Annotated in this window: 55 protein-coding genes and 4 pseudogenes (1 of these 59 running past the window's edge); 46 read left to right on the plus strand and 13 right to left on the minus strand. The window is 51.0% G+C overall.

All coding sequences use genetic code 11. The features are described 5' to 3' along the window. The gene (locus tag ACSPHG_RS23720; protein WP_435956084.1) at positions 1-1,434 is read left to right on the plus strand and encodes an aminotransferase-like domain-containing protein; all 1,434 of its coding nucleotides are present in this window, start codon (positions 1-3) and stop codon (positions 1,432-1,434) included. A 263-nt stretch (positions 1,435-1,697) separates the two neighbouring features. Then, complete coding sequence (locus ACSPHG_RS23725; RefSeq protein WP_435956085.1) at positions 1,698-2,138, plus strand: GNAT family N-acetyltransferase; 441 nt, start codon at positions 1,698-1,700, stop codon at positions 2,136-2,138. A gap of 104 nt (positions 2,139-2,242) precedes the next feature. Here ACSPHG_RS23725 and ACSPHG_RS23730 read toward each other — a convergent pair. After that, positions 2,243-3,363 (minus strand): IS3 family transposase gene (locus ACSPHG_RS23730; protein WP_435956086.1). Its coding sequence is split into 2 segments (ribosomal slippage): positions 2,243-3,105 and positions 3,105-3,363, totalling 1,122 coding nucleotides; the frame shifts between segments, so codons are not numbered across the junction. 125 nt (positions 3,364-3,488) lie between these two features. Further along, positions 3,489-3,947 (minus strand): GNAT family N-acetyltransferase, encoded by a 459-nt coding sequence (locus ACSPHG_RS23735; protein ID WP_435956087.1) that lies wholly within the window; start codon positions 3,945-3,947, stop codon positions 3,489-3,491. Between the two features lie 400 nt (positions 3,948-4,347). On the opposite strand from ACSPHG_RS23735, the gene ACSPHG_RS23740 reads away from it, so the two are divergent. Beyond that, positions 4,348-5,721, plus strand: coding sequence for a flavin monoamine oxidase family protein (locus ACSPHG_RS23740; RefSeq protein WP_435956088.1), 1,374 nt, complete (start codon positions 4,348-4,350; stop codon positions 5,719-5,721). 169 nt (positions 5,722-5,890) lie between these two features. Here the strand turns inward: ACSPHG_RS23740 and ACSPHG_RS23745 are convergent, their stop codons facing one another. Next, positions 5,891-6,322, minus strand: a complete 432-nt coding sequence (locus ACSPHG_RS23745; protein ID WP_435956089.1) for a bleomycin resistance protein — start codon at positions 6,320-6,322, stop codon at positions 5,891-5,893. A gap of 1,271 nt (positions 6,323-7,593) precedes the next feature. Here ACSPHG_RS23745 and ACSPHG_RS23750 point away from each other — a divergent pair. The 6 genes and pseudogenes from ACSPHG_RS23750 (at position 7,594) to ACSPHG_RS23775 (ending at position 11,834) form a co-directional block, all read left to right on the plus strand. Continuing rightward, on the plus strand, positions 7,594-8,121 hold the full coding sequence (locus ACSPHG_RS23750; protein WP_435956090.1) for a LuxR C-terminal-related transcriptional regulator: 528 nt from the start codon (positions 7,594-7,596) through the stop codon (positions 8,119-8,121). Positions 8,122-8,248: 127 nt separating this feature from the next. After that, positions 8,249-8,704 carry a GNAT family N-acetyltransferase gene (locus ACSPHG_RS23755; RefSeq protein ID WP_435956091.1) on the plus strand — a complete coding sequence of 152 codons (456 nt, stop codon included), beginning with the start codon at positions 8,249-8,251 and terminating at the stop codon, positions 8,702-8,704. A 241-nt stretch (positions 8,705-8,945) separates the two neighbouring features. Next, positions 8,946-9,548 (plus strand): LysE family translocator, encoded by a 603-nt coding sequence (locus ACSPHG_RS23760; RefSeq protein WP_435956092.1) that lies wholly within the window; start codon positions 8,946-8,948, stop codon positions 9,546-9,548. Between the two features lie 127 nt (positions 9,549-9,675). Continuing rightward, positions 9,676-10,014, plus strand: a pseudogene (locus tag ACSPHG_RS23765) (LysR substrate-binding domain-containing protein); the annotation flags it as partial. A 90-nt stretch (positions 10,015-10,104) separates the two neighbouring features. Beyond that, positions 10,105-11,255: pseudogene (locus ACSPHG_RS23770) on the plus strand (IS3 family transposase). Between the two features lie 138 nt (positions 11,256-11,393). After that, positions 11,394-11,834 carry a GNAT family N-acetyltransferase gene (locus ACSPHG_RS23775; RefSeq protein ID WP_435956093.1) on the plus strand — a complete coding sequence of 147 codons (441 nt, stop codon included), beginning with the start codon at positions 11,394-11,396 and terminating at the stop codon, positions 11,832-11,834. Between the two features lie 99 nt (positions 11,835-11,933). Here the strand turns inward: ACSPHG_RS23775 and ACSPHG_RS23780 are convergent, their stop codons facing one another. Further along, positions 11,934-12,428 (minus strand): GNAT family N-acetyltransferase, encoded by a 495-nt coding sequence (locus ACSPHG_RS23780; RefSeq protein ID WP_435956094.1) that lies wholly within the window; start codon positions 12,426-12,428, stop codon positions 11,934-11,936. A gap of 229 nt (positions 12,429-12,657) precedes the next feature. On the opposite strand from ACSPHG_RS23780, the gene ACSPHG_RS23785 reads away from it, so the two are divergent. Then, complete coding sequence (locus ACSPHG_RS23785; protein WP_435956095.1) at positions 12,658-13,098, plus strand: GNAT family N-acetyltransferase; 441 nt, start codon at positions 12,658-12,660, stop codon at positions 13,096-13,098. Positions 13,099-13,223: 125 nt separating this feature from the next. On the opposite strand, the gene ACSPHG_RS23790 is transcribed toward ACSPHG_RS23785, so the two are convergent. Together ACSPHG_RS23790 and ACSPHG_RS23795 are read right to left on the minus strand one after the other, a co-directional pair. Then, entirely contained in the window at positions 13,224-13,682 is a 459-nt protein-coding gene (locus ACSPHG_RS23790) for a GNAT family N-acetyltransferase (protein WP_435956096.1), read from the minus strand. A 792-nt stretch (positions 13,683-14,474) separates the two neighbouring features. Then, on the minus strand, positions 14,475-15,347 hold the full coding sequence (locus tag ACSPHG_RS23795; RefSeq protein WP_435956097.1) for a hypothetical protein: 873 nt from the start codon (positions 15,345-15,347) through the stop codon (positions 14,475-14,477). Between the two features lie 291 nt (positions 15,348-15,638). On the opposite strand from ACSPHG_RS23795, the gene ACSPHG_RS23800 reads away from it, so the two are divergent. Together ACSPHG_RS23800 and ACSPHG_RS23805 are read left to right on the plus strand one after the other, a co-directional pair. Further along, entirely contained in the window at positions 15,639-16,100 is a 462-nt protein-coding gene (locus ACSPHG_RS23800; protein ID WP_435956098.1) for an FAD-dependent oxidoreductase, read from the plus strand. A gap of 45 nt (positions 16,101-16,145) precedes the next feature. Continuing rightward, a complete protein-coding gene (locus ACSPHG_RS23805; RefSeq protein WP_435956175.1) occupies positions 16,146-17,006 on the plus strand; it encodes a flavin monoamine oxidase family protein in 861 nt (286 codons plus the stop codon). Between the two features lie 364 nt (positions 17,007-17,370). On the opposite strand, the pseudogene ACSPHG_RS23810 reads toward ACSPHG_RS23805, so the two are convergent. Next, positions 17,371-17,586 (minus strand): annotated as a pseudogene (locus ACSPHG_RS23810) (transposase); the annotation flags it as partial. 187 nt (positions 17,587-17,773) lie between these two features. Between ACSPHG_RS23810 and ACSPHG_RS23815 the strand changes: the two are divergent. Then, entirely contained in the window at positions 17,774-18,016 is a 243-nt protein-coding gene (locus tag ACSPHG_RS23815) for an SOS response-associated peptidase family protein (protein WP_435956176.1), read from the plus strand. A 388-nt stretch (positions 18,017-18,404) separates the two neighbouring features. Here the strand turns inward: ACSPHG_RS23815 and ACSPHG_RS23820 are convergent, their stop codons facing one another. Further along, positions 18,405-18,767: a VOC family protein gene (locus ACSPHG_RS23820; RefSeq protein WP_435956099.1), complete on the minus strand. Its 363-nt coding sequence runs from the start codon at positions 18,765-18,767 to the stop codon at positions 18,405-18,407. Between the two features lie 58 nt (positions 18,768-18,825). On the opposite strand from ACSPHG_RS23820, the gene ACSPHG_RS23825 reads away from it, so the two are divergent. Beyond that, on the plus strand, positions 18,826-19,518 hold the full coding sequence (locus ACSPHG_RS23825) for a helix-turn-helix transcriptional regulator (protein WP_435956100.1): 693 nt from the start codon (positions 18,826-18,828) through the stop codon (positions 19,516-19,518). Between the two features lie 50 nt (positions 19,519-19,568). On the opposite strand, the pseudogene ACSPHG_RS23830 reads toward ACSPHG_RS23825, so the two are convergent. The 5 genes and pseudogenes from ACSPHG_RS23830 to tap all read right to left on the minus strand — a co-directional run bounded on the left by ACSPHG_RS23830 (position 19,569) and on the right by tap (position 26,817). Further along, a pseudogene (locus ACSPHG_RS23830) lies at positions 19,569-22,312 on the minus strand (Tn3 family transposase). A gap of 29 nt (positions 22,313-22,341) precedes the next feature. After that, the gene (locus ACSPHG_RS23835; RefSeq protein WP_000684988.1) at positions 22,342-22,965 is read right to left on the minus strand and encodes a recombinase family protein; all 624 of its coding nucleotides are present in this window, start codon (positions 22,963-22,965) and stop codon (positions 22,342-22,344) included. Positions 22,966-23,212: 247 nt separating this feature from the next. After that, positions 23,213-24,049, minus strand: coding sequence for an OspG family effector kinase (locus ACSPHG_RS23840; RefSeq protein WP_435956101.1), 837 nt, complete (start codon positions 24,047-24,049; stop codon positions 23,213-23,215). Between the two features lie 1,684 nt (positions 24,050-25,733). Further along, positions 25,734-26,753, minus strand: a complete 1,020-nt coding sequence (repA, locus tag ACSPHG_RS23845) for a plasmid replication initiator RepA (RefSeq protein ID WP_435956102.1) — start codon at positions 26,751-26,753, stop codon at positions 25,734-25,736. Continuing rightward, entirely contained in the window at positions 26,746-26,817 is a 72-nt protein-coding gene (tap, locus tag ACSPHG_RS23850; protein ID WP_435956177.1) for a RepA leader peptide Tap, read from the minus strand. The genes repA and tap overlap by 8 nt, the downstream gene beginning before the upstream one ends. Positions 26,818-27,901: 1,084 nt before the next feature. On the opposite strand from tap, the gene ACSPHG_RS23855 reads away from it, so the two are divergent. The 32 genes from ACSPHG_RS23855 to ACSPHG_RS24010 form a co-directional block, all read left to right on the plus strand. Beyond that, positions 27,902-28,459: a transcription termination/antitermination NusG family protein gene (locus ACSPHG_RS23855; protein ID WP_435956103.1), complete on the plus strand. Its 558-nt coding sequence runs from the start codon at positions 27,902-27,904 to the stop codon at positions 28,457-28,459. 159 nt (positions 28,460-28,618) lie between these two features. Next, positions 28,619-28,843 (plus strand): hypothetical protein, encoded by a 225-nt coding sequence (locus ACSPHG_RS23860; RefSeq protein ID WP_435956104.1) that lies wholly within the window; start codon positions 28,619-28,621, stop codon positions 28,841-28,843. Continuing rightward, on the plus strand, positions 28,840-29,865 hold the full coding sequence (locus ACSPHG_RS23865; RefSeq protein ID WP_435956105.1) for a TcpQ domain-containing protein: 1,026 nt from the start codon (positions 28,840-28,842) through the stop codon (positions 29,863-29,865). The genes ACSPHG_RS23860 and ACSPHG_RS23865 overlap by 4 nt, the downstream gene beginning before the upstream one ends. 8 nt (positions 29,866-29,873) lie before the next feature. After that, positions 29,874-30,305 (plus strand): type IV pilus biogenesis protein PilM, encoded by a 432-nt coding sequence (gene pilM, locus ACSPHG_RS23870; RefSeq protein ID WP_435956106.1) that lies wholly within the window; start codon positions 29,874-29,876, stop codon positions 30,303-30,305. Between the two features lie 29 nt (positions 30,306-30,334). Beyond that, positions 30,335-31,951 carry a PilN family type IVB pilus formation outer membrane protein gene (gene pilN / locus ACSPHG_RS23875; protein ID WP_435956107.1) on the plus strand — a complete coding sequence of 539 codons (1,617 nt, stop codon included), beginning with the start codon at positions 30,335-30,337 and terminating at the stop codon, positions 31,949-31,951. A 3-nt stretch (positions 31,952-31,954) separates the two neighbouring features. Next, the gene (gene pilO2 / locus ACSPHG_RS23880) at positions 31,955-33,229 is read left to right on the plus strand and encodes a type 4b pilus protein PilO2 (RefSeq protein ID WP_435956108.1); all 1,275 of its coding nucleotides are present in this window, start codon (positions 31,955-31,957) and stop codon (positions 33,227-33,229) included. Then, the gene (pilP, locus tag ACSPHG_RS23885) at positions 33,219-33,731 is read left to right on the plus strand and encodes a type IV pilus biogenesis protein PilP (protein WP_435956109.1); all 513 of its coding nucleotides are present in this window, start codon (positions 33,219-33,221) and stop codon (positions 33,729-33,731) included. The genes pilO2 and pilP overlap by 11 nt, the downstream gene beginning before the upstream one ends. Positions 33,732-33,736: 5 nt before the next feature. Further along, complete coding sequence (locus ACSPHG_RS23890) at positions 33,737-35,248, plus strand: GspE/PulE family protein (RefSeq protein ID WP_435956110.1); 1,512 nt, start codon at positions 33,737-33,739, stop codon at positions 35,246-35,248. Further along, positions 35,241-35,498 carry a hypothetical protein gene (locus tag ACSPHG_RS23895; RefSeq protein ID WP_435956111.1) on the plus strand — a complete coding sequence of 86 codons (258 nt, stop codon included), beginning with the start codon at positions 35,241-35,243 and terminating at the stop codon, positions 35,496-35,498. The genes ACSPHG_RS23890 and ACSPHG_RS23895 overlap by 8 nt, the downstream gene beginning before the upstream one ends. Positions 35,499-35,576: 78 nt before the next feature. Then, the gene (locus tag ACSPHG_RS23900) at positions 35,577-36,356 is read left to right on the plus strand and encodes a type II secretion system F family protein (RefSeq protein ID WP_435956112.1); all 780 of its coding nucleotides are present in this window, start codon (positions 35,577-35,579) and stop codon (positions 36,354-36,356) included. A 92-nt stretch (positions 36,357-36,448) separates the two neighbouring features. Then, positions 36,449-37,030, plus strand: a complete 582-nt coding sequence (locus ACSPHG_RS23905; protein ID WP_435956113.1) for a type 4 pilus major pilin — start codon at positions 36,449-36,451, stop codon at positions 37,028-37,030. A 48-nt stretch (positions 37,031-37,078) separates the two neighbouring features. Beyond that, positions 37,079-37,555: a lytic transglycosylase domain-containing protein gene (locus ACSPHG_RS23910; protein ID WP_435956114.1), complete on the plus strand. Its 477-nt coding sequence runs from the start codon at positions 37,079-37,081 to the stop codon at positions 37,553-37,555. Positions 37,556-37,557: 2 nt separating this feature from the next. Beyond that, positions 37,558-38,196, plus strand: coding sequence for a prepilin peptidase (locus tag ACSPHG_RS23915; RefSeq protein ID WP_435956115.1), 639 nt, complete (start codon positions 37,558-37,560; stop codon positions 38,194-38,196). Continuing rightward, positions 38,193-39,530, plus strand: a complete 1,338-nt coding sequence (gene pilV, locus ACSPHG_RS23920; protein ID WP_435956116.1) for a shufflon system plasmid conjugative transfer pilus tip adhesin PilV — start codon at positions 38,193-38,195, stop codon at positions 39,528-39,530. Before ACSPHG_RS23915 ends, pilV begins: the two co-directional genes overlap by 4 nt. Positions 39,531-39,650: 120 nt before the next feature. Continuing rightward, positions 39,651-40,103 carry a DotD/TraH family lipoprotein gene (locus ACSPHG_RS23925; protein WP_435956117.1) on the plus strand — a complete coding sequence of 151 codons (453 nt, stop codon included), beginning with the start codon at positions 39,651-39,653 and terminating at the stop codon, positions 40,101-40,103. Then, positions 40,100-40,882: a type IV secretory system conjugative DNA transfer family protein gene (locus ACSPHG_RS23930; RefSeq protein WP_435956118.1), complete on the plus strand. Its 783-nt coding sequence runs from the start codon at positions 40,100-40,102 to the stop codon at positions 40,880-40,882. The genes ACSPHG_RS23925 and ACSPHG_RS23930 overlap by 4 nt, the downstream gene beginning before the upstream one ends. Further along, positions 40,879-42,039 carry a plasmid transfer ATPase TraJ gene (traJ, locus tag ACSPHG_RS23935; RefSeq protein WP_435956119.1) on the plus strand — a complete coding sequence of 387 codons (1,161 nt, stop codon included), beginning with the start codon at positions 40,879-40,881 and terminating at the stop codon, positions 42,037-42,039. The genes ACSPHG_RS23930 and traJ overlap by 4 nt, the downstream gene beginning before the upstream one ends. Beyond that, positions 42,036-42,296, plus strand: a complete 261-nt coding sequence (gene icmT / locus ACSPHG_RS23940; RefSeq protein ID WP_435956120.1) for an IcmT/TraK family protein — start codon at positions 42,036-42,038, stop codon at positions 42,294-42,296. The genes traJ and icmT overlap by 4 nt, the downstream gene beginning before the upstream one ends. Positions 42,297-42,307: 11 nt before the next feature. Then, complete coding sequence (locus ACSPHG_RS23945) at positions 42,308-45,493, plus strand: LPD7 domain-containing protein (RefSeq protein WP_435956121.1); 3,186 nt, start codon at positions 42,308-42,310, stop codon at positions 45,491-45,493. A gap of 19 nt (positions 45,494-45,512) precedes the next feature. Beyond that, on the plus strand, positions 45,513-45,944 hold the full coding sequence (locus ACSPHG_RS23950; protein ID WP_435956122.1) for a hypothetical protein: 432 nt from the start codon (positions 45,513-45,515) through the stop codon (positions 45,942-45,944). Positions 45,945-45,954: 10 nt separating this feature from the next. After that, on the plus strand, positions 45,955-46,647 hold the full coding sequence (locus ACSPHG_RS23955) for a DotI/IcmL/TraM family protein (protein WP_435956123.1): 693 nt from the start codon (positions 45,955-45,957) through the stop codon (positions 46,645-46,647). 23 nt (positions 46,648-46,670) lie between these two features. After that, positions 46,671-47,684 (plus strand): DotH/IcmK family type IV secretion protein, encoded by a 1,014-nt coding sequence (locus tag ACSPHG_RS23960; protein ID WP_435956124.1) that lies wholly within the window; start codon positions 46,671-46,673, stop codon positions 47,682-47,684. 2 nt (positions 47,685-47,686) lie between these two features. Beyond that, the gene (gene traO, locus ACSPHG_RS23965) at positions 47,687-48,892 is read left to right on the plus strand and encodes a conjugal transfer protein TraO (RefSeq protein ID WP_435956125.1); all 1,206 of its coding nucleotides are present in this window, start codon (positions 47,687-47,689) and stop codon (positions 48,890-48,892) included. Positions 48,893-49,285: 393 nt separating this feature from the next. Further along, positions 49,286-49,648: a hypothetical protein gene (locus ACSPHG_RS23970; RefSeq protein WP_435956126.1), complete on the plus strand. Its 363-nt coding sequence runs from the start codon at positions 49,286-49,288 to the stop codon at positions 49,646-49,648. Beyond that, positions 49,648-50,175, plus strand: coding sequence for a conjugal transfer protein TraQ (gene traQ / locus ACSPHG_RS23975; RefSeq protein ID WP_435956127.1), 528 nt, complete (start codon positions 49,648-49,650; stop codon positions 50,173-50,175). The genes ACSPHG_RS23970 and traQ overlap by 1 nt, the downstream gene beginning before the upstream one ends. A 25-nt stretch (positions 50,176-50,200) precedes the next feature. Continuing rightward, complete coding sequence (locus tag ACSPHG_RS23980) at positions 50,201-50,593, plus strand: DUF6750 family protein (RefSeq protein ID WP_435956128.1); 393 nt, start codon at positions 50,201-50,203, stop codon at positions 50,591-50,593. Between the two features lie 60 nt (positions 50,594-50,653). Further along, positions 50,654-50,854 (plus strand): hypothetical protein, encoded by a 201-nt coding sequence (locus ACSPHG_RS23985; protein ID WP_064556371.1) that lies wholly within the window; start codon positions 50,654-50,656, stop codon positions 50,852-50,854. Next, positions 50,854-51,801: a hypothetical protein gene (locus ACSPHG_RS23990; protein WP_435956129.1), complete on the plus strand. Its 948-nt coding sequence runs from the start codon at positions 50,854-50,856 to the stop codon at positions 51,799-51,801. Before ACSPHG_RS23985 ends, ACSPHG_RS23990 begins: the two co-directional genes overlap by 1 nt. 12 nt (positions 51,802-51,813) lie before the next feature. Beyond that, positions 51,814-54,891: a putative type IV secretion/conjugal transfer ATPase gene (locus tag ACSPHG_RS23995; RefSeq protein ID WP_435956130.1), complete on the plus strand. Its 3,078-nt coding sequence runs from the start codon at positions 51,814-51,816 to the stop codon at positions 54,889-54,891. 13 nt (positions 54,892-54,904) lie between these two features. Beyond that, positions 54,905-56,101: a conjugal transfer protein TraW gene (traW, locus tag ACSPHG_RS24000; RefSeq protein WP_435956131.1), complete on the plus strand. Its 1,197-nt coding sequence runs from the start codon at positions 54,905-54,907 to the stop codon at positions 56,099-56,101. Beyond that, on the plus strand, positions 56,098-56,604 hold the full coding sequence (traX, locus tag ACSPHG_RS24005) for a conjugal transfer protein TraX (RefSeq protein ID WP_435956132.1): 507 nt from the start codon (positions 56,098-56,100) through the stop codon (positions 56,602-56,604). The genes traW and traX overlap by 4 nt, the downstream gene beginning before the upstream one ends. A gap of 57 nt (positions 56,605-56,661) precedes the next feature. Then, positions 56,662-57,671, plus strand: the beginning of a protein-coding gene (locus ACSPHG_RS24010; protein WP_435956133.1) for a DotA/TraY family protein. Its footprint extends 1,132 nt past the window's final position; only the first 1,010 of its 2,142 coding nucleotides appear in the window; its start codon is at positions 56,662-56,664; its stop codon lies beyond the right edge, outside the window.

Here is a 57,671-nt window from a genome sequence, read left to right on the forward strand (position 1 = left end):
ATGTCCGTTCCACGTCTGTTGTCCCCACATTACCGCCGGATAGCTGAAATACTGCGCTTTACCCTTGCATCAGGTGTATTGCGAGTCGGCGACAGGATGATCTCCGCGCGTAAACTGGCCGAACGTGAGCAAGTTAGCCTCCCAACGGCACTGGAAGCACTCCGTTGTCTTGAGGCCGAAGGCCTGATTGTTGCGCGTCCGCGTTCGGGCTACTTCGTTTGCCAGATAAACACACCTCAGAACATGCAGTCTTCCCATCATTTACCTGGCCCAGTCCCCGTGACAATGTCAGCAGTAGCCCGTTCACTATTCAGTAGCGCAGAAGCCCGTCTGGTGCCGCTTGGCGCAGCGCTGCCCGATCCTATATGGCTGCCAACAGCTACGCTACAGCGGGCGCTGCAGACAGCAAGTCGTCGCCTGGACGCACACGGGCAAAACTACAGCCTGCCGCCGGGAAGGGCAGACCTGCGCAGAAATATAGCCGTACGCGCTGCACAGTGGGGTGCCCGTTTTGGTCCGGATGATCTCGTAATTACGGCTGGCGCGACGCAGGCACTGCGTCTGGCTCTTCGGGCTGTATGTCAGCCAGGTGATGTAGTGGCAATTGAGCAACCCGCCTACTTCGGTACGCTCCTCCTGCTGGAGGACTTAGGCCTCAAGGCATTGCAAATCCCCACGGATCCCGCTGAAGGCTTGTTACTGGCACCTCTGGGTGAAGCTATTCAGCGGCACCGTCCCGCAACCGTGCTAGCTTCGCCCACGGTGCAAAACCCACTCGGTGCCAGTATGCCCGTCACTCGTAAGCAGGAACTTGTTGCTCTTATTGAACGTGCAGGCATCCCTTTAATTGAGGACGATGTGTATGGTGACCTGGCCGGTGAGGGGCAGCGTCCTCCGGCCTGCAAGGCCTTCGACCAGAGTGGGAGTGTGATTTACTGCAGTTCATTATCCAAAACCCTTGCCCCGGGCTGGAGAATCGGTTGGATTGCGGCAGGACGCTACCACACGCAGGTTTTGCAGGCTCGCATGGCCGGGGATTGGGCAGGCGCACCGCTGATTGAAGCAGCCGCGAGCGATATACTGGCAAGTGGAGACTACGAGCGTCATCTGCGGCGCCTGAAGCTCCGGGTCACGGAGGGGGTACAAGCTGTTATCGCTCGGGTCAAGGCAAGTTTCCCTCCGGGCACTCGTGTTGCCGTACCGACAGCAGGTTTCTTGTTGTGGATAGAACTTCCGCATCCGCTGAATGCACTGGGGGTATATCGTAGCGCGCTGGCGCTGGGCATTGGTGTCAGTCCTGGCCTCCTTTTTTCCCCAGGGGAGGAATTTCAGAACTTCCTGCGGTTAAATTGTGCGAATGAACCCTCACCCATTTTGCTCAATGCAGTGGAACAGATCGGTGCGCTTTGTCATGAACTGGTTGGTCAGTGCTAATGACTAATACATGCCTAAGTTCACACTAATCCCTCTACTACCCCAAGAGGACAAAAGTGGGCTTGTCTGCTTTCATGAGATTAATTCAGTATGATATTATTCACGTCCGCTTTTGGCACAAAGCAGACATGCTGATGTGAATCATCCGCTATGAACGATGAGCGGATATAATTAGCAGCCTTAGAGCTCAAATACCTATGGTTCTCTAAAGATAAAGGCGGAAATCATTATCAAATTTTTGTTTAGAACATGGAGTAAGACTAATGATTATTAATGTAAGAACAGCTCAACTTTCTGATATTGATGGTATGTTCGAAGTGAGAACATCGGTAAAAGAGAATCATTTGAGTCGTGAGGAAATGCGGCAGATGGGGATTACCGAAAGCGTGGTGGCCGATATGATTGAGAAAAATCATTGCGCATGGGTTGCGACCGAAAACGACAAAATCATCGGTTTTACAATGATTTTGCCGGATGAAAGTTGTCTTTTTGCGGCTTTTGTTCTTCCGGAATATGAAGGCAGAGGTGTAGGTCGCAGGCTTGTTGTGCTAGCTGAGGAGGAATTATTCAAACATCATGAGATTGCCTGGCTGGAAACCAATAAAAATAGTCGCGCGGCGAAATTCTACATGCAACTGGGTTGGGGCAATGAAACCAATATTAACGACACTGATATCAAATTAGAGAAACGTCGCGGTATTTAAATTTAATGTCCGTAGTTCTGCTATGAGCGAAAAGCAGAATCTTCGCTCATAATGACTGATTTTTACCATCACATTTGACCTGCCCCCAGTATTAGATACAACCGTTAGTTAGTAATGTCGGTTTGTTTATCTTCACATTTTCCATTCCGCCACCGTGCTGCAAACTCTGATGGCGTCTGATAATTCAGTGCTGAATGTGGACGACACTCGTTATAATCCTGCCGCCAGTTATTAATGATTTTCCTTGCATGAACGATATCGCTGAACCAGTGCTCATTCAGACATTCATCGCGAAATCGTCCGTTAAAGCTCTCAATAAATCCGTTCTGCGTTGGCTTGCCCGGCTGGATTAAGCGCAACTCAACACCATGCTCAAAAGCCCATTGATCCAGTGCGCGGCAAGTGAACTCCGGCCCCTGGTCAGTTCTTATCGTCGCCGGATAGCCCCGGAACAGTGCAATGCTGTCCAGAATTCGCGTGACCTGAACGCCTGAAATGCCGAATGCGATGGTAATTGTCAGACACTCCTTCGTGAAGTCGTCCACACAGGTCAGGCACTTGATCCTGCGACCGGTGGCCAGTGCGTCCATGACAAAATCCATCGACCAGGTCAGGTTGGGCGCCGCCGGGCGGAGCAGAGGCAGACGTTCTGTTGCCAGCCCTTTACGACGTCGCCTGCGTTTTACGCCCAGCCCGCTCAGATGATAAAGGCGGTACACGCGCTTATGATTAACATGAAGGCCTTCACGGCGCAGTAACTGCCAGATGCGGCGGTAGCCAAAACGCCTGCGCTCCAGTGCCAGCTCAGTGATGCGCCCTGATAAATGCGCATCAGCCGCCGGACGCTGAGCCTCATAGCGGCAGGTCGACAGGGACAAACCTGTAAGCCTGCAGGCACGACGTTGCGACAGACCGGTCGCATCACACATAAACTCAACGGCTTCCCGCTTCTGGTCTGTCGTCAGTACTTTCGCCCCAGTGCCACCTGAAGTGCCTCCTTATCCAGCATGGCTTCGGCAAGCAGCTTCTTGAGTCTGGCGTTCTCTTTCTCAAGCAACTTCAGGCGCTTAACCTCGGGTACTTCCATGCCGCCATACTTCTTGCGCCAGGTATAAAAGGTGGCGTCGGAAATGGCGTGCTTGCGGCAGAGCTCACGGGCAGAAACCCCGGCTTCAGCCTCGCGGAGAATACTGATGATCTGTTCGTCGGAAAAACGCTTCTTCATGGGGGTGTCCTCATGTGGCTTATGAAGACATTACTAACATCGCGGTGTATTAATCAACGGGGAGCAGGTCACATTCAACATAACATCCCTGCTGCGCCTTTCAGCGACGCCACAACAATGTGAGGCTAAGGAAATTCTTTACACATAAAAACACTTAACGGATCCGCTGTGTATGGGGGAAATGCATCGCACATTTCGTACCCGCATCTGCGATACAGTGATATAGCCGGTTGCTGGTAAATCCCTGTTTCAAGCCGTAATAGGCGCGAACTTTTTTCTGAAGCAATCGTCTCGATTGCATTGACTATCTGCTCTCCGAGTTTCCTGCCCCGGTATTCCGGTCGAATATAAACCCGCTTAATCTCGGCTGAGCCATCAGCCTGAAACAGCAAAGAACCACAACCGGCAGGTGAACCATCATGATCGTGCACAATGATGCACCGGAGCTGCTCGTCACTGACTGTTGAAAGATCCAGACAGTGATTACTTTCTGCCGGATACAGTTCGCTCTGAAAGGCATCCAGCTCGCTGACTAACCACACCAGGTTAGAATCATCTTTATCGACTTCTGAAATTTTGAACATTCGCTATCCCCAATCCAGTTTTAGCTACTGAAAATATCATGACTGTTTCGCCTTTGACATCCATACATATTTATCATAAAAGTTATTATTTGCAATATCGGTCTAGCAGCAGAGTAGAAATTTCCGCTCCTGGCACACAGCGGACTTTACTTACATAGATGATGAGTCAGGCTGCTAGTCACAAAGGTCGTAAGAATTACAGCTTTATTTAAAATTGAATTTTGTATGTGTATTAAAGTCTATTTCCGTAGGATGCTTTACTTATTATATTAAAAATGAAAAAAAATCTATGGATTATTGACAGTGCAAACTATACTTATATTGTAAGTTGAACATAAGTTTTTTTACATAAACATACAGATTAGTTTGACATGGATCGCATTATAGTGGAGAGTCAATAATGTTTACAACTTTCAGTCCCTCGGATCAATCGAATGTGTTACCGGTAGAAAATACAGTCGGACGAGTCATTGTTGTGGGGGCGGGATATTCAGGGATTGCAGCAGCAAATGCTCTGAGTAATAATGGTGTAGACGTCATTATCTTGGAAGGACGCTCAAGAATTGGGGGGCGCACGCATACCGTCTCTTTGGCAGGTACAAAAACGGAAGCTGGTGCTGGCTGGATCCATTCGCCGCAGGGTAATCCTCTGTCACAGCTCGCAAAAGCATCCTCTGTAAAAACCAGCTCATTCGGCTTACATGACATTTATGCCAACCTACAGCTTGTAGACTGTCCAGGAACAATCTTGGACAGACTTAAGCGGGACAGGATAATCGATGCGGTTAACGCAGTCGAAGATGAGTTGTTCAAGAATTTTAAACAGTATCCATCCTCGCATACTGTTGCAGAATTACTCGATGCCGAGATACACAATTGTGAAGATAAAGAGCTGAGCGACTGGATAAAATTTATTGTACTCACCGGATTCGAAGCTGACCTGGCCTGTTCTGCCGACGAAATATCCGTATCAAACTATGCCATTGATTCCGGCTTCTCGGGAAAGGATGAATATGTCATAGGTGGATACAGCAACATGCTTAATATCATGGCAGCTGGTTTGACTATTGTTAAAAACACCGTGGTCAGTAAGGTATTGCAAACGCCTACAGGCGTAGAGATAACCTGCTCGAACGGAAGAGTAGAATGCGGATCACATGTCATACTAAGCGTACCACTTGGCGTGTTGAAAGCTGAGTTAATAGAGTTTACACCTCCCTTATCACCTGAGAAAAAGAAGGCTATCTCTCAACTAGGTTTCGGGGGGTTTGAAAAACTCATTTTCGTGTTTGAAAAAGCATTCTGGCAATCCGCTAAACAGGATATTAAAGGTATATTATTAAAGGGCGATCCGCTACTTCCTTACTGGATTGATGTTTCAGTAACAAATGGTAAGCCTACACTTGTCGCACACGTAACCGGGCATCGGGCGCTTGAAATGAACCGATTAAGCGATGAGGCCGTACTTGAGAAGGCTATGTTTGCGCTTTCCAATGTATATAAGGATATGCCTGACCATCCCTCAGAGTGGTACAGAACTCATTGGGCTCAAGATCCTATGAGCCGTGGTGCATATACACATATTACGCCTGGTGGCTCCGTTGAGGAGATTAACCAGCTGAGCATGCCAGAAGGGCGAATACTTTTTTCTGGGGAGGCGACTTCAGCAGAACGTTTTGGATATGTAGATGGTGCATATCTTTCTGGCTTAAGAGAAGCACAGAGGCTGACAGGCGGCGACCCGGTAGCAATATTCTTGAACACTACAGAATAGTTTGAGAAGCGGGCTTATTGAAAGTTAAATATTGAATTGACTAACTAAAAAATGTAAATAAGCCCGTTTAAATCACATTCATTTTGATGAAGTTAGCTTAATCAAAAAAGTAGAAAGAATAACCAGATGGTTATAAAACAGGTGACTTTTTATCATAAAAGGGTTTTGTTCATACGTTTTTTTCTTCGATGTACTGACAGAAACGCAGTAGATAACCATCTGGATCTTGAACAAGAAACTCTCTTTGACAAGAAAGTGTATTCCCTATGTTATATTCGTTATCACGCATAGTGCGAAACATCAGTACATTATTGGCCTTCAAACTAGAATATAAAGTTGTAATGTCATCAACTTCTATTTGAAAGTTTACTCCCCGACCAAGAGGGTTGATAAGATCCCCCGTAATCCAACCTTCAGGATGATACTGTTCGAGCATCAACTGCGCTTCTCCCAAAGAGATATATGCAAACTCCGGGTCATTACGTCTAATCATGATTTCAAACCCAAGCATTTCAACATAAAACCGAATCGATGCGGAAAAATCATAAACGGTCAGCTCAGGAACCATACGATTCCAGTAAATAATATTTTCTTTTGTCATTTTTACCGTTATAAGTTAATTGTTGAAAATTTAAAAATCAACTACCTAAAAGGCACCTTGTGAGATAAATATATATAACCTTTCGTAGAGATTACGTCTCAATATAACTATGATATATATTTAGTCAATATTTTTCTAACTCTTAAATTTCATATTATAATTTTCCTTTCTTTCTAGTAGCTCATTTTTAGCTTTCAATATGGCAATTTCTTGCCTCGCAGTATAGAGTTCAGCTTGGGATTGAATATAAAGTTCGAGAACTTCTCCTTTATATATAAGAAGGTCTCGATAAACTTTTACCATTTGTCTTGCATCGGTGAGACTTGCATCAGCTTTGATAAGCTTATCACGATATTCGATACAGGATGAATTGTGAGAAAAACCTTGGGAAAAGAATTTTTTTATTTTTTTAACTTCATTAAAAATGAACTATAAGTAGTATTAGTTTTATCATCGTTAATATATTTAGAAAATACCTCCCTCTTTAAAAGGTAAACGTCTGAATTAAATTGTGCACCGGTTTTTTTATCGGCTAGAGTACATGTTAGTCCTTCAGCATTTGATATGAAAGGGATGATAATCAAAAACAATATAAATACTATATATTGTTTTTTGACACACGCATAGAGTTTTTTTATCAAACATCAAATTCGCCCTCTTTACATAACTCATAATCGAATGATATTTTTAAATATTACAATACCGTTAAAAAACTGCCAAAAAAACGGAATAATAGTGTAAGTAATGACTTTCAAACTCACATAATACGAAAAAGTATTTCCATACCTCATGAATTCTAAAAACTGCCTCATACATTGTTGCATTTAATTAGCATTTAAACTCAAGGAATACCAGTGCTGTACCATGACTTTCCAACGCATAAGCTAAATACTCATTAAGGTTTAGTTCTAGCATTATAAGTACTACCTTTGTTTTACAACCTGGATTTTATTTTGGTACAAAAAGAAATAAAAGTCTAAGGAGATTTTTATACTTTTATAAATGAAGTTTTTGGTTCATGAAATTGGTTTATGGGTTTTTTATACTGTTTTATAGTGATAACCGTTAACATAAATAGTCAATTGTTATGAAAAATAATTTATTATTAGAACAATCCACTTAATTAGAATAGGTCGGAGCGATCAAAATATTTATAACCAATAGATAAAAACTATCATATGATATAAATCAATCGTTTAGAACAAATTTACCACGGTGAGTAATCGATATATTATCCGGACCACTCAGGACGATAAATATTGGATGGCTCTATGACGGAATATAGATTTTCTTACCCAGGTGCAGAAGGAGGACTATTCGATTTGGGGGTGAAGTCTTTAAAGGAAGGTCTGGGGGATAGTGATTTAACGGATAAATACATATTTATTCAATTTGAATTGGCTTTTCTCGGTCAGTTATTGCCCAGCAAGTTCGTTGATGTTTTAGTAAAGTTTTCAGAGAAGGATATAATATTAGTATCCAGCAATGAGCTTTTACCTTTGGCACAGTTATACTCACAGTTTTTTCGTAACGTGGTTGGCGTCATTGAAAACTGTTGCCCCCTTAGTGAAATTGTACGGCGCTTGCTAAGTAAGGAGAACTTAAGTACAGAACCCTTGTTAAAAAGCGTAACCTTCACAATGAGGCAGGCTCTTATTTTAGAATGTTTTTATCAGGGGCAAAGCATAAATATGATTGCTCAAAAATTTAAAATTGATACGAAAACTGCCTATACCTATAAGCATTACTTAACAAAAAAACTTTCATTAAAACAAATTAGCCATCTGACAATGCTATAAATTAGCAACTTCTTAAATCTTAAAATGAATTCTTTTAAATTAATTATAACTTGATCTGACTAAGGTTAAGTTATAACATTTAGAATAAGCCAATGTTCATTTATGATGTTTTTTTGATGAGGTAATTATGTATTACATAGAAAAAACGGATTCATCCTCTTTTTCGAGACTTATCGATATATGGGAATCCTCCGTCAGATGCACACACTTTTTTTTAGAAGAAAGTGATATTGCTGAACTAAGGCCATTGATACTAAATTCATACCTCCCAAACCTCGATGTTTACATCGCACGTGATCTACATGGGGTAATCTCAGGTTTCATAGCAGTTAATGAAAATCACATAGAAATGCTTTTCATTGACGAAAGAAATCGCGGTCAAGGGATCGGCAAGTTACTGATTAAATTCGCTATAACATCATTAAAGGTAGACCGGGTTGACGTTAATGAACAAAATTTGCAAGCGGTAGTTTTTTACCAAAAAATGGGTTTTTTTGCAAAATCTCGCTCCGAAGTTGATGGACAAGGAAGACCTTTTCCGTTGATACATATGGAGCTTTCAAATGAAAACCGTCAACAGTAGCTTATAACTCATTGAACCTTATGATGGATACTTCTAAAATGCCGGTAAAATATTTAGTTTTTTCACTAAGATCCAGATATTACCGCCTCTAACTTTAAGACTAACATCATCTCGGATTATTTTTTTTAGCAAATTTTCACCTTTTATTCCGTCATACATTTTACAATAACTACTTAAGTCGGTTTCAATCCTGTCAGGAAGAGCGATAAGAGGCAGGATACTAAATTACTAGGCAGAGTGCATGGACACTAATCTTCTCGGCTTTATACCTGCGCTTTTGCCCGTTGCGCTATCTCCAGGTGCAAGTTTCACACTTGTCATGAGCAGCGCTCTGGCAGGGGGACCAAATGGTCTTTTCAGAACCCTCGCCGGAACAGCTTTGGGGATTTACACCCATGCGATCCTTATTGGACTCGGTATAACTGCAGCTATTGTCTCATCGCCCGGGATTTATAGTATCTTGAAAATTGTGGGGACCGTTTATCTTCTTTGGTTAGGTGGCATGCTAATACTAAGCGGTTTGAATGCTAAGCACCATAAACCTACTAGTCGGCAATCTTCAATTACGGTGAGAGAAGCGTGGTTCGCTAACGTTCTAAATCCCAAAGCCATTGTTTTCTATCTTACTGTTGTTTCGCAATTTGCAGGAAAACATGGGGGATTAAGTAATTACTTGACCTTAGCATCGTTTCACATAGCAGTTATGAGCATCTGGCTTATCACTTTAAGTTACACGCTCGTTTTTACTACTAAAAATGCCAATCCATTAAGGCTTAAGAAATATGTAAACATTGGAGGAGGGGCGCTGCTCATTATGTTTTCACTCTATAGCATCATTTTCTAAATCATTATTAGTAAAATGTAAATGAGGCAACCTTGCATTCACTTTAATAAGTGTATGTCGCCACGGGCAAATAACCGCAGAGCCGCTCGGCGAACTCCGCCAGCTCGGCAAGCAGCCTCGAGTAGTCAGAGAGGAGCTGACCTGCTCCGCGCTGAATTATCAGAAGCCGTTCGTCAGTGCAAAAGGTAGGTTTGAGACAATTGCAGTTAAAGGGCATTATCGGGTAAACAGCGGAGAAATGGCAGGGCGAGCGGCGGTCGCAGGTGTCGGTTTTGCCATTCTCTCGAAACAAGCCTGCCAACCCTATATCAACGATGGGCGACTCATCGAGATTGAGCTTGAGCAGTCGGCAGCCCCATTGCACTTGTTTGCACTTTATTCCAATCGGCGCTACTTGCCCGCGAAAACAAGAGCACTTATTGATTTTATACATCAGGAGTTGAGTCATCTCCCCTTGGTAACGTAAGACCGTATTGAGCAGCCACAACAAATGAATAGCCCCGAGTTTCGTAGACACTTTTTTGCCTCATAATGGAGGCTCAATGAAGGAGTGTTTATGTCAGCCAAAAATTTCACTGAAGAATTCAAAATTGAAGCCGTAAAACAGATTAACGAGTAGGGATACCCTGTTTCTGAGGTTGCGGCACGACTCGGTGTTTCTACCAACAGCCTGTACGCGTGGATTAAGCGTTACCAAAAACCTGAACCACAGCGAAAGCAGGACGATGCACTTCAGCACGAAGTAAAGCGCCTCAGGCAAGAGCTTAAACGGGTGACTGAAGAGCGAGATATTTTAAAAAAGGCCGCCGCGTACTTTGCAAGAACGTCAGGCTGAAGTACGCCTTTATTAAAAAAATGTCGTCCTTTTATGCTGTACGCCGGTTGTGCCTGGTTCTTGGCCTCCATTACAGCGGTTATTACCAGTGGCTAAAGCGGCCTCAATCTTTGCGTGCCAGGCAAGATAAGCGCCAAACAGGTCTCATTAAGCAACTGTGGCTTGAAAGTGGTACGGTTTATGGTTATCGAAAAATCTGGCTCGATATGAAAGACCTGGGTGAACGAGCCGGGCGTAACAGGATAGCGCGCCTGATGAGGCTTGCAGAGTTGGCTTCTCAAACCGGATACAGGAAGCGACGCTATTACGGCGGCGGAAAGCCTTCAGTTGCCAGCCCTAATTACCTTGAACGCCAGTTCACTGTCCCTACCCCAAATACTCATTGGGTGAGTGACATGACCTATATAAGAACGCATGAGGGTTGGTTGTATCTGGCTGTTGTTGTCGATCTTTTCTCGCGCCGGATTATCGGCTGGAGTATGGGTGGACGAATGACAGCAGAGTTGGTGATGGACGCCTTGTTGATGGCGGTGTGGCGACGCAAACCAGCGGCAGAAGTACTAATCCATTCGGATCAGGGTTCTCAATATACGAGCGAAAGATGTCAGCACTTTATGACAGCGCACAATTTAAAAAGCAGCATGAGTCGTCGTGGTAATTGCCATGATAATGCAGTGGCAGAAAGCTTTTTCCAGTTGCTGAAACGAGAGCGCATAAAGAAACGGATCTATAAAAATAGAGAAGAAGCCAAGGCTGATATCTTCGATTATGTAGAGATGTTTTATAATGCTAAACGTCGGCATAGTGCCTGTGAGGATCAACCCCCTGCAGTTTATGAAAGTGCCTGGTTTAGGAGGCACGGAACCGTCTAGGAAATCCGGGTCTATTCAATCCGCTATGAACGATGAGCGGATATAATTAGCAGTCTTAGAGCTCAAATACCTATGGTTCTCTAAAGATAAAGGCGGAGATCATGATCAAATTTTTGTTTAAAACATGGAGTAAGACTAATGATTATTAATGTAAGAACAGCTCAACTTTCTGATATTGATGGTATTTTCGAAGTGAGAACATCGGTAAGCGAGAATCATTTGAGTCGTGAGGAAATGCGGCAGATGGGGATTACCGAAAGCGTGGTGGCCGATATGATTGAGAAAAATCATTGCGCATGGGTTGCGACCGAAAACGACAAAATCATCGGTTTTACAATGATTTTGCCGGATGAAGGTTGTCTTTTTGCGGCTTTTGTTCTTCCGGAATATGAAGGCAGAGGTGTAGGTCGCAGGCTTGTTGTGCTAGCTGAGGAGGAATTATTCAAACATCATGAGATTGCCTGGCTGGAAACCAATAAAAAAAGTCGCGCGGCGAAATTCTACATGCAACTGGGTTGGGGCAATGAAACCAATATTAACGACACTGATATCAAATTAGAGAAACATCGCGGTATTTAAATTCAATGTCCGCAGTTCTGCTATGAGCGAACTGTGGACATTGAATAGTTGGGACTGGATTTTTTCGTATCAATCATCCTATCTCGATTATGAATCAGCCTATGAGTCGCGTCTCATCAGGTATTCGTCATGAAACACTCCATCAACGCATAGCGCATCGGCATCTGTCGCCCATACTTTGAACCCGAAGGAACGATAAAGCGCATGCGCTGCCTGGTTAGTTGTAACAACTGACAGTTTTACGGTTTTGGCCGAACTAGCGGCTTCGAGCGCCGCATCCATTAATCCTGATGCAAGCCCGGCCCCTCTCTTCCCGACACGAACATACATTCCCCAGATGTTCGCCACATGACTCAACTTTAGTAACGAGCTGCAGCTAACACCAATCATGCCCTGCAAGGTATTGTGAACATCAAAACCGCCGAAAACATGGCTTGTCTGCAGCTGTTCAGCGAAGAACTGCATTGATTTCTGACTGCATTCGTCGTAGGAAGCGCCAAAGGCTTCCGGATGAAGATGCAGAGCTTCCAGCCTCAATTCCCTGAAAACGTCCAGATCGCTCACGGTTATGCGCCGTATTGTAAATGCTTCCACTCATGGCTCCTTGCTGTACCAGATTTTATTATCACAACTTAATTAAAATAGCATAAGAGTTCGTATGAAGCTCCGCTTCTGGCAAGAAGCAGACATGCTGATGTGAATCGTCCGCTATGAACGATGAGCGAATATAATTAGCAGCCTTAGAGCTCAAATACCTATGGTTCTCTAAAGATAATGGCGGATATCATTATCAAATTTTTGTTTAAAACATGGAGTGAGACTAATGATTATTAATGTAAGAACAGCTCAACTTTCTGATATTGATGGTATGTTCGAAGTGAGAAGATCGGTAAGCGAGAATCATTTGAGTCGTGAGGAAATGCGGCAGATGGGGATTACCGAAAGCGTGGTGGCCGATATGATTGAGAAAAATCATTGCGCATGGGTTGCGACCGAAAACGACAAAATCATCGGTTTTACAATGATTTTGCCGGATGAAGGTTTTCTTTTTTCGGCTTTTGTTCTTCCGGAATATGAAGGCAGAGGTCTAGGTCGCAGGCTTGTTGTGCTAGCCGAGGAGGAATTATTCAAACATCATCAGATTGCCTGGCTGGAAACCAATAAAAATAGTCGCGCGGCGAAATTCTACATGCAACTGGGTTGGGGCAATGAAACCAATATTAACGACACTGATATCAAATTAGAGAAACGTCGCGGTATTTAAATTTAATGTCCGTAGTTCTGCTATGAGCGAAAAGCAGAATCTTCGCTCATAATGACTGATTTTTACCATCACATTCAACATAACATCCCTGCTGCGCCTTTCAGCGACGCCACAACAATGTGAGGCTAAGGAAATTCTTTACACATAAAAACACTTAACGGATCCGCTGTGTATGGGGGAAATGCATCGCACATTTCGTACCCGCATCTGCGATACAGTGATATAGCCGGTTGCTGGTAAATCCCTGTTTCAAGCCGTAATAGGCGCGAACTCTTTTCTGAAGCAATCGTCTCGATTGCACTGACTATCTGCTCTCCGAGTTTCCTGCCCCGGTATTCCGGTCGAATATAAACCCGCTTAATCTCGGCTGAGCCATCAGCCTGAAACAGCAAAGAACCACAACCGGCAGGTGAACCATCATGATCGTGCACAATGATGCACCGGAGCTGCTCGTCACTGACTGTTGAAAGATCCAGACAGTGATTACTTTCTGCCGGATACAGTTCGCTCTGAAAGGCATCCAGCTCGCTGACTAACCACACCAGGTTAGAATCATCTTTATCGACTTCTGAAATTTTGAACATTCGCTATCCCCAATCCAGTTTTAGCTACTGAAAATATCATGACTGTTTCGCCTTTGACATCCATACATATTTATCATAAAAGTTATTATTTGCAATATCGGTCTAGCAGCAGAGTAGAAATTTCCGCTCCTGGCACACAGCGGACTTTACTTACATAGATGATGAGTCAGGCTGCTAGTCACAAAGGTCGTAAGAGGGCGATAACTATTCCCCCATGGCTGCAAATAAACACCGGTATTACAGATTTTCACGCAGACTCAATATTTTTATGAAGCGCTTTAATCCGGTAAGCCTGTGAAGCACTGTAATCTGAAGCATCCGCTTTTCACCGCACTTTCTCATTTAGGTTATTGCATTTACTATATCGCATATAGGTAATGTGATTCATCGTATAGACTATTGTTATAGGTATGTCTGTTTAAAAAACAAGCTTGTCGTACAATAATTCTCAATATCCAAACTGAATCCCCCCAGAGTCTACAGGTGTATGAAGATATGAGAGGTTATTATATTGAAAATCAGCGAAAAAATTTGTTACGCTTCACTTTGCTGAATCCAGAAAGATTGGATTTAACTTAACTCTCTACTATCTACTATCTACTATCTACTATCTACTTATGGTACATAATGGTGCAGTAGTGAAAAGAGAAAAATAAGAAAACATTTGCACATGCGACCATATATTTTACAAAATCACCAAGGTCATTTATGATTCAAAAACTCATGACGCCAAGATAATTAAAATTATATATTTTACAATTAATCACAAATTTAATTGTATTTCTACACACTTCAATTTATATACAATTTTTTGTTATTGAAGTCGAATAATACTTTTTTACCCGCTAATAAGTTATTACCGATGAGGCCATCAATCTTATCCATATGTTTAAAATCCCCGGAAACAACAACAGCACCAAAACGCGTTGGAACACCATCTCTTTGCGAGATTTCTAAGAATGTTGCCTTGCATCCTTCATTATCCATCTCAGGATGAACTGCGAGGCAACTAGTAAAATTGCGAGACTTCAATCTTTCATCCCAAATCATAGAAACGGTTGCACCGGTATCCAGAATTAAATGGTACTTATGGCCGGACTGGTTAGCTTCCATAACAATACCATCGGAAGAAATTGCAAAATCATATTCTTTAAAACCATTATTAATAATATTGTTATATATATTTCCTTCAGAAATGGTTAACATTTCATTTTTATAGTCTAGCATGATTTGCTTATTTGCAAACAGCCCAAGTCCAGCTACCGAGTTTTGTGGTAGATCACCTGTTCCTGATAACATAAGACCCCACTTCTTGAACGGAGTAACTGAGATATCAGTTAGTAAGATCCCATCCACATCCATAGATTTAACCGTGTATTCAATGTTTTCCTGAAATTTTCCGGCACCGTCGGTGCTACGATACGTACGTGTGTATTTCAGACCTTTGATCTTTTTCATCTCTGAATCTTGAATATGTAAACCAAACTTTGAACCTGTGTCAATCATTACATATACAGGGTTTCCATTAATTGATAAAGTTGTATGGGGTGTACCGTATTCGAAGTTAATTTTTTTAGTGATAGTCTTACTATATCCATCAGAAATACAACCTGTAAAAGGCGCGATTAACGCCGTGATAAAAATAGAAATATTAAATTTTTTCATGTTTCGTCCGTTGAAATTATTTTATGTAATAAAATTGAACACTTAAAACCAGTCTGTTTGTTTGCTTGCTACAGTCTATAAGAATATTTTACAGCTTTACTTTAAGTTGAATGCTGTATGTGTATTAAAGTCTATTTCCGTAGGATGCTTTACTCATTATATTAAAAATGAAAAAAACCTATGGGTTATTTACCGTGCAAACTATACTTATATTGCAAGCTGAACATAAGTCTTTTTACATAAACATACAGTTATGTTTGACATGGATCGCATTATAGCGGATAGCCAATAATGTTTACAACTTTCAGTCCCGCGGATCAATCGAATGTGTTACCGGTAGAAAATACAGTCGGACGAGTCATTGTTGTGGGTGCGGGATATTCAGGGATTGCAGCAGCAAATGCTCTGAGAAATAATGGTGTAGACGTCATTATCTTGGAAGGACGCTCAAGAATTGGTGGGCGCACGCATACCGTCTCTTTGGCAGGTACGGAAGCTGGTGCTGGATGGATCCATTCGCCGCAGGGTAATCCTCTGTCACAGCTCGCAAAAGCATCCTCTGTAAAAACCAGCTCATTCGGCTTACATGACTTTTATGCCAACCTACAGCTTGTAGACTGTCCAGGAACAATCTTGGACAGACTTAAGCGGGACAGGATAATCGATGCGGTTAACGCAGTCGAAGACGAATTGTTCAAGAATTTTAAACAGTATCCATCCTCGCATACTGTTGCAGAATTACTCGATGCCTAGATACACAATTGTGAGGATAAAGAGCTGAGCGACTGGATAAAATTTATTGTACTCACCGGATTCGAAGCTGACCTGGCCTGTTCTGCCGACGAAATATCCGTATCAAACTATGCCATTGATTCCGGCTTCTCGGGAAAGGATGAATATGTCATAGGTGGATACAGCAACATGCTTAATATCATGGCTGCCGGTTTGCCTATTGTTAAAAACACCGTGGTCAGTAAGGTATTGCAAACGCCTACAGGCGCAGAGATAACCTGCTCGAACGGAAGAGTAGAATGCGGATCACATGTCATACTAAGCGTACCACTTGGCGTGTTGAAAGCTGAGTTAATAGAGTTTACACCTCCCTTATCACCTGAGAAAAAGAAGACCATCTCTCAACTGGGTTTCGGGGCGTTTGAAAAACTCATTTTCGTGTTTGAAAAAGCATTCTGGCAATCCGCTAAACAGGATATTAAAGGTATATTATTAAAGGGCGACCCGCTACTTCCTTACTGGATTGATGTTTCAGTAACAAATGGTAAGCCTACACTTGTCGCACACGTAACCGGGCATCGGGCGCTTGAAATGAACCGATTAAGCGATGAGGCCGTACTTGAAAAGGCTATGTTTGCGCTTTCCAATGTATATAAGGATATGCCTGACCATCCCTCAGTGTGGTACAGAATTCATTGGGCTCAAGATCCTATGAGCCGTGGTGCATATACACATATTACGCCTGGTGGCTCCGTTGAGGAGATTAACCAGCTGAGCATGCCAGAAGGGCGAATACTTTTTTCTGGGGAGGCGACTTCAGCAGAACGTTTTGGCTATGTAGATGGTGCATATCTTTCTGGCTTAAGAGAAGCACAGAGGCTGACAGGCGGCGACCAGGTCGCGATATTCTTGAACACTACAGAATAGTTTGAGAAGCTATTGTTTTTTAACACATGCATAGAGCTTCTTATCAAACATCAAATTCCCCCTCTTTACATAAATCATAATCGAATGATATTTTTAAATATTCAATTTTCAAATTTACAATACCGTTAAAAAACTGCCAAAAAAAAGAATGATAGTGTAAGTAATGACTTTCAAACTCACATAATACGAAAACTTGTTTCCATACCTCATGAGTTCTAAAAACTGCCTCATACATTGTTGCATTTAATTAGCATTTAAACTCAAGGAATACCAGTGCTGTACCATGACTTTCCAACGCATAAGCTTAATACTCATTAAGGTTTAGTTCTAGCGCGTTGGGGATTTACACCCATGCGATCCTTGCCTTGTCGAGGCTCAGATCGGCAACCAGCCTCTTCAGCCGCAGATTTTCCTCTTCCAGTTGCCGCATATGCTTCAGCTCCGAAGGAGAAATGCCGCCGTATTTTTTACGCCACGTATAGAAAGTGGCATCCGAAATGCCCAGCTTGCGACAGACGTCCGGCACTGACGTACCCAGTTCAGCCTGCTTCAGGACAAAAACAATCTGCTCTTCGGTGAATCACAGATTTGGTGCGCATATTGATATTTATGTTAAATATCAATAGGTTGAATTAATATCTAATCAAGTCACCACACTCTCCTTATTTGTCTGCGTCTATAACAGACTTATTTCATTTATCACCACTCCCACTATCCGCTATTTTTTGCAGCCATAGCGCACTCCTGGAGACGATGGATTTGTCATCATCACCGCACAGAGTAATGAGGGGTTGATGGATATTCATGATCGCCGTCCGCTGGTTCTCGGCGCAGCCCACGCGAATGAATGGTTAAACCCGGAACTGAGCGCCTCTGCGGCAGTGACATTGCTTACAGAAGGTGCGGTACCAGCGGATGAATTCGACTGGCACCCAGTGCGCCAACCGCTCGGCAATATTCGCAACAACGGTGTTGAGCTGATCCAAAAGATATCTTCTCCCGATGTGTGACCAAGGCTTCGCTGAACACACGACTTAGGGCAAAGAGACAGCAAATCGGATAAAGCTATGGGCGGGTAACCCGCTTCTAATTGGCTGAGCTGGTGTCCCCCTAAGCGGCAGTTCCATCGTAAATGAATGATGTTGTTATCAAGCTGTACTCCCCTTCGCTCAGCAGACAGAGCTGTTGTCTTCAACACAACCGGTCGCTGGTTCGACTGAAGCACGGTGTACCACTTCTGGATAGATGGAAAAATTTATATGTTATGAGCACTTTTCGAGGGCCTCTTGGAAAACGGAAAACATCCTACGCTAAGCCTTTTTTTAAGCAGGTATGACGGTCCGCTTTGTGCCAGAAGCGGACGTTTCAGGTTTAAACATGGGCAGGTAAGAGTATTAACTAGTCCGGTATACACACCCGGATACGGTGCCCGTCGGGATCTAACGCAACGAACGTCTTGCCAAAAACAGCCTGTTTGGGCTCCTGTTCTATCTGCACACCGCTGTCTAACCACTGCTGATATAGCGCATCAACCTCCTTAATATCTTTAACCATAAAACTCAGCTCAGTTCGGTTACCTTCACCGCAGGATACAAAGTCTCTCGCCGTTGTTGACCATAGTCCGAGGTTCAGGCCGTTATTGAAGGAAAAAGCCGCCCACGTCGGAAGCATTACGTCTGGTTCTTTATTAAATAGCTTTTGGTAAAATCCGCTGCTGGCGATCGGGTTATTAACATAAAGAATGATCAGGTTAGGTATCATGAGTCTCTCTCGTCAAAAAAAAATGAGACTTCACTATCGCAGGGAGCATTGACAGAACATGTCAGCATCAGGACCGAAGCGTGCAGAGCGCCTACTCAATCTTCTACAGATTTTATATCAGCATCGATATCCGGTAAGCGGAAACTGGCTTGCTCAAGAATTTTCCGTCAGCCTTCGCACGCTTTACCGTGATATTTGCGCACTGCGTGCTCAGGGGGCAGACATTCAGGGAGAAGCCGGAACGGGATTTATCCTCTCCCGGAGCCATCATTTGCCGCCTGTGATGTTTACCCCTGAGCAGCTCGACGCACTGGCGCTCGGATTGCGTTGGGTAGCAGCATATGGTGACGCAGGTATCGCAAAAGCGGCTTCTGAGGTGACGGGTAAGATCCGGCAAGGTCTGCCCGCAAAGTTAAAGACGCTGTTTGATGACTCGATGCAATTAGTTGGAAAGACTCAGGTTGCCCATCACAATTTTGAAAATCTGAACTCTCTTCGAAGTGCCATCAGGAGGAGACAGAAAATCCGGGCTGGCTATACAGACAGGCTGGGTAATGTAAGTGAAAGAACGATATGGCCTTTCGCTTTAGGTTACTTCTCCGGTGATATTGTGCTTGCGGCATGGTGTGAAAAACGTAATGCCTTCCGCCATTTCGACGTAACGCGATTAACATTTCTTCAGCTTGTGCCGGAAAGTTATCCCCATTCCCAGCATCGCTTACTCGGGGTTTGGGGAGCAACGGAACAGTAACCGCCGTTAAGCGGTCATTTTAAATGGTCATTAATTTATTTATCAATAAATTATATCTCTTCATTGAAAGTTCTCAGCTCTCCCTTACTGACGGATTCCGGCACTGTAAATGAATAGCGCCCCTGCATATTGATATGCCCACACTGTAATGGTGAAAGTTTCTCAACATCTGAATCCAAAACCGGATAACCCTCACGCCTGAGCTGCTGAATTGCTGCATCCATGTATATCGTGGTTGGCCTGTCGCCCGTTTGCAGTGTTTTCATGATGGACATGACGTTCAGTCGTCCAAGTTTGAGGGACGCAATCAGCCGCAAAATATCATCCCAGTGTGGCTCTGTTTTTTTCCAAAATTAAGGCGATGCGAAGATATCGCGTTAAACGGGCCGTAATCTGCTTTAGGGTCGGTGCGCCAGAATCTGGCTCCCCCCGTGTCCGCGATCCTTGGACAAAAACGATATCCCAGCAGGCGGAAAAGCCCGAAAATAACATCGCTGTATGCCCCCGTATCGGTCATTATCTGGTATGGCATTTGATCCGTTTGTTGCTCAAGAACGACAGCCAGGATGACCAGGCTATCCCTGAGGGTTCCAGGAACAACGATGTCGTTTATCCCCGAATACTGGTCAGATATCAGGTTGTACCATGTAACTCCACGTCCTTCTTTGAAGTATTTAGGATTGGGGCCGGCATGTACCGTGCGCACAGGAACAACAAATCGCATACCATCGGCTGACGCCACCTCACCACCACCCCAGATGTTCGCCAGGGGAACGCCACTTTGTGCTGAGACCTGAATGGCGTTGGCTGCCCGAATCGTTTCATCTCTGATGTAATTGCTGTCTGTCCATGTCAGACGGTCACGCTTCAGTGCCGCGACATCATTACGTATAAAGGGCTCCGGACCGGTGTTACAGGCTTCTGCCATCAGCATGGCGCAGATGCTGATATTCAGGTCCGAGACGCGGGAGCTTTGCTCTGATGAATGGGTAAAGGAACCGGTGAAATGTGTCCGGGCATCGATTTCCAGTATCAGTTCAGGCAAATCAACACGTGGCAACATGTCGGCCACCCGCTGCCGCAATGCGATCAATGATGGTGTTTCTTCAATGGCATCCAGAGGACTCAGGATCAGCTCAGTTTTATCGCCATTCTCCGCAAATCTGACTGCCGGGTTTTCCGGTAGTCGGTCCAGCACATCACGATATGTTGAATCCAGTTCTGTTGCGATTGCCGACAGAGTGGCACCTGGTACTAATGATAATCCCAGAGAGCGACAGATTACTGGACGCAGAACTTCCCATTCCTTACCTTCGATAAGTCCTGCCCGGGGATCTGCATAACGCCAGCTGGGGGTGACATAAATATCCCGTTTTTTCAGTGTAAGCTGAAGTTCCTTGAGTGCACAAAACGTATAGGCGTGAAAATCAATGCTGCCATCTTTTCTCATCGCATGTTGCTGCCACGGTTTATTGATTATTTCACGTGGTGCATCGTTATCTGTCTTTTTCTTTTTTAAATTAACTTCAATCCAGCTAAGTGCATTAATTAATGTCTCTGCTGAGGCATTACCTTCAAAATGTATTCCGGACAGTAAATCAGGTAAAAATCGCCGTACCGTTTTGAATTTCGCATCAAGTTCATTGAAATAAACGTTATTGGCCGGACGAATAATTGATGTCACATTATTGATTGCATGCTTCAGTACATCTTCGGGGATAATATTGAAGATATTATCACGAACATCGCTATCGGGTAACTTTTCGTCAAGGATCATCCGGCATGCTTTTGCCAGTATTTCTGCTGCACGATCCAAATCTTTAAGTGTTCGCTGGCGGTTTCGTTTATCTGCCTGAACCGCTTCATTGAACAGATCCCGGAGTAGTGCTTCAAGTAATTCAAGTACATCATCCTGAGCCGTCGCCTCCATGCAGCAGGAGAATGCAACAAGCGTAGCCAGTTTTCTTTTTTCTGGTAACCGCTGAAGCGCTGTTGTTTTGGCCGTTGAGGCATAACGTGCCAGGGCCGCAATACGGGTATCCGAAACTGGTGTAATTGCTGGTAATGTCACTCCCAGGTTACGTATTGTCTGGAGGCGGCCCATGGCCTGCACCAGTGATGTGGCATTCACTTTAGTGGGGCCGGTACGTAACTGATCGAGTAACGAATAGCGGCTCCCGGCTGGAACCGAAAGCAGCTCCAGAAGCCGTTGTGCCTGAGAGTCATCAATACAGGTCGCCAGTGACTGCCAGAGCCGGTTTTCAACCCTGCTGCGTAACCGGGCTATATAACGTTCGAGCAACGAATATCCGGGTAACAAGATTTTATGTGATAAAAGCCATCCGGTACATCTTTCAAAAAGAATACCTGGACGACTCGTTCCGGTCCAGCATAAAGAATATAACCAGCGGGTCAGTGAAAATGCCACACGGGTGTCGGTAAATTCCGTGTAACCATATATTTTTGTGATTTCATCTATATGTTGTCGGCGCTGCTTTCCTGAGTTATATATACTGACCTGTTCACTGCCACTCTCAATATGCAGTTGCTCCGCCAGAAAATCTATAACAGCAATCGGTATTATTGTTGTTAAATCGGGGAAACGTCCGAGGTAACGGACTGTACATAATAATACGGCATAGCCCAGCCGGTTATGGTCTCCCCGTTTTTCTGAAATATTCATCCGGTCAAAATCATCAAGATGAAAATAGCGAGCCAGTGTTTCCTTTGTCAGTTCGCCATGATAGTTACCGTAACCTGCTTTTTGCTCTTCGGAAAGAAAATTAACTGGCATTGTAAACCATCCTTAGTTCAGGGGGCATATCACGAATTTTTTTGCGACTGATGGATTGCCCAGACGCGTTTGACCTGGCTGATGCTGCATCCGGCCAGCGTGGCTGTACGTTCAATGGTTAACCCGGACTGCCGGAGGGTAATGATACGCTCATGGGTCACGAGGTCGGCCTTCCTGCCTGCGTACTTGCCTGCAACTTTGGCGAGCTGAACACCCTGTCGCTGCCTTTCCCGCCGTATTTCGTAGTCATCTCGTGCGGTCTGAAGGGCAAGTTTCAGCAACAGCTCCTGAACAGATTCAAGGACAATGCGGGAGACACCATCATTTTCTGCTACCACTTCTGACAAATCCACTATGCCTGGAATAGCCAGCCGGGCACCTTTGTCTCTGATGGAAGCAATCAGTTTTTCAGCTTCAGGAAGAGGGAGACGACTGATACGGTCAATTTTTTCGGCTATCACCACATCACCAGGCTGAAGGTCGGCGATCATACGGAGAAGCTCAGGTCTGTCAGCCCTGGCACCCGATGCTTTTTCCCGATAAATACCAGCGATATAAAAACCACTGGCAATGGCTGTTTTTTCGATGTCAGCCTGGCGAGTCAGATCCTGCTCTGATGTACTGACTCTTTCATAGATGCGAGCAATTTTCATTTACGGTAGCCAAAATGAGTATAGTCAATCTGGCTATCATAAAAGAGGTGGCTAAAAATGGCAATCAGCGATGTAAATTGGCTGGTTGATTTTTGGCTATTTAAAATGACTGGTTAGTGGCGGTCTATTACATTACTTTATTGTCACCCTAAACCACCTCCTGGAGAGGTGGTGATTGATCATGTAATGCTATATGAAGTGGTGAGTTTTTTCGATAATGCAATACTAAAGGATGGCGTATAAATCTTTAACCAACACTATTGTTCATGATGTAATTCATAATATACCTTAACCCATTCTTATCAACTTTATTTTCTTTGTTTGTGGATATATCTACAGGGGAAAATTTATTTTTCCCTTTATCATAGAGAAAGTTATTTTCTGACATATCAGACGGAGCGCAACGTTTTGTGACCATTTCAGCAATAAGAGACATGAAGTTGGCAGTGGCATCAGCTGGAAAGTCTTTTATTTGAGATAAAGGAGTGCCTTCTATTTTATCCATGCGGATAGCTTTGCCGTAAATAACATGTGCAGTATTTTCACCATAAAACATATTGAATGAGTTAGCTTGATTGATAATTTCACTCTCTTCAACGTTATCAAAAAATATCTTTAATACTTTATGGTCATTTTTCGCATCTTCTACAACTATAGCTTCTGCCCCCTCACCAATGGTGGGACCAATGCTATCAGAATATGCATCGACAAAATCCGCAGAGCTCATATATTTCGTTTGGTTAATTGCCTTTGTCTGCACACTATTTTCTGTTTTGATAAAAGTTGAAGGTTTGCAGTTTTGGATGAAAGTCCCTATTCTATCTCTTAATTCGTGGCTTGAACATTGAGATAATATCTTCTTTAGTTCAAAAGCTAACTTTATCGAATAAGTATTTGTTTCTATTGGTTGGTTTTTAATAAATACATTTTTGGCTTCTGCTTTTGTAAGTCCAATGTGAGAATTGGCAATTTTCACAAGCTTATGTAGAGTCTTGTTCGAAAGGTTTTTATTTTCAGTCTTTTTTAAAAGTGCAGTAGTAACTGAGTCGCTATAAATATCAATTCGCTGTTTATTTACAAACATGTCGTGCATCCATTATCAAATGAGTTAAGATAACAAGTAAATAAAATTACATCTATAAAAAAACGACCATGCAGCTCATAAGATATTATGACATGTTCGCCGGGGATGGCGTGTTAAGACGACTTAGGTTTCCCGAATTTGGTTACACTATTTTTACCGAGTTAGGCTAGAAGAATTTTGAAAAATTCAGTGCTGTAAAGCAGGCATATTAATATGTATGAAACTAACACTTTTGCAGTCTCGTTTTTTGTCAGAGAAGTACCATTGAGTGAGTTGCATGTTCCCATACAATCTTTTGATTAATAACTTAATAGCTATTCAACTTGACCACTTAACTACGTTTAGTGTTCCGCTGCTCCTCAAACCCCTATATACGCCCTCCGGTGTGCAGATAGATAGTTAACAGTAGCCGCGATAGGTCAGCCTTTCCAGGTTCCGGGACGCATTCACCTTCACCCTGTACCTGAGAAGGAAGTATGTGTTTCGCGAAGCCGAACGTGGCCGGCTTCCGGTACTTCCGGTGATGCCGGGTCAGCGCAGCCTGACGTGGCCAGTCATGACACGTTTACCGGAAGGGGCACGCAGAATCCCGATGGGAAATAGCGCTGGATCCAAGCGGTTTCTGGCACTCTCCCGGACGGAGTCTGCCAGTGAACGAACGCCTTCATAAGGCAGCCGGTCTGACACACTGTCCGTTGTATTTCATAAGAGTTTTTACAACTGCTCATATCCGGCAATAATTACTTGCCGGAAGTAATTTCATTATATTATTGATATATATAACCATATCTATTTGTATGACGATTGTGGCACAAATCAGGATACTAAATCCGGTATTTGGAAATTATACCAGCCTGGAGGGGGCAAGATAGCGCAGAAGGCAGGAGTTCTGAATGCCGCTTGCGGCATGGAGGTGCCAGCTGATGCAGAATAAAACTCAGCTGGTAAGTGGCACCGTTGCCCGGCGCAGCCGGTTACAGCGTTGATAGATTTCACCTATCGCCCCCTCACCCTGCTAAGCCATACCCGCTTACAGCAATGAAAGCTTTTTGTGCGCGGTCGGAGTGGCACTGGCTAGGCTTTAGCCGCAGACAGGGCGTATCTCCGCGTGCGACGCGAAGCGAGCTACGAGCGTGTACTGAGTTCGTACAGCGATACTTACTGAAGCGGCACTTTTACTAGTTACAACATCCATCATTAAAAGCGACATTGTTCCGGCCCTTCGGGCCGGGCGGATTCGCTTTTTAGTGGTGGGGGCGAAATCTGCCAGTGAGGTGGCCATGTTTGGGGCCCGGCGTTTACGACGGGAGCTACTTAAGTCTCTTTCTGAGCGACGTGGCCATAAGGCCACTGTAAGCGAAGGCATTATCCCCACTGTTCACAGAATTTTCAGAGACAATAGGTTGTTTGCCTGGTGGTTCAAGGGCAAAGGAAAAAGAAGGGGGTGTAAGACTATTTTGCAGCTTTCATTTTATCTACTTGCAGGTTTCTCCTGTTATTCATTTGCGGATTTTTGTGGATAACAGACATACCACATCATCAGAATGCACCTGCAGTGAGAAACTTTGTCTTGCTGTGGCCGTAAACAGCTCAGGAAAGGGGGAAAATAGAGAAACAGGCAGATAACAGGCAGCACAAAACGCCCCGACGGGGCTGGCAACATTCAGGCAGATAAATCTGAGGGTCAGTGTGGCGGCGGTAACGCCAGTGCCAGCTCAAGCTGATATAGGCGCTGTATGGCCAGCTGCTCCAGGCGTTGCGGCGTACACCAGTAAGCCTCATCTGGCGCCATCGTCTTCAGCACGAACTGTGACATTTCATACACCTGGCTGTCACGGGGCAATCTGGCCAGACGATTAGCCCGTTTGCGATCCGCCCCTCTCTGGCGTCGAAACTTCAGTGCTTCGGCACGTTTTTGCGCGGCCCAGCGCTGACGCGCGGTATGAGGCGACAGCTCATCATGATCACTCATCACACCTTCCGCAATCAGACGGCGACGTTCTTCGCTCTCACGCAGCTTCTTCTGCTGCTGTGCCTCAAGTTTCACAAGATCCACACCTAACATGGTGAAGCCCAGCGCGGTGATCCAGACATATTTAGGGAACCAGGTGCGGGACTCTCGATCCCAGGTCTTTTCTTCCGAGATGGCCAGTACGCCAAATCGGATTTGCTCATCGATAAGCCGGGACAGGCGCGACACTGTCACCTCCTGTCCTGCAATCAGCTGACCCTTTTCGTCCTTCGGGCTGATTTCATACGCCAGACGTGACACACACATTCCAACGGAATGTTTGCCGGCATCGCAGAAGCTCACCAGTGCTGGCCAGAGTGCATCCAGCAGATACTGTTTCTCAGGGCGGAAGGCATATTTACGACCGGCACGTTCGCGTTCACGGACATAGAGTGGATGGCGGGACATGTGCATCCGCAAACGGGGCTGGCCAGTCTGCGGATCTTTCATCACCAGGCGGTGATAAGCATGGCCAAGCTGGCCACCGAGGGCTTTATAATGAGCAGGTCGGAACCATTCAGGTCGGGCACATTTGGCTTTAGTGGAGTGTTCGCCACGGCGGCGCAGCGTTTTTTTCCTGACGGGTTCAACCAGAAAGGCTTCTTCACAGCGATCGCTTAACCCTTGCCAGAAACGGTCCGGGTCTTCGATATCAGGATGGAATTTAGGATTATGTAAAGGTTGTTCAGTCACACCTTCCCGCGCTTATGTTGCACGGAAGGAGTACGCACAAGAGGTCTTGAATTTCTCTGAGCATGAATCTATACTCCCCGCATAGAGCAACAGCTTCTATGCAGTTTTAGTAGGACCCCGTTAATCTAATCAGCCCGCCAAAGTTGAAGAAGATTATCGGGGTTTTTGCTTTTCTGGCTCCGGTAGATCCTCAGAACCAGTTCCCTGCCACTTTCTGGCGTGGCTCAACCATAAATTCTGTAAAAGATCAGTAATCTAGCACTGACTCCCGCTACGGGCAAGGCACACCGCTTCGCAACAGGATCTGACCGACAACAGTTCGCCGTTATTGCGCTGGTCAGTGTTGTTAGAATGTTTCGTATGATACCTGATTTATCCCCTGTGTGAATATCCATAATACCTGCCTGACTCTCCCCTAAATTAAATTGCTCCTTAATTAAGTGATTTTCTATTCCTTAACCTAAATATTCAAAGAAAACAGGTGAATATACGAATAACCATGAATGTAAAAAATCACGTTTGTTCCCTCAAAACCTGAACAAAAATCACATTTTTCCAACTTTTTCACTGGTTATAAAACAAACAGTCAAACAGATCGATATTCTGTACCGCCTTCCAGCGCCAGCATAATTGATCGTTCGTGGATCTCAGGACGATCATTTATGCTGGTTTAAAACAAAGTTATCCACAGAGTGGATATTTAAGGAATGCTAAACAAGTATTTACAATCAAATACATTTCGGGATATAAACACGCCTATTAAATATCTACCCAGTTTTGTGTGCTGCCATTAGTGTTTACACCGGTCTATTCTACTGACCAGTATTCGCCAGTCTGGACTGCACGAATAGAGTTAAGGTTAATTATTAACCAATAGCAGCATCGCAAAATCAGGACTGATAAAACGGAGAACCCCTTTCTCCGTCGCCAAAAAAAATGAATGGCTCGCCGGCTATTCTGGCTTCACTGAGTTTTATGCCCGGGGGGATAGAGTGAGTACACCTCATCCACACCAAACGCCGGGCACAAACGTCAGTGAGGCGAGTTCAGGATGAACATTTGATTTTTGACCAGTCACTCCACGGTCAAAAAATTCCGGGGCTTGCCCGCAATTCACCTCTCACCTTACTTTTCGCAGGACAATCGCCATGGAAGCGTGGTATCTCGTTTGTTATGAACCGGGTAAAGAAAAACTGTACCGGGCCCAGCTCAGTCTGAGTCAAAAAAACATCACCGTTTTCTGCCCCATGCTAAGAACCTGGCGTCCCAGAACAGACTGCAACGGCGTCAGACCTTTCATTGAGCCCCTTTTCAGGGGATACCTGTTTGCCTATCTTGACCCGGAAGTGATCCACCCGTCACGCATCGAACAAGAATGCAGCGCGGTGAGTAAGTTTGTTCGTTATGGTCAGGAAATTAAGCCTTTACCCGCGTCTGTTATGGAAACACTGATGGCACTCCCGGCCTGCGCAGATGAGCGTGATATCGTCCCTGAAACTGCAAAGCAGGGGAAAGCCGCTCCGCGCCCTTACCGGCCCCCGCGCAAACGTAAACAGCGGATGAGTAACCCATCCCCGCTTCAGAGTGTGCTGTACGATAAAATCAGCCGGATAGTCAGTACGGATAATGAAATGCAGCGCACGGCCATGTTTTTGGCACTGACGAAATCATTCCATGACCATACGGATCATCCCGGCAATCGGTAGCCCGCCTTTGCCGCTGTGGGGGCACACATCCCCACAACGCCGGCATTAACTGCCAGCAACTACCCCCACCTCGCACACTGCCCGGTCACTCTCCGGGTTGTGCTGACCTGTTCTTATCCTGAGCTGCCTGCGGGCAGCTCTTTTTACATGCGAGTTCCCATGACAAATAAAATTGCACGCCATCACACAGTGCGCTTTAACCCTGCGCGCACGGAGGGCCTGGAAAAATTAGCCGTGGATATCGGTTATCAGCAATCTCGCCCGGTTACCGTTCACGCCCTGGTGAATGCGCTGGCCGACTGCCTGCTGGACAGGCAGTTCGAAATCCGCGTTCTGGCCGACAGAATACAGATGAATGCGACTAAAAACCGGAGGGAGCCATGAAACGCGCGGTCCTGCTACCACTTTTGCTTACCGGTTGCCAGCAGGGGCATGTCAGTACACTGTCGGAAGCGCAGAGTTATGTGGACAACCTGATGGCCGCCCAACTTCTGGTGGTCAACGTTGAGCAGGAAAGCCTGGCGCTGGCCAGTGGGCTGAACTTCTCCCCGATCAGGCGCCCGACCCCATCACCCACACAAGCCGTTACGATGCTGGGAACAGCGGCAAAAGCACCTAAACCGGTCGCCAGCACGTCGATCCCACTTCCGCCGGGTCCACGCCTGATGCCGGGACTTCAGCACGTGCGCTATACCGGAACACCTGATGCCCTGCCTGCGATTGTCGCCAGACCGGGCGCGCAGATACGGCTGGATCAGGCTCTGGTGGCCATCGTACCCGCTGACTGGAATACCGTATTGTCATCCCGTCTGAAAGCAGGCTCCTTGTCCCGGGTATCCTGGAACAGGGGTGACCAGTGGCCATTTGTACTCGAGAAGCTGGCGCGCGAGCAGCAGCTGCAGATCAATATTTACTGGGCATCCCGGCAAGTCACTGTGGACCGTGCCGATAAGGCGGGTCTGACCGGGGGAGCCACACCAGCGACGTCGCCGGCAACCACAAAGGCCGCACCACAAAGCAAGCTGTTAACTGGCCCTGCCGCCCCGACCTCCACACCGCCTGCACCACAGGTGGGGGCAGTAAAAGTCTTCACGCCAGTGAAAGCTCCTGAACCGGTCAAGCCAGCTCCCCGGGTCTGGTGGGCAGAAACCGGCAGCACGCTTAAGGACACCCTGTTTACCTGGGCTGCAACGAACGACTGCGAAGCGCAGCCCGGGAAAAAGTGGAGCATTGCCTGGGTAACCGAAACGAATTACCGCATCGATGCTCCGCTGCAGTTCAGTGGTCCATGGCGTGATGCCCTCAATCAGGTCTTTGCGCTGTATCAGAAGGCGGCAGTACCGCTGTATGCCGGCACTAACTCTGTGCAGTGTGTTCTCAAAGTCGATGATAAACCCATGAACTGAGGTGGCGAATGAGTTACCTGATCCTGTCGTTCTTCTCAGTCTTTCTCCTGTTTTCCTCCGGCGTCCTGCAACAGGATAACGCTACCGATACCGGTCGATATCAGACCGGTACACAGCAACAACAGGCTGCCGCGACGCTGCGGTATATGAATGCCCTCAACAGTTATCTCTACGCTCACCCGATAGCCGACGGCACGTTCAGTGACAGCCTCCTGGAGTCTGCCCCACCTTCTGGTGTGCGGCATGTCATTCGTCAGGGCCGCGTATTCGTCTATCAGCCTTCCGAAGCCGGGCTGAAAGACGCGCTGGTCACCCTCTCACGACACTCTGCCCTTCTGGGCAGTGTTAAAGCCCGCCGACTCATCGACCTGAGCGGCACCGATATGCAGATACCTGTGCCCGATGTCATTCCGGACGGGTATCTCGTTTACCTCAACTGATACGGGGTCCCCCCCCTCGAGACACGCCCATGACACATCACCTTACCACCCGGGTCGCAACGCTTGTTGCCATCCTGGGGCTGGCCGGCTGTGGCACGTTTGACCGAATTAATCAGTCAATGGACACCGTCGATGCAGACCAGACGACAGCCAGCAATAAAATGAAGAACGCCAGCGCCGGGAAACCGGTGCAGGAAATTACCACTCAGTGGATAAATCCCGTCCCCCTCAATCAGGCTGCCATGACAAAAGAAGCGTTGCCTGGTTGTGCAGTGACCCTCACCCGTCCGGGTGAAATCAGTCTGGCCGATGTCAGTGCCTTTATTACCCAGACCTGTCGTGTCCCCGTGGTGATCACCCCGGATGCTCAGGGGTCAGGTATGACGGCAGGGGCCACTGAAAAAATTAACGGCCCATTGCCGGTACCGGTGCCAGACGGCTCCGGGATGGTTCCGCTTAACCAGATGGGCGGTTCTGTCGCACCGCCCAAAATGGTGGCCAGCGCCAATACGCTACGGGGAATTAACTGGCAGGGCTCTCTGTCAGGCTTGCTTGACCACGTGACCACCCGTCTGGGTCTGTCATGGCGTTATGAACAGGGTCGTGTGGCGATTTTCTATCTGGATACACGTAGCTTCCCCATCCGGTTCCAGGATTCAAAAACCCAGTTTACCTCCCGTTCCGTCTACGGTTCCTCGTCCGGTGGCAGCAGCAGCGACGGCGCCTCCACGGAAGGGAACAGCTCCCAGACCACCATCACGGATATGAACACCAATCGCTACAAAGAGATTGAAGACACCGTGAAGTCAATGCTGACACCGGGGACGGGCCGTATGTCCATTTCCACCGGGTTACTGACCGTGACAGACACGACCCGGGTACTGAATGCTGTGCAGGACTTTATCGAGGGCCGCAATACCGAACTGACCCGGCAGGTTGTCCTGAACGTCAAGGTGTACTCCGTCACCAAAAAACGTCAGGACCAGCTGGGTATCGACTGGGATGCGGTCTTTAAGTCCGGCAGTGTGGGCTTATCGCTGGGTAATACCATGGCCGGGGCGGCCAGTAGTGCAATGACTGGCGGGATTAATATTCTGGACGGGAAGTTCGCTAACTCCAGTGCCTTCATCCACGCACTGGCACAACAGGCCAATGTCTCCGTGGTGACGCAGAACGCCAGCACCACCACCAACATGAGCCCGGTTCGGGTGCAGGTCGTCACACAGCAGGACTACATCAGTCAGGTCAGCACGGAAAACACGGCAAACGTCGGATCCAGTACCTCAGTCGAGAAAGCCACCATCTCCACCGGCTTCAATATGACCTTGCTGCCCTATATCCAGCCGTCGAGCGACCAGATGGAATTGCAGTACTCCATTTCTATGAGCGATGACCCGGATATGCAGCCGGAAAAGGTCGGGGAAGTGACCCTAAAGCTGCCCAAAACCAAAATGCACAACTTTGCGCAAAGCACCATCCTGCGTTCCGGGCAGACCCTTCTGCTCAGCGGGCATAACCAGGAGAGCAACAGCGTGAATCGTCAGGGTGTGGGGTCACCGGGCTTCTTTGGGTTAGGCGGCGGTGTTAACGGGGAAAATAACGATGCCATTCTGGTCATTCTCATCACGCCAATCCTCCTGGGGTGAGTCATGAAACAACAATTTATCCTCAATGTGGGTGAACAGGTCTGGGTCGCAGGCCTGCACTGGCTGGCGGCTGAAGGTCTGAGCCGGCGGGATTACCGCCATCAGGCCCGCGCGGTAGGCGCTGATCATTATCTGGTCCATAACGGTCAGGGAGAGAAACTGGTGGGTGCCGCCAGCCTCAACCTCACCACCCTCAATCCCCGGGAAAAACGCCGGGCGATGGCACTGGCCCCTCAGCTGCTTGAGCTGCTGGGGGCGGATGGCTGGGCTGTTTTCTCTGTGGGTGCGGGCGTGTTCTATTTTGTGGCCACGTCCGGCGGCAGCCTGTCACTGCTGTCGGATATGACCGGCACGCGTGACGAAATCCTTCAGGCTGTGGAGCGTTATCTGGCGTACTACGGTCAGGACAGTGTTCGGGCGGTGTACAGCCCTTCAGGGTTCCTGCCGGGCACTGAGTCGGTGGAAGGCAATCTGAATGACATCCTGAGCGCCTGCGCGATACGTAAGTCATCACGGCTTTCACCGGTTTCTTCCCGTCGCCCCGTCGTGCTGTGGGCGGTCGTATTGCTGGCCGCCTTCTCCAGCTGGTATGGCATCAATCTCTGGCAGGACTACCGCCTCGCAAAGGAGAACTCGGCCCGCGCGCAGGCCCTGGCTGAAGCCCGGAAACTGGTGAAGAAGGACCCGCCCACGCCCTGGAAACAGCAACCTTTACCCGATGTTTTTATTCGGGCCTGCAGTGACAAGTGGGATGCACCGATAAGCCTCGCCGGCTGGTTATTCCAGACGGCAATGTGCAGCCTGGATGATGACGGGTTGCATCTTCGACTGGCATGGCGTCGCCCGGAAGGCGGTACGCTGAACCCCTTCCGGACCCGTCTGGAAGACACCTATCCGGGCCTGAAACCCTTCTTCAATATTCCCGGGGCGGCGGACTCAGGTGGCGTGCGCATCCCCCTGACGGTGGTCAACCTGCAGGAGCGGCAGGATGGTCCGGGTGAGGCCGATGAAATTACACAGCGCCTGACCAATTACGCCCAGCAACTGTCCGCCGGGCTGACGTTAAAGGAAGACAACACCAAAAGTGTGATGGTTGACGGTAACCTGGTGGATTTACCCTGGCGTACTTTCAGCTTTGAGCTTCAGACCGACATCCCACCCAATCACCTCTTTGGCCCGGACTTTAACAGCGCCGGCATTCGCCTGAGCGGGATCAAAATGACGTTAATCAACGCCCGGCTGCACTACAGCCTGGAAGGAAAACTGTATGCACATTAAACCCATTCTGGCTGTTCTGGCGGGGCTGTTCTTTATCAGCCACGTCGCCCGGGCACAGGAGCCGGAGAATACCGGCACCGTGGTGGCACCTTCATCCACCGCCACCCGCACATGGACCATTCACGAACTGGAACGTATACAGGCTGAAACGGTGTTGTATGAAGCCCGGGCAGCACGTGCAAAAGCCATCATCAGCTGGCAGCAAAATGGTAACGGTCTGGATGCTCCGGTGCCGGTTAACCGTGAGACAGCAGACGGTAAGAAGAATGACACGCAGGTAGTACAGGTCACGCATAAAGATACGCTGCCCCGGATCCTGGAAATCGCCGGCAGCGGTAACCGGCTGAAAAGCCGGCTACAGATGGCCGACGGCACCGTCGTGGAAGTCGCGACCGGACAACGACTGCCCGGCACGACGTATACCGTCCAGCAGATCACCGCCACCGGCGTTCGCCTTAAATCAGACGACGGCACTCTCCATTCCCCGAGCTTCAGTGAGTAAAAACCATGACCCAAAACACATCAGCGGATGTGCTGGCGGATATTGTCATTCCAGCGTCGGTCGCCACACAGGTCCATCTGAGGCGGACTGATCCGGCATTGTATGTTGCCGATAATTACCGCAATACAGCACACATTCAGGCGTTCGTCCGGGAAATTACCCGCCGGCTGCCGGACATCCCGCTCACCATTGCCCCACTCGATGAAATCCACGCGTTAAATAAGGGGCTTTCGACAGACGTCAGGATGGAACTGACCCCACCGCAACGTAAGGTGGTGGCGCTGTTCCGGCAGGCAGTTGAGCGAAAAGCGTCAGATATTCATCTGGCCATCGGGGAAGACGGACTGGCCATTGTGAAGTTTCGTATCCACGGCGAGCTCTTTAAGGTGGATTCCATGTCGGAGGAGGAAGCTGAAAACATGGCCTCGACAATCATCCTTTCAATGTGTGACGTCACTGAGGCGCAGTTTAACAGCAGCCGGCCACAGGATGGTCGTATCAAGGCGTCTTACCTGCAGGGTATGAAACTTTTCGGCGCCCGTTACTCCCACACCCCCACGGTTTACGGTATCCATGCGGTGATGCGCCTCATTAAAGATGACAGTGAAAATCCACCGGGTCTGTCCGAACTGGGTTTTTTGCCGGAACAACAAGAGGCACTACAGGACATTCTCAACGTGCCCGAAGGGGTGGTGATCCTCAGCGGTCCTACCGGCTCCGGTAAAAGTGCCACCCTGCGTACACTGGCGTCCATGTACATGACTCAGCATGACTACTGCAAAAACCTGGTGACCTATGAAGATCCCCCGGAAGGCCGGATCATCGGTGCCATCCAGTGCCCGATTGTGGCAGACAAAAACAACCCCGATGAAGTCCTTCGCGTCTGGCGTCAGCTTCTGTCTAACACCCTGCGTATTGACCCGGATGCCATTATGGTCGGGGAAATGCGCGATGCCTTCTCGGCTAACTCATGCGTAACGAATGCCATGACCGGTCACCTAGTGTTATCAACTTTGCACGCCAATGACCCGATTAATATTCTGGAACGTTTGCTGACGCTGGATGTGCGCCCGGAACTGCTTTCTGACCCGCAGCTGTTTATTGGCCTTATCAGCCAGCGACTGGTACAGGTGCTGTGCCCGCATTGCTGCCAGGACTGGGAGGCAGCACATAACACGCTGACTCAGAAAGAAAGCGCCATGATAAAAGCGTACTGTGATACCAAAAAAGTACGCTTTCGTCATACAGACGGCTGCGAGCATTGCGAAGGCGGCGTGGCAGGCCGGCAGGTGGTCGCGGAAATTATCCGTCCGGATGCGCGGTTTATGCAGCGTTACCAACATGAGGGAAAACTTTCCGCCCGAAGTTACTGGCTGCAGCAACCGGGAAGCATTTCCCGTAACGGCCATGTGCTGAAGCTCATCAACGAAGGATGCGTCGACCCACGGGCTGCGCAGTCCATCTGCCCGCTGGATGAAGACAGCCGGATGAACATCACGGAGGTCGTTAATGCATAAAAAGTACGCGGGTCTGCTCGACGAAGTTCGCACCTCACTCAGGCGGGCCAATCACTGGATCTACCGAAAAACGTTTTCCACCAGTGACAGGCTGAAACTTTATGAAGAGCTCGGCTTTTTACTGGGCAATAAATTACGTCTGAATATCGCACTGGAAAACATGCTGACGACGGCGCGTAACGGCGGTGCAGCTGCGGCCCGGGCCGCTGTCTGGCTTGAAGATATTCTCGACGGAATTAAAAACGGCTAGTCACTCGACCGGGCACTGGCAGGCTGGGTTCCCCGGGGGGAATGCGCCATCATCAGTTCCGGTGTGCAGGACGGAAAAATGGTGGAAGCACTGGAACGTGCCTCGCTGGTTGTGCGCGGTATCGATGAGATGAAATCCAGCGTCTTCAGCCAGCTGGCTTATCCGTTCACCCTGTTGAGTGTGGTCGCTGGCCTTCTTGTCATGATCAATGATCATTTTCTTCCCCCACTTGAACGCATGTTTGCCCGTGAACTATGGACTGGGGGAATGTGGTGGCTGGGTGCCAGTGCCAGCCTGGTCGCGGAACAGGGGCTGTATCTTGCGATTGTCTCCTTTCTGGTACTGGCGTGGGCCATCTGGTCACTGCCCAATGTTACCGGGAAGGTGCGGCGCGTACTGGACCACATGATGCCCTGGTCACTGTACCGTGATTTTCAGGGGGTGGTCTTCCTGCTCAATGTGGCCGCCCTGCTTGGGGCGAACGTGAAAACGCTGGAAGCCCTGAACAAACTTGCCTCCCATGCCTCACCCTGGCTACTGGAAAGGCTCAACGCCATCCGTCGTCAGGTCAATGCCGGCGATCACCTCGGACAGGCGTTGTATAACGCGGGTTATAACTTTCCGTCACGTGAATCCATTAATAAGCTGGTTCTGCTGACAGCCGGTCAGAACAGTGATAACAGCCAGCTGGTCATCGACCGGTATGCGCAGTACATGCTCAAAAACACCGTGAAAGCGATGAAACGCCGCATCATGCGGCTCTCGATGCTGTGTTTTGCGCTTTGTGGGATTTACATGGTCCTGCTTCTTCTTGTTATTCAGGATCTCAATACCCTGGCAGACCAGATCGGTCAGTAACCCTCTTCTTTACCCCGCCGCAGGGTGGTCTGCAAAGACCGCTCCGGGCTTCTTCGCGGCAAATGCCGCCCCGTAAATACAAGGAAAACATCATGAGTGACTTTTCTACTCAACCCGCCGTAAGAGTACACCGAGGTGTACTCTCCCTTGAGATGGTGATTGTGCTGGCAGTCATCGCTATTGCTGCCATCACCATCTTCCTGAATGCAGGAGGACTATTCGGGAAAAACGACATTAATGCCGAAATGTCGAATACCCAGGAGATCGCGGTCAACACCCGACGCCTTCTGAAAGATAACGGTCTGTATACGTTTAACAACGCCACGGATATGACCGGGACACTGATCAAGTTCGGGGGCGCGCCGGGGTCAATGTCGGTTATTGGTGAAAAGGACAGCGGCACGGCCACTCTGCAGAACATCTGGAGCGGTGCCGTGACCGTTGAACCTGCGACAGCAGCCGGGGGCAAAACAGGTTTCACCGTGACCTACAATCTGGTGCCGATGACCGCCTGTACCACGCTTGCGTCTAAGTTGTCACAGTCCTTCGGGGAGACGGCTATCAACGGCAGCAAGACCGTAGGTATTGTTAACTCGGCCACCGCAGGGGCCCAGTGTACAAAAGACAACGGGTCAGCCGGCACCAACACCCTCCGTTTTACCAGCCTGACCTGATAACTCACCACGCGGACAGACGCCGTTCTGTCCGCCGGAGACTCTGCCATGAACATCATTTTCGGGGCACTGACGCTGCTCCTGACCGCTGTCATGTCGTTACCCGCCCAGGCATTTTGTTTTAACGAGGCCGGCGCCCGTTACCAGATAGACCCCCGCCTCCTGCAGGCAATTGCCCGACAGGAAAGCAGCCTGAACCCAAAGGCCGTCAACATTAACCGTGACAAGACCGGGAGGGTGGTCAGTCGGGATTACGGCATCATGCAGGTCAATGACACTCACGTCCCCAAACTCATCCGGATGGGTGTACTGAAGTCAAAAGAAGAGCTGCTCACCAATCCCTGTCTGAATGTGCAGATTGGCGCCTGGGTGCTGGCCAATCATCTTCAGGTGTGTGGTATCAGTTGGTCATGCCTGGGCTCGTATAACGCCGGATTTGCCACCACGCAGACACAGGAAACGCGCCGCATGAACTACGCCCGAAAAATCTATGACCGGTATCGCCGGGAGCTGGGTCAGGGGTAGCAATGAATGACCTGCTGTTTTTCATACTCTGTCTGCTGTTGCTGTATGTCGCAGGCCTCTTCGTCCTGTGGCTCACTGCCCGCTACATTGCCCGCGCAGAAAATGGAGACTTACCTGCGTTACCGCAGCGAGCGTTCCTGCTGGGAATGTGGCTGGTCTTGTGTGTTTCGGTACTCGGGGCAGGACTGGCGGGATTACTGGCACCCTCACAACAAGTCAGGGCGCTGTTGGTCGGCGCCTGGTGTCTGGCACTCGCGTCTTTAGATCTGGCCCGCTTCTGGTTGCCGTTTGCGTTCACCGCACCGATGGCCGTTACCGGTGCTGTGTTTTCCCTGGTGCTCCTGCCTGACCGGGGAGCCAGTCAGTTAGTGGCAGAAGGCTTGTGCCTGTTTTTCCCGCTGCTGTTGATACGCCAGATTGCCGGTAGGTTCACCGGGTATGAAATGTTTGGCCTCGGGGATATCTGGCTGATAACGGCTCTGGTGATGTGGTATCCGCTGCAGGATGTCCTGTCGGTCACGCTCCTGGCGTTACTGATTGCGCTGCCGGCCGCCTGGAGACAACGCTATCTGCCGTTTGGTCCGTTCCTTTGCCTGTTCGCCGCACTGCCGGCGTTCATCTCGCTACAGGAAGTTTTATGAAAACGAAAAAAATCCATCGCGGCATTCTCAGTATTGAAGTGGCCATTACGCTGGTTGTGGTGATGTTTGCCAGTATTTATGGCCTCAACCGTTACAGCCAGTATGTCGATGAACTGGAGTGGACAGTACAGGCCAGCCACATGGATGCCATCTCCGCAGCGGCCAAAAGCTACATACGCGATAACCGGGACGCGCTGGTCGGTCAGGTTTCCGGTGGCGGTACCGTGAAGCTCACTGGGGCGCAGTTACAACAAGGGGGATATCTGCCTGATGGCTTTTCGCTGAGAAACTCGGCCTCACAGACCTTTGAAGTGGCGATCACACGTAACCCAAAAGCGACGCAAAAATTGATGGCTTTCGTCTTTACACGGGGCGGCACTGCGATCCCTTATAAAGGCATGCGCTTTATCTCCCAGACCATGAAAGGCTCCGGCGGGTATATCCCGACCGCCAATCAGGCAGAAGGCGCAACCTGGAAATTCAACCTGGCCAGTTACGGCCTGACCGGTGAAGTGGGTCGACTGGCCAGCTACTTATCCTCGGATGTCCTCGGCACAGATGATCAGGAAAGTGACCGCCTGTATCGCTATGCCATTACGAGCCGACCGGAACTGAACCGGATGCACGCGGCCATCGATATGAACGGGAATAACCTGAACAACACGGGCACCCTGAATGTGCAGACGGGGAATTTCTCCGGAAACGTGAATGCTCAGAACGGGGGATTCACAGGAAATGTCACCGGCCAGAATGGTGCGTTCTCCGGCAGTGTGTCGGCACCGACCGTCACAGCCAACAACCTGAATGCACAAACCACCCGCACCGCCGGGGAAACCTATACCGGCGGCTGGTACAGAACCACGGGAGATGCGGGCTGGTACAGTGAAAAGCACGGAGGTGGTCTGTATATGACCGACAGCCAGTGGATCCGAAGCTATGGAGACAAAGGCATATATACCGGCGGGCAGGTTCAGGCAGGCTCAATACAGTCTAACGGCCCCATTGTGGCACAGGGCACCCTTCAGACAAACGGCCGGGCCACGATGGGGGAATTTATAAAGATTAACGGCCAGGGAACAGCGGGCGCTAGGTGTGCGGAAACGGGTCTGGTCGCCGTGGATAACGCTGGCGGCATTCTTTCCTGTCAGAATGGTGCATGGGCAAAACCTCAGTCGGGTAAACCGGGTTACTACTGTCGCTATACCTCCATGAGTGCGCGTAAATCGGAAGACTATATCGGCTATACGCCTCGTACAGACCGAAACTGTCCGGTTATTTCTCCGGGACAGATACAAGGGGAATGCTCCTGTATAAAAGTCTACCTGGATTACTGACCGCGACGGGGATCCAGACCCTCTCTGCGTAACAGATACCCGCTAAACCACTCTTTCGCTCCTGTTCATCACAGCGCTGGCCTGCGCGCCGGCATCTCTCACTATTTCACGGATTTCACCATGAAACGACACGTACTCACGGCGCTGTTGCCGCTGCTTGCTGGCTGTCAGTCGGTACCCGTCAGCAGCCTGACCTCCACTCCCGACGCACTACAACAAGCCACCCAGGAACGCCAGACTGACATGTACCGGTTGCATCAGGCTGGGGTGATTAATCAGATGTCCCCCACCGTGCCGGGTCAAATCACGGCAAACAGCCAGCGGATCACGCTGGCGTGGGATGGCGATGCCGTGGAGTTGCTTAACACACTGGCCAGACAACGGGGGTATCGCCTGGTGTATTCCGGCACACGCCTGCCCTTACCCGTCAATGTTTACGTGACGGACATGACCTTTAACCAGGTACTGGATTTGATACGGGTACAGACAGGCTGGCGCGCCACGCTCAGCCAGAAGGGTATTGAGCTGCGCCTGCATTTTTCTCTGCCGGATAAAGGGGATCGCACCGTATGAAGCGTTATCTGTTAGTCGCCATTCTGCTCGGCGTTGCCCTGCCGGGTCTGGCAGCAGAGGCGCCCCCGGATATCTCTGCCTATCTCAATCCTGAGAAAAATGATTTCAACGGGCTGAGCGAAACAGAATGGCAGATGATTAATGATGCCGGACACACCGTCGGTTTCCAGGGGGGAAAAGCACAGCGGGCATTCGAGCTTCGTCAGGCTCTGGTTAACCGGGACGATGTGCTCAGCCGAATCTATGACTTTCGCCCACTCATCAGCCGTCAGGGTTATTTGCCTCCGGTGATTGTGACCGCGAAAGACACCGCCCACATCACGCCAGACCAGATACGCACGGCATACCGCACCTATAACATCCTGTCTCCGGCTCGTTTTGTCAGTAACCCGCCGGGCTGGCGCGCCTGGCTGCTGACTGGCCTTGCAGTGCAACCTGAAAGACCGGACCCGGGTGTTATCCCGAAAAACAGCAAAGAGCGTGACGTCTGGCAGGCCGCTATCCGAACCGGCTGGGATGAAGGACGGCAAAGTGCCGACCGCACGCTGGAGTCCAACTTCAACCGCCTGACGCGGGATTACACCGGGATGCTGCGTTATTCGACCCTACTCCAGCAGGGCATGATCGCCGCACCAGATGTGAAGGAATCTCAGCAGACAGTGACCGGTACGCAAGACGAACTGATGCTCGGAGACAAGGTGAAACAAATCCAGAAACACAGTGGTTTCGTGCTGGATAAAAAAGCCTGGAAACCCTCGGTACGTAAGGAGAGCCAGTGACATTTAAATCCTTCGATTTTCATTCACACGGCGGGCTGAACAGCGAAACGCTCTGTCAGTTCCTGGTCCATTGCTCCCGAAACAATGTGTCAGACATCTTTATTCAGGGCGGCGGACCACTGGTTGTGGATGTGTATGGCCGCAAGGTCAGAGCCAGTGTCTTCCGTGTCGAACCTCCTCAGTTACAACGCCTGATGGATGAAGTGTTTTCTGAGCAGATCAAAGGAGAGCTGAAGGCCGGTCGGGGTATCGACCGCACCCTGCAGCTGACCGGCGATATGGCACAGCGACACGGACTGGCGCGCGGGGAACGTCTGCGTTTTCGCTGCAACTTCGTGCAGGCCACCATCGGGGATTACGACACGGTACCGGCCCTGACCCTGCGAACCATTCCGACCGTGATACCGGCACTGGAATCGCTGGGCCTAGAACCCGATTTGTTTCCCGCCCTGCTGCCTCACAAGGGTATCGGCCTGGTGGTGGGTGAAACCGGCTCCGGCAAATCGACTCTGCTGGCGGCGATTTATCAGTACTGCGCCCTGAATGACCCGGACCGAAAAATCGTGACCGCAGAAGATCCCATTGAGTTTCTGCTCAATTTCCCCGGCGCCGTACTGATGCCGGAGCAGTCCGAAATTGGCCGCGACATCCCGACATTTGCCGAACACCTGCGCCTGACCCTGCGTCGTGCGCCTGGCGTTATCGGCGTGGGCGAAATCAGGGACCCGGAAACACTCAGTGGTGCCGTGATGAATGGCCAGTCCGGTCACCTGTGTTTATCCACCATGCACACCAACTCACCCGGGGAAACCATTCCCCGCGCGCTGATGCTGGTTCCGGAAGGGCAACGTGAAGCCATGGCCGGCAACCTGCTGAGCAACCTGCAGTACGTCATAGCCCAGCGGCTGCTGCGTACCACTGACGGCAAACGTCAGGCGGTTCGTGAGTATCTGGTGTTTGACGACCACGTCCGTCATGAACTGGGGAAACTGCCTTACACCCAGTGGCGAGACTGGATTGATAACCATCTGACAGGACTAGGACGCCGCATGAGTGACATCGCCTGGCGTTTGTATCGTGAATCACGCATTGACCGCCGGGAGTTACTGACAGTGATAAGCGAACGGGAAATAGCACGGAGGGAAGCAACTACATGAATATCTGCCCATGGCGGGATGCAGGCCGGCGCCTGGAAGTCTTTGGCATTCCGGTGCTGATGTTTTCGCTCTATTTGGCCTGGTTTCAGTGGCCCGAAACGATGACGCTGTGGATAGTCACGGCCCTTATCGCCTTCTTTAAAGTCATCTCCATTTTTGGTTTCACCCTGACGGTGCTCTGGCAGCGTCTTATCTACCGCCTGCGTGGCCAGCGTCTGTCCGGTCGCCCGTGGTGGTATCGCAAGTTCTATGAATAACGGAGGTCGTCATGCAAAAACGTACGTATCTCACCATTCTGCCGGATAACCGAACTGTGGCCCTCCGGGCAGCAGGAAAGCTGGCAAACGGTGAGAACGCTCTTGAATATGATCGCTCACAAAAACTCTGGTTTGCGAAAGATGGCGCTGACCTGGAACGCATTAAGGCGTGGTTGCCGGAAAGCACCGTCGCCGGCAATACCGTCACCGTGGGAACCGACCTGTCTCCCCAGGAGGAGTTCGCTAAAGTTCTGGAAGACGCCGATTTCGTCCTCAACGACCTTCCCCTCATGGATGGCAAACTTCATCGGGTTCCCACAAAAGACGATACAAACGGAAAGCAGTCCGGAGTGTATCGGGGCTATCTCGATGGTCGCCCGGCGGGCTGGTTTCAGAACCACCGTGCCAGCGAAGGTAAGGTGAACTGGACCTCGACCGGCAGTTTCACCTGGGACCCTGCCGACGCGATACGCCAGAAAGCCCTTCAGGCGCAAAAGCGCTGGGATCGGGAACAAAAAGAGCTGGCAGACTTCGACAGGATGGGCAAAAACCTGACCCGCCAGTGGGAAAAAATGCCCGCACCGGCCGATGACCATCGCTATCTGGTCAGAAAAGGTGTCCCGGCCACCGACGGCGTCAGACAGGATAAGTACGGCAATCTGGTTATCCCCCTGAGCAATACTCACGGCAATATTCGTTCTCTGCAGTACATCGATCCGGACGGCAAAAAGAATCTCAAGAAAGACGCCGAGAAGAGCGGCAACTTCTTTGTGGTGGGTGGCGTGCTGAATCCGGGGGGGCCGGTGCTTTACGCAGAAGGTTATGCCACGGCCGCCAGTCTGAATATGGCCACCGGCCTGCCCGTGGTGATGACGGTGGATGCCGGAAACATGGTGACAGTGTCACAGAAACTCAAAGAGGCATATCCCGATGTCCCGCACATCATTCTGGGAGAAGACGACTTTACCCGTAAGGACAACAAAGGCCTGCTGAAGGCAGAAGAAGCCGCGCGCAATATCGGTGGCGTGTACGTCATTCCAGTTTTTACCGACAGTGAACGTGCCCAGGCTTTTGCCGAAACCGCTTCCTTCAGTGACTTTAACGATATTCACGCGTCACGGGGGCTGGATGCCGTCAGGGACCAGCTGGCACCTGTTCTGGATCCACTCATTCCTGGCTGGCGTGACTCATTTTTACAGGAAAACCTATCCATGCCTGATTCCGATAAAACCACCACAGTGGAAGAAGATATTTACCATGAGTATCTGGCCGGGACACAAAACGATGATCTGAAGACATCGCCGGTCCCGGAAGTCACCCTTACTCAGCCAGCGACTGAGCAGCCGGTGCCGGAAGCCAACGCCGCACAACCTGCGGTTGAACAGACCGGGCCGGAAGCCAATGCCGTGCAGCCGGTGATTGAACAACCGGTTCCGGAAACCAACGCCACGCAGCCGGTGACTGAACAACCGGTACCGGAAGCCAACGCCGCACAGCCGGTGACTGAACAACCGGTACCGGAAGCCAACGCCGCACAGCCTGCGGTTGAACAGCCCGGCCCGGATGCCATGGCCACGAAGCCTGCAGATGAGCTGGCCGCACCCGAAAATGGATTTGCCTTCACGTTTGGTCGCCTGCCTGGTGATGTTTCACCGGACACCGAAGCACCCACCGTCGCCCGCATCGATCTGGATGAATTGCTGCAGGGACTGACCAGCCGTCAGGATGGTAACACTTGGGTGTATGCGCTTGAGGGTAAGGACGCTTTCAGGGATTACGGGGACCGCATTGTCATGGCCTCCCCGGAAGCCAGCGAGAATGACCGCATGATCCTTGCTGCCCTGTTATCTGCCCGGGCAAACAACCGGGGCGCGGTCGAAGTCACCGGCTCGCCGGAGTTCATCACCAAAACACTGACGCTGATAGCCGACCATAACATTGAGATCCACCTTAAGAATCCGGAGCAACGAGCTCAGTTTGAAGCCCTGATGGCCAGCCGGAATGAACAAAAAGTACCAGAAAATGGCATGACCATGACGCAGCCTGAGCAGGCACCGGTCAGTGACGTGACCCCATCACCGTCGACGGCAGCACAGAACGCACCTGCACAACCGACTGCCGTCCCGTCAGCCAAGCCCCCCGCAGCTGCACCTGATGCAGCTGAAACGCAGAAGCCTGTACAGCCGATGAGCGTCATCGAGCGTGAGACTCTGCGTGCTGGCCTGACCGGAAAACTGATGGATGCCGGCCCGGCACCCTACCAGTTCAATGAGAAAAACACGCCGAGTTATTTCGTGACTTTGCGGACGAAGCAGGGAGCGAAAACCTTCTGGGGCGTGGAGCTGGAGCAGGCACTGATTGACAGCGGAAAACAGCCCGGCGATCTGGTTAAGCTGCAGTTCAAAGGGAAAACAGCGGTGACTGTTAACGTGCCGGTCAAAAATGCGGACGGCGTGGTGACGGGGTTTATGCCACACGAAACCCACCGTAATCAGTGGAATATCACCCCCGCCGTCAATAACCAGTTACTGACCGACAATCCGGATAAGGTCGCCCCAGCCCAGCTGGCCGCTTATGACGGTAACGCTTTCTGGCAGGTTCAGGCGCAGGTCATGCAGCAGGGCAATCTGACACTCGCCACACCGCCCGCTCAGGGACACAGCCTGCTCTATACCGGCCCTGACGGTAAAGGACAGCCCGCCCCGGAGCAGGCGCCAGCCAATACGCCGGTTCCAGTGCAATCGAAAGCCGCTGGCTCACTGGTTATGCAGGCGTTCGATGCCGACGGACAGGTGCTGGCCCACTTGGTGAAAGGCCACGGCGACTACCTGCAGGGTGTTGTCCGTCATGAAAATGAACTGCGTCATGTCCTTGGCCGGTTGTGTACGACATCAGAGGGGGACCGTTTTCTGGCGCTCAATAACGTGCGCGATGACGGCTCGCTGCACGCAATAGGCCACGCGTCGCCTGTTAATAAGCTCAAAGGTACCGAGGTGAATTACGACACCTTTGCGTTCCAGCTCACCGGGAAGGACGCGCCGAAATTTGCCGTGCCACTGGTCAGCCCGGAAAAGATCCCGCCGGCACTGCACAGCAAACTGGGGTTCACGCAGGCATACACGCCACCTAAAGCGGAAGAGGCTGCCCCACAACCGCGTCAGCAGGCTAAGCCGGCCATGCAACATCAGCCAATGTGAGGACTCCATGAATAAATTATTGATAACGACACTCGTTCTGACGTTAAGCCCGGTTGCGGATGCAGCCTCCTGTCGTGCAGCGACCGCCGCGCAGGTGGGAAGTGAAGCAGGATACAACCGGGCAAAAGCGGCGGCCGATGCCTGGGCAAAACGCCAGCAGACAGTCTCGACGTCGCTGGGTGATTGTCTCGGGAACATCTCGACCACCATCACCGCCCCGACGTTCCCGAATTTAACGAACGTGCTCAACCAGATTGGCCAGAAAATCTGTAAGACCGCGCGCGATAAAATTAACGACTATGTCCCGTCAACGATTGACCCGTGGGGCAATCTGCCCACGGCCAAACTCTCGTCATACCGCGTGCAGACAGGACCCACTGTGCCGGCACGAACCGCGCCGGTCAGTCAGGCTTCCGGTAGTCCCGGCGGCTCGTTTATTTCCCTGAACTGAAGAAACTGACATGGACAAAAATAAAGCCTCCCTGGTGGAGGCCTCTTCCACGAACGAAAACACACCTAACCCATTTCTGGCGGCACTGGAGCTGCAACAACAGAATCAGTTAAATGCCGGATTTGCCCGGCGCTCACTGTCCGTAGCACTGGTTGCCAGCGCACTGTGTCTGCTGCAGATGCCCCTGACGGGCTGGCTCGCCTGGCAGGTCGCACATCCGCCGGTGAAATACTTCGCCACACATAACGGCAGCATCCTGCGTCAGGTGCCAACCTCAGAGCCGGCCTACCGGGATGATGAAGTCGTCGCCTTTGGTGACAAGCTGATACGGGATGCCTTCCAGCTCGACTTCCGCAATTACCGCACGCAGATAAGCGGTTTGCAGCAGAAGTTTTCAGAAGGCGGCTTTGCCAGTTACTACACCGCCCTGACCAGTTCTAACCTGTTTACGGCGGTGAAAGACCAGAAAATGCTGATGTCGGCTAACGTCACCCGTAAAGGGGTCATACAACGGCGCGGGCGACTGGGGGACGGGCCCTACATATGGGAAATCCAGTATCCGGTCACGTTAAGTCTGGATGGACAGAACCGCAGTCTGCCGGCGCAGAACTTTATCTTTACGGTCCGTGTCCAGCGTGCCGACGTCAGCCAGAAGCCGGAAGGCATTGAAGTCTCCTCTATCGTCACCCGCGACGCCCGTTAGTTCGTTTTCACAGGATAAACATTATGTTCAGACACTCCCTGATGGCGGTGGCACTCCTGCTGCCTGCCTTTACTGTTTGCTCAGCGGACTGGGAACCGGCCCGTACCGCCAGCTCAGGCCAGAACCCCACGGCGGCCCTGCCGGCAGCGCCCGCGCCTGCACAACCCGCAACACAACCCACGGCACCGGCACCACAGGCGGGCAACGACATAACTGCCCCCCTGCGCCAGTCTCCGCCACCGCCTTCACCGTCTGAAGCAGAAGCCTGGGCAAAAGGTCAGGTTGCCCCCCTCAGCCGTACCGAACTGGAGGGTGTACACGAGGCCATTGATGAAGGGGCGAGGGGACGAGCCTGGCAGGCGGCAGACGTGGTCCCGCGCATCTCAACCCAGACCGTGAATCTGTCCCCGGGCGGCTCACTTCCGGTGGTTCGAACGGCTATCAATCAGGGCAGCACGGTGATGTTTACTGACAATACCGGCGCCCCCTGGCCGATATCCGTCCCGCCTTATAACAGTAATGAGAAAGGTTTCAATGTCACCTTTATCCCTGAGAGCAGCCTGATGACCGTGCAGGCCCTGCGCCAGTACGACAAGGGCAACATCACGGTGTATCTGAAAGGGCTGGCGGTACCGGTGATCATCAATGCCATGAGCGGTGAGCCTGACAATGCTTCTGCCTCGCGCATCATCGACAGTCGCTTGGATCTGCGCATTCCACAACGGGGTCCCGCAGCCCGCGTCATGCCCTCTGGTCAGGCGAAAATTGACCTGAACAATCCGACACTGCAGGCCTTTCTCGATGGCGTACCCCCTGCCAGTGCAAAGCGTCTGAAGACGCAGGGCGATGTGCCTTCCACGCAGGTCTGGCAGATGGGTGACGATTTGTATGTCCGCACCCGCAGTGAACTGCGCGATCAGTTTGAACTCACCCAAGCGTCCGGCGACGGCACGATTTTATACAAACTGCCTCTGGCACCGGAGCTGGCCTTTTCTGTGGCCGGTAAAACCGTCTGGCTGGGCATTTCTCTGGAGTAACTATGGACGCTGAAAAAGACGTCGGCCGGGACGTAAAAAAAACCGGACTGGTCATCGGTGGCCTGGCCTTTGCAGTCATTGCCGGCGGGTTCCTGCTGGCAACCTGGCTGAGTGCTCCGCCTGAGCAGGCATCGAAAATTTCGGTCGATAAAGCGGCCAACGGCACCGGTACCGTCACCCCGGAAAGCCCGCAGTACAGCAAGGTGCTGCGGGCAAACAATGAGGATGGCGCAAATCAGGCACATCAGGAAAACGCCAGTTTTATTGCGTCAGTCGGTACAGGCGGAGCGCGAGAAGAGCCCATCATGACACCACCGCCCCCTCCTCCACCTGAGCCGGTGCAGACCGTCCAGCAGGTGAACTATGTGCAACAACCTGCGATGGACCCGGACAAGAAGAAGGCACTAGAAAATCTGCTGACGGAACTGATGGAGCAGCGCAAACCGGCCACCGGTCAGCTGGCCAGTGTGGCAGGGGGAAGTGCGACCGGCCAATCCGGACAGGCGGGCGGAACGGAAACAAAAGGCAACGTGTGGGCCGCCTGGACCGACAGCCTGTCACCGCAGACAGCAGCAGGCGAAGCTGGCGCGCTGGCCACCGTCGCCGCGCAGGTCCTTATCCCTGCCGGCAGTCGCCCCGGGGGTGTGATCGAAACCGCCGTTGACTCGGATAATACCCGCTCACAGGTGCTGGCGCGTATTCCGTCCGGTCCGTATGCCGGGGCGACGTTACTGGCCAACGGCGTGCAGCTCGCCGGTGACGGTGTGGCCATCAACTTCAACCGCATGGAATGGCAGGGTGACACCTGGAATGTGGATGTGTGGGCCGCCATGCCCGACACCCTGCAGTCCTCGGTCGCCAGCGACGTTAACAACCGTTATGCCACCCGCATCATCCTGCCGGCCATCGCTTCAGGGCTCGGACTGGCGGGGCAACTGTATGCCAGCGCCAACACACAGATCCTGAGTAATGGCTATGACAACATCGAAGCCCGCACGGGGATGCCGGACGCCAAAGCGGTGGCCGGAACCATCGTGGGCGGTGCAGCACAACAGGCAGGTCAGGTGATTGCCAGCGATGCACAGCGTCTGCCGGTGAAACAGGTACTGGTCTACCGGGGCCAGACGGTGGCCCTGCTCTTTATGACCGCCGTGAAAACCAGTGACAACGTGACTCGGGCTGCCGCAACGGCACCCATTCAACGCTAAGGACTTCCCATGAGTAAGCCATTTTTTGATACCGGCCCTGAGCCGGCGGCCCCCCCTTTGCCTGAAGATATTCCGGAGCCGACAGTCAGTGCGCAGGAACGTGTCTCACCCGCACGAACGGAAAAGCCGAAACGTCAGATCCTCGGCTACGACCTGCCCACAGTGCTGGGCGGATCAGCGGCTATCATCGCCCTGCTGGTTTATGCCTTATGGCCAGAACCGACTCCTCAGAGCCAGTTCGTGGACGAGCCGGTACAACATGAGGAAACCCTCGCGCCGGCAGAACCTCTGACACCGCCCCCGTCCGTGATACCTGATGTCGCCCCTCCCGCCGAAACGGTCCCGGTACCGCCGGAGCCGGCAGCGGAGAGCAACAGGGAGCTGGAAGCGTCAGTGACCAGCCTGTCTGGGCGCCAGGACAACAGCGATAAGCGCATTGACGCACTGGAAGCCCGCATCAAAGCGCTGGAGCAGATGCCGCGTCCACCTGTCAGCCCGGCCGCTCCCGTGCGTAAAGCCACCCCCCATAAATCGGTGGCCAGAAGCACCCCGGCCCGTACCACAACAGCACACCGTTCTGGCGTAACCGGCTGGCGGATCAACTCGGTATATCCGGGTATGGCCTGGCTGTCTGACGGCAAAAGCACCTGGGCCGTCTATCCGGGCGACACCCTGAACGGGATGCGGATTGATGCCATTGACGCCACCCGTCGTGAAGTCAGGACCAGTCGTGGCGTGATACGTCAGGGGGGCTGATGGACGTCGTACAGATACTCGTCAATGTGGCCGGAGGGCTGAAAACCAGCGGGATCAACCTGATCCTCGCGCTGGGCGTGTTTGTCGGTCTGGGGGGGTGCATCATCGCCCTCGTTTCCACGGTTATCCGCAGCCGGTCCGGTAAACCGGTCAGCGGCATGAAAGTGGTCGTCGCCGTCGTCACCGGGTCGGCACTGATTGCCCTTCAGCAAATGATGAACAAGGCCGCCCACACGCTGGGGTTCGGAGATGTGTCGTTTGATGCCATCGCCTATGCCCCGGACTCTCTCGGGTACGCGAAGCTGTCAGTCGATGCCGTTCTCACCCTGCTGCGTGCGGTCGGCGCACTGTTCTTTTACATGGGCGTTGTCAGGGCCCGTCGTGCCCTGGTGGATGGCCATACCGGCCTGACCGCCAGGCAGGATATCGGCACGGGCATGGTGATGGGTATCACCGGCATCCTGCTGCTCTGCAATCCCCAATTACTTGATGCACTGCAAAAAACTCTGGGTCTGGCCTGGAATTAATGTTTAAAACAATGGAGTAGTAAACATGCGTAATTTCATTCTGTCCGTTTCTGTTCGTCTGTGGGTTCGTGTCTGGCTGACCATGAGCACCCTGCACACCCGTATCACTCTGGCGCTCACTGCGATGCTCGGCTCGGTCACCTTACCGGCTCATGCTGATGACGGTATTTTCGGAATGCTCGACAACGTCGCGAAGGGTGCCGATGGCTCGACTAACAGCCTGGTGAAATTCGCCAAATTTGGCGGGGTCGGTCTGGTGATTATCGGCATCGTATTGTGGGTGGCCAAAAAGAAAAACCCACAAATCACCTGGAGCTGGATCCTCACCCCACTGGGTGCCGGTTGCATCCTGATCGCCATCGACCAGTTCATTAAAAAAGGTCAGTCAACCCTGCAACTCAACCCGGTAGACCTCTGATATCCCCTGTCGTCCCGGCGGCTTTGCCGCCGGTTATTCATCATTATTCCGGGAGTGCCCATGGAAATTGTCATTTACCATTCAGAAAAACATGACCTGATCTTCGCGGCCGAAAAGGGCTCGCGTCGGGAAACGGATGTCACAAACCAGGTACTGCGCGCTGTTGCTGACCATATCGGAATGGGCTTCAAGGTTCCGCTCGAGGAGCAGGGGCGCGTGGTGGCGGAAATCGGTGTCTTTACACCGGGGCAGGATAAGTAATGAGCGTATTCTTACGTCAAATTCTGCTGCGCTGGCCCGTCACACTGGCCCCCTGCACGGAAGACCTCAATGACCCAATACTGAGCTGGGACGAACCTCAGAATGCCGCCTGTACCGCACTGCTGGCACCGCTGGAATCGCTGTTTTATCACTGCGGGAAGGTGGCCCACGAAAATGGCTATGACTGCGACGTGTATCTCCTGCCCGTCGACAGCCTGTGTGACCATCTCGAACGCCTGACGTTGCCGCCGTCGGATGTCAGGGAAACGGTCCGGGCAACACTGCAAAAATCCCTGCGCCGCTGGCGACAAAACAGCACGGAAATGGTTCGACTGACCGTCCCGCACCGATACCAGACCTTCAGTACCGAACAGCAAGTATGGGGGCATGAAAGCGAGGCCCATCCACCGGCGTTGTGCCAGCGAGCTCGCGAACTGACTGCGGGCCGCTGTGATTCCTGCGGGTGTGTGCATAATGCGAACACATTAATTTTTCGCGATGACAATCCGGAAAACCATGCCGATGAAAATCTGGGCGTGAGTTGCCCTGTCTGTCATTTCAGCCACCGACTGAACACTCTGGGGGCCAATGACGGCGTGATGGTGTATCTGCCTGAGCTTGCGGCCGCTGATGTCAGTCTGCTGCTGCGGGCGGTCATCATTGCCCGTACGCAGGGAAATGCACGCCAGAAAGAAGGGGCAGCGCAAATCCTGAACTGGCTCACCGGCCACCGCAAGGAAACGGAAGCCTTCTGGGGCACCAGTCACCCCGGGGAATTTGGACAGGCACTGATGCAGGCCAGCCTGCTTATCCGTGAAGACCTCCAGCAACGTCTGCGCCAGATGGTGCTGATCGTGAACCCCACGCTGCTGAACCATCCCGCACTCACAGGACCCTCCCCGGATACCTGGTCTGACAGACTGAAGCAGTACCACAGCCAGAACTGACGAGAATACGCCATGAAAAACCCATTAATCACCGCCCTGGAAGGGGTGGAGAGTGCCATTGCCTGGGCGTCACGTTACGCACTGGGTCAGGACTTCACCCGCTACTGTGATTTACGTACCACCATCGGCCTGACAGACGATGACCGCAAACGCCGTCCGGACATGACGTCCCCTTACATTTTCGTCACGAAAGAGGGTCATTACGCCAGCGTATTTGAGATTGAGGGGAGTTATTGCCAGTTTAACGAGCAGGAAGCCGTGACCGAAGAAGAGCGCCGCGACCCGGCTTTGTTCTCCGCCTACATTTCACGACTGCACACCATCCTGAGCAGTGAGTTTCAGGAGGTGGGGCATAAAACCAGCTTTATCTTTGAACGTGACCCGGAAAAGGGACGTGAAGAGTTACGCCGCCTGCTTGCACACCAGTTCCGCGGCCTGAAGCGTATGGGCCTCGACCTGTCAGACATTCTTGAAGAACGTATGGAGAAGCTGGCTCCGTTTGTGGCTCGCGAGCGGGCATTCCTGGTGGTGTACACCGCCCGTAGCGCCCTGAGCACCACCGAAATTCGTGATGAAGAGAAACGCCGCGAGGAACTGCTTAAAAAGGCGCCGGGTGCGCGGTTTGGTCAGAACCCGGAATTTCAGGCTCTGGAAGGGTTGAAGATCCGTCACGATGCCTTTGTCACCACCCTTGAAAACCAGCTGGCTCGTGGAGATTTCAGCACGCGTATCCGCCTGATGACGGCACATGAGTTTGGTGGCCATCTGCGTCAGCAAATCGAACGCGAAAGCACATCACCCGACTGGCGTCCGTTCCTCCCCGGGGATATCAGCTGGCCACACGGCCTGCCAAAAGGCGACGACCACTCCTGTCTGCTGGCGCCTCACCTGAACTATCAGCTGTTTAACAGCGAACCGGAGCCTGTCGGTAACCTTATACATCTCGACGGGTACTGGCACGCCTCCCTGGCGTTATCTCTGGGACCACAGAAACCAGAAACCTTCAGCCAGTTGTTTGCCAAAGTCAGCCCGAAATTACCCTGGCGGGTGCGTATGGACATCATGCCCGGTGGGTTAAATATTCTCGGCGGTAAGCGTATGGCACTCAGTCTGGCGGCTCTGGCTCCACCATTACGACGAATTTATGAATCGGTACTGTGGCTGGAAGGCACGCACCAGAGCGATCCCGTCTGTGGCCTGGCGATCAGCGCCAGCACCTGGGGGCGAACCACGGAAGAAGTGAAGCGGAACCGCACCCTGCTGAAAAAAGGGCTGGAGTCCTGGGGAATTTGTGAAGTGACCAGCACGTTCGGAGATCCGCTGCGTGCCTGGGTGGCAACCCTTGCCGGCTCCAATGCACTCAGCATTACGTCCCTGCTCTTCCCGCCGCTGTCAGCGGCCCTTGCACTGCTGCCGCTACAGCGTCCGGCCACTCCATGGGATGATGATGCCAGCATCGTCTTCAGCAGCACCGACGGCAAGCCTATCCCGGTTCGTCTGGCCAGCAGCCTGCAGACCAAATTTACCGAAGTGGTCGCCGGCGAGCCAGGAACCGGGAAGTCGGTGATGCTGGGCGCACTTAGTGAGGCCATTTTGTTTTCTGGTCAGAACCAGTTGCCCTACCTGTCCTATGTGGACAAAGGCTTTTCAGCGCAGGGGCTTATCCGGCTCATCCGTGATGCCCTGCCCCCCAGTCGACAGGACGAAGTGGTCGGGGTGGTTCTGCAGAACAGCCGGGAGTTCTGTAAAAACCCGTTTGACGTCCAGCTCGGTGCCCGTTATCCGCTGACACCGGAGAAGGAATACCAGCTCAATATCTGTGAAACACTGTGCATCGATCCGGAAACGGGTATGCCGCCCAATGCACAGGACTGCCGGCAGATACTGAGCAAAGTTATCGACATTGCCTTTAAAAATAATGCCGAGGTGACCCCAATACGCTATGCCCCGTCGGTAGAGCCGGGGGTAGATGAAGCACTCGAGAAGACCGGCCTCAATAGCGAATTTGATGCGGCGTGGTGGGCGGTGGCGTCGTGGTATGAGGTCCGTGACCTGCTGTTTAAACGCGGCGAAATTCAGGCAGCCACCCGTGCGCACTATCAGGCAATGCCGGAGCTCAGTGACCTGCAGGCACAGTTGAACAGTCAGGATATCCGCACCGAATACGGCACAATCACCCGCAAGGGCAGCGATGAAACATTGCTTTCCTATATCAGCCGCTGCCTGTCAGATGCGCTGCGGTCATACAAAATGCTTGCTGGTCGCACTGCCTTTGAGCTGAACCCGAACACGCGCGTCATCGCCATTGATCTGAATAACGTGGTGGGAGGGAAAACCCGGGCCGGCCAGCTGCGCACCGGACTCATGTACCTGTTTGCAGGACAGATTGCGGCCGGGCACTTTGAGCTGCCGCAGTACCGTAACGAACTGATGGACCTGCTGACGCCGGTTTACCACCCTTTTCACCACGACCGGCTAACCCAACTGGCACAGGAGGTAAAAACCAAAATCTATGACGAGCTGCACAATGTTAAAGACATTCCGTTCATCATGGAAAAACTGGAGACACAGGACCTGGAGAACCGAAAGTTCTTTATCCGTACCGTGCTGAGCTCGCAGTACCTGAACCATTTCCCGGCGTCCATCCTGAAATCAGCCAACTCCCTGTACCTGATGCAGGTATCCCACGAAGACCTGCCGTTGCTGACGGAACATTTTGGTGTGCCCCTGCATACTGCAGAGGCCTTCCGCAGACTGGGAAGTGGCGCAGCACCCGACGGGAGCGGAACTGCGTTCCTGGCGTGTTTCCGTCTGAAGACGGGCAGGATGGTACAGATACTGAAAAATACCCTCGGCCCGAAAGAGCTCTGGGCACTGAACTCTACCCCGGAAGATGCCGCCTTGCGTGATCAGATTTATGACCTACTTGACGGGCGTACCGCCCGGGAAATTCTCGCGGAGCATTTCCCATCGGGCAGTGCGTCCCGGCTTATCGCGCTGCGCAAGAAAGAAGCGCGTGAGTCCGACCACACCAACATCATTAACAGACTGGCCACCGAGCTGATTGCCTCGCGTGGCCTCCACATCTGATACAGGTATTCCTATGCGAAAATTGTTACTTGCGGCCTGTGTGGGCAGCCTGATGCTGCCTGCCGTCAGGGCTCTGGCCTACACGGTCAACGTCAACAGCAGTATCCCCATCACCACTCAGGTCGTGCCGCAGCTGAGCACCGCGAACGGCACCCTGTCCGGCATACTGACCACCACCCGCGAGCTGGGCGGTGCGGTCAGTTCCGGAAATGACAAGATTGCGGCCATGATCCAGCAGTCGAAAGAAAATATGCAGCAGTTCGCCACCTATGCACAGCAGGCGCAAAATCTGGAAACTGCCCGCCGCAGTTACACCGTACCGGCTTCTATTTGCAGTGAGTCCGGCTCTGGTCAGGCCGCACAGATAAGCCGTCAGTCCGGTTCTAAGCAGGGGAAATTGTCCAGCGGCAAAGCCGTGAGCAATACGGCCGTGAAAAAAGTGCTGGAAAACAAGGCAGCGGCACCGGAGCAGGACTTGTTTGCCACAGCCAATGTTCACAGCCAGTACTGCACGGCGTCGGATGTTCAGGCCTGGGGAGAATTATGCAAACGCGAATCAGAACTGCCGGGGGGCGACAAACAGCTCCGCTCCGTACTGGCCGGGGCGGGCAAAGAGGACAAGGCACCTGAGCTGACGTTTACGCCAGAACAGACCGATGCCGCCATGATGTACATGAAAAACTCAGTACGTAAAAGCGTGGGGCGCACCCTTAAAAAGGGTGAAATCAAAACTGATGCCGGTCGACAGTATCTGGGCATGGCAACGCAGCATGAAGCCATCCAGAGTGCGGCAGAGCAACCTCAACTGGCCATGATTGCCGGCAGTCAGCCCAGTGAAGCGACAAAGGACGTGCTGGCAGAAGCCCTGCAGTCACCCTCCAGTAAAGCCTGGTTCGATGAAAATGCCTCACCCGAAGCCAGACGAACCGGAATGATGTCCCAGCGTGAGTTTGAAGCATTTGAAGTCAACCGGCGCTATGCCAATACCGATTATCTGACGGACCTGCAGGAGATGGACGGCGACAACTTGGCTCGCGAATCCATCCGCATTCAGAGTCTTCAGAATGCCCTGCTCCTCAGTATTCGCCAGCAATTGCAGGAGAACGCCATTCTGGCGGGCCAGCAACTGAGCATTGCCGGCGCAGATTATTACGAACCGCGCATGGCGCAGAAACTACAACAGGTATCAACAGGAGCGGCACGCGAATGAAACCGGGAACGGCAAAAAAATACTCCTGGCGGGCAGCCAGTCTCCTTCTGCCTTTACCTGAAGTCCGCTGGGTCCTGCGAACCCTTAACTATGCTGGCACGAAAAAAATGGCACAGGTCAAAGACCTCCGCCGCCGGTATCGTGAAGAGAAAAATCTGGAACTGACCTTTGATGAAGCGGTGAGCGCAAGCGGCCGTAATCGGGAGGAACTGACAGCACGTTTCAGAATCGGAAAACGCCTGTGGTTACTGCTGTTTATCCCGGCAGCCATATTCACCCTGGCGTTACTGTTTGCCGTGCTGGTCAACGCGACCACCCTCGACAGCCTGATCCTGTGGCGGGCCGGCAGCATGTTGTTTGCGCTGACCGGTTTCTGTGCACTGCTCTTTTGTGGCGCCCTGAAAAGCCAGCTGCGTCTGTGGCAGTTACAGACCGGCCATCTCGGCACCTTCCAGGAATGGCGGGCAACAGGTCGCTGGCTGACATCCATCCTGAGCTGGTAATTCTCCGTTCCTTTTTCCCTGCCCCGGCCTGCCGGGGATATGACGTCAGGAAACCGTATGAAACTTCTTCTGAGATTGCTGCCGGTCATTGCACTGGCAGCGTTGTCATGGCCTGCACTGGCCGACAATATTGGTTTTGATTCCATCAACTCGGCCGCCACCCGTACCACAGACCTCTCCCGACAAATGATGGTGATGGTTTTTGGTGATGTGGTAAACAATCCGCTTCAGCCTGCCACGGCCAGTTTTATTGGCGTGCTGTATGGCGTGTTTAACGGCATCGTCTCCGGCATGGCCTTTGTCTGGTTTGTGGCCATCGCCCTGCGCGCGACCGTGCTGTCAGGGAACCGTGGTCGCGTATTCGGTGATGGCAACACCGTCATGGCGCCCGTGTCATCCCTTGTGGGTTTTATGTCCCTCATCCCTACTCCATCGGGCTGGTCCATTTCCAACCTGGTATTTCTGTGGACGGCGAGCATCATGGGTGTGGGAAGTGCAAACCTCCTGGTGGACAGCGCAGCAGACTCAATCATGGCCGGACAGTCGATGATCGTTCAACCCGTCGCGGGTCAGACGGTGGACGCATCCCGGGGGATCTTTGGCATGTACCTCTGTCAGGCGGCAACCAATACAGAACAGGCAGAAATGCACCAGTACGGCACCAGCAGCACCCCGCCAATGGGGACACAAACCTCCGAGGACGGGCGGGAAATTCGTGTCACGAACGGCAGCGCACTGTGTGGCGCAGCGCGAATCCCCGAGTCTTCAGATGACACAACCTGGTATGGATTTAAGACCACAGCGACAACAGCCCCGGTGGAATCCGCTCAGTTGAATGCCTTCAGAACCATGAACGCCACACTATCTGCAGCGGCACAAAACTATGTCAGCGCGTACCGCAGCTACCAGGAAGGCAACGGCTCTAAGCTGCCCGATTCCGAGAAAATCATTTACCAGGCAGCACAGGAATATGAAAACACCATTAACCGGGCGATTACCGGCATTAATGATGAAAATAAAATTCGCAGTGAAATGAATGATTATCTTAAAAAGAATGGCTGGATAGT

The sequence above is a fragment of the Dryocola baronae genome, assembly GCF_051297175.1.
Lineage (GTDB): Bacteria > Pseudomonadota > Gammaproteobacteria > Enterobacterales > Enterobacteriaceae > Dryocola.

Coding starts and splice junctions, on each gene's coding strand:
- pilM (WP_435956106.1), top strand. CDS start 29,874: ATGAGTTACCTGATCCTGTCGTTCTTCTCAGTCTTTCTCCTGTTTTCC.
- ACSPHG_RS23945 (WP_435956121.1), top strand. CDS start 42,308: ATGCAAAAACGTACGTATCTCACCATTCTGCCGGATAACCGAACTGTG.
- ACSPHG_RS23930 (WP_435956118.1), top strand. CDS start 40,100: ATGAAGCGTTATCTGTTAGTCGCCATTCTGCTCGGCGTTGCCCTGCCG.
- ACSPHG_RS23910 (WP_435956114.1), top strand. CDS start 37,079: ATGAACATCATTTTCGGGGCACTGACGCTGCTCCTGACCGCTGTCATG.
- ACSPHG_RS23820 (WP_435956099.1), bottom strand. CDS start 18,767: ATGATACCTAACCTGATCATTCTTTATGTTAATAACCCGATCGCCAGC.
- ACSPHG_RS23825 (WP_435956100.1), top strand. CDS start 18,826: ATGTCAGCATCAGGACCGAAGCGTGCAGAGCGCCTACTCAATCTTCTA.
- ACSPHG_RS23955 (WP_435956123.1), top strand. CDS start 45,955: ATGGACAAAAATAAAGCCTCCCTGGTGGAGGCCTCTTCCACGAACGAA.
- ACSPHG_RS23890 (WP_435956110.1), top strand. CDS start 33,737: ATGACCCAAAACACATCAGCGGATGTGCTGGCGGATATTGTCATTCCA.
- ACSPHG_RS23790 (WP_435956096.1), bottom strand. CDS start 13,682: ATGTTCAAAATTTCAGAAGTCGATAAAGATGATTCTAACCTGGTGTGG.
- ACSPHG_RS23745 (WP_435956089.1), bottom strand. CDS start 6,322: ATGACAAAAGAAAATATTATTTACTGGAATCGTATGGTTCCTGAGCTG.
- pilN (WP_435956107.1), top strand. CDS start 30,335: ATGACACATCACCTTACCACCCGGGTCGCAACGCTTGTTGCCATCCTG.
- ACSPHG_RS23960 (WP_435956124.1), top strand. CDS start 46,671: ATGTTCAGACACTCCCTGATGGCGGTGGCACTCCTGCTGCCTGCCTTT.
- ACSPHG_RS23785 (WP_435956095.1), top strand. CDS start 12,658: ATGATTATTAATGTAAGAACAGCTCAACTTTCTGATATTGATGGTATG.
- traQ (WP_435956127.1), top strand. CDS start 49,648: ATGGACGTCGTACAGATACTCGTCAATGTGGCCGGAGGGCTGAAAACC.
- ACSPHG_RS23795 (WP_435956097.1), bottom strand. CDS start 15,347: ATGAAAAAATTTAATATTTCTATTTTTATCACGGCGTTAATCGCGCCT.
- ACSPHG_RS23865 (WP_435956105.1), top strand. CDS start 28,840: ATGAAACGCGCGGTCCTGCTACCACTTTTGCTTACCGGTTGCCAGCAG.
- pilV (WP_435956116.1), top strand. CDS start 38,193: ATGAAAACGAAAAAAATCCATCGCGGCATTCTCAGTATTGAAGTGGCC.
- ACSPHG_RS23720 (WP_435956084.1), top strand. CDS start 1: ATGTCCGTTCCACGTCTGTTGTCCCCACATTACCGCCGGATAGCTGAA.
- ACSPHG_RS23800 (WP_435956098.1), top strand. CDS start 15,639: ATGTTTACAACTTTCAGTCCCGCGGATCAATCGAATGTGTTACCGGTA.
- ACSPHG_RS23860 (WP_435956104.1), top strand. CDS start 28,619: ATGACAAATAAAATTGCACGCCATCACACAGTGCGCTTTAACCCTGCG.
- ACSPHG_RS23735 (WP_435956087.1), bottom strand. CDS start 3,947: ATGTTCAAAATTTCAGAAGTCGATAAAGATGATTCTAACCTGGTGTGG.
- ACSPHG_RS23895 (WP_435956111.1), top strand. CDS start 35,241: ATGCATAAAAAGTACGCGGGTCTGCTCGACGAAGTTCGCACCTCACTC.
- traW (WP_435956131.1), top strand. CDS start 54,905: ATGCGAAAATTGTTACTTGCGGCCTGTGTGGGCAGCCTGATGCTGCCT.
- ACSPHG_RS23990 (WP_435956129.1), top strand. CDS start 50,854: ATGAGCGTATTCTTACGTCAAATTCTGCTGCGCTGGCCCGTCACACTG.
- icmT (WP_435956120.1), top strand. CDS start 42,036: ATGAATATCTGCCCATGGCGGGATGCAGGCCGGCGCCTGGAAGTCTTT.
- pilP (WP_435956109.1), top strand. CDS start 33,219: ATGCACATTAAACCCATTCTGGCTGTTCTGGCGGGGCTGTTCTTTATC.
- ACSPHG_RS23755 (WP_435956091.1), top strand. CDS start 8,249: ATGTATTACATAGAAAAAACGGATTCATCCTCTTTTTCGAGACTTATC.
- ACSPHG_RS23760 (WP_435956092.1), top strand. CDS start 8,946: ATGGACACTAATCTTCTCGGCTTTATACCTGCGCTTTTGCCCGTTGCG.
- pilO2 (WP_435956108.1), top strand. CDS start 31,955: ATGAAACAACAATTTATCCTCAATGTGGGTGAACAGGTCTGGGTCGCA.
- ACSPHG_RS23925 (WP_435956117.1), top strand. CDS start 39,651: ATGAAACGACACGTACTCACGGCGCTGTTGCCGCTGCTTGCTGGCTGT.
- ACSPHG_RS23725 (WP_435956085.1), top strand. CDS start 1,698: ATGATTATTAATGTAAGAACAGCTCAACTTTCTGATATTGATGGTATG.
- ACSPHG_RS23855 (WP_435956103.1), top strand. CDS start 27,902: ATGGAAGCGTGGTATCTCGTTTGTTATGAACCGGGTAAAGAAAAACTG.
- ACSPHG_RS23980 (WP_435956128.1), top strand. CDS start 50,201: ATGCGTAATTTCATTCTGTCCGTTTCTGTTCGTCTGTGGGTTCGTGTC.
- ACSPHG_RS23835 (WP_000684988.1), bottom strand. CDS start 22,965: ATGAAAATTGCTCGCATCTATGAAAGAGTCAGTACATCAGAGCAGGAT.
- traO (WP_435956125.1), top strand. CDS start 47,687: ATGGACGCTGAAAAAGACGTCGGCCGGGACGTAAAAAAAACCGGACTG.
- ACSPHG_RS23995 (WP_435956130.1), top strand. CDS start 51,814: ATGAAAAACCCATTAATCACCGCCCTGGAAGGGGTGGAGAGTGCCATT.
- traX (WP_435956132.1), top strand. CDS start 56,098: ATGAAACCGGGAACGGCAAAAAAATACTCCTGGCGGGCAGCCAGTCTC.
- ACSPHG_RS23740 (WP_435956088.1), top strand. CDS start 4,348: ATGTTTACAACTTTCAGTCCCTCGGATCAATCGAATGTGTTACCGGTA.
- ACSPHG_RS23840 (WP_435956101.1), bottom strand. CDS start 24,049: ATGTTTGTAAATAAACAGCGAATTGATATTTATAGCGACTCAGTTACT.
- ACSPHG_RS23900 (WP_435956112.1), top strand. CDS start 35,577: ATGGTGGAAGCACTGGAACGTGCCTCGCTGGTTGTGCGCGGTATCGAT.
- ACSPHG_RS23750 (WP_435956090.1), top strand. CDS start 7,594: ATGACGGAATATAGATTTTCTTACCCAGGTGCAGAAGGAGGACTATTC.
- ACSPHG_RS23775 (WP_435956093.1), top strand. CDS start 11,394: ATGATTATTAATGTAAGAACAGCTCAACTTTCTGATATTGATGGTATT.
- ACSPHG_RS23985 (WP_064556371.1), top strand. CDS start 50,654: ATGGAAATTGTCATTTACCATTCAGAAAAACATGACCTGATCTTCGCG.
- ACSPHG_RS23905 (WP_435956113.1), top strand. CDS start 36,449: ATGAGTGACTTTTCTACTCAACCCGCCGTAAGAGTACACCGAGGTGTA.
- ACSPHG_RS23915 (WP_435956115.1), top strand. CDS start 37,558: ATGAATGACCTGCTGTTTTTCATACTCTGTCTGCTGTTGCTGTATGTC.